Raw genomic sequence first — 50,008 nt, forward strand, 5'->3', positions numbered from 1 at the left:
CCCGCCGTCCGCAGGTCGAGGCAGACGGCGTGGCCGGGCAACGGCCGTTCGGGGAGGACGCGCGCGCTCACTCCGCCTCCCGGGACCGGTCGCGGTGGTGGGGCCCGTCGTCGAAGTCGGCACCGAAGTCGGGTTCGACGACGGGACCGAAGTCGGGCTCGGGTTCCCTCTCCCAGTCCTCCCAGTCCTCCTCGAAGGCGGAGCTGGGCCGGGGCGGCGGCGCCGCGGGGCGCGGGCCGGGGGCGTCTCCGTTCCCGTACGCGGTACGGGGATCGGGCACGGCGCCGGTCCCGTACCCGGTCCGGGGCTCGTCGTCGTAACCGGCGCGGGGCTCGTTCCGGTACCCGGTCCGGGGCTCGTTCCGGTACCCGGTCCGGGGCTCGTTGTCGTACCCGGCGCGTGGGGCGCTCTCGTACGCGGCGCGCGGGCCGCTCTCGTACGCGGGACGGGCGCCGTTCTCGTACGAACGGGGTCGTCCCGCCCCCTGCGGGCCGCCCCTCTGCCCCTGGCCTTGGCCCTGGCTCTGCCCCTGGCCCTGGCTCTGGCCCGGCACCGTTCCGGCGCGTGGCGCGTGGCGTTCGTACAGTGCCCGCAGGCTCGACCGGGTCGCCCGGGCCGACCTCGGGAAGCGCATGTCGAGGGCGCCGGGGAAGGTGACCTCCCAGAAGTGGCGCAACGGGGCGAGCCATTCGATCTCGGATTCGCCGTACTCCCCGTACTCCGCGACGAGCCGGTCGATCAGGGCGAGCTGGCGCGGCGCGACCTGCTCCACGAAGTGCGAGAAGAGCGGCGACGGCGGCGCCGGGACCTGCGCGAGCCCCTTGGGAAGCGCCTGCATGAGGCGTTCGCAGAACTGCTCGATGATCTGCCCCTCGTCGAGCAGCGCCCACCGCTCGTACGCGCGCAGCAGCCCCGCCCAGCTGGTGAGCGAGCCGTCGAAGTCCTCCAGACGCAGGGACATGGCCGCGGACTCGCCGTCCTGCAGCCGGATGCGGACGCGGTGGGGCGAGCCGGCGGGGCCCTCGGTGTCGATGTGCCCGTTCCACATGGCGCAGAGCAGCCGGTGCAGGATGCGTTGCCGGTCGTGCTCGGTGGAGACCAGCCAGTCGTCCTCGTAACCGAGCCGCTGGCGCCAGTGCAGGAAGTCGTCCTCACCGGCCGAGTCGCGGGCCTCGGACCAGAGGCTGAGGACGTTGCGGACCTCCGAGATGTCGGTGAGGTTCATGCCGCTGCGGAAGAAGACGACGGTGATGGAGTCGGTGTCGCCGGCCCGGCTCTCCGGGGTCACCCGGGAGGGCAGGTTGAGTGCCTGCTCCAGGTACTCGCGGGCGCGGCCGTCGGACTCGCTCGCCGGGTGCACGATGAGGATCTTGAGCGGTCCGCTGCCGTCCGGGACGAAGCCCACCGGGATGAGCCCGGCGAGACGGGAGCGGAACTGGTCGAGCCAGCGCGGGTCGACCTTCGCCTCGGCGGTCTCGTCGCCCGCGGCGGCCCGGAGCAGCAGTTCCATGGAGGGCAGCAGGGGGCGTGCGAAGGCGTCCTCGTTGGCCTCGCCGAAGAGCCGCTTGACCCGCCGTTCGACGACCTGCTTGATCTCCTTCACCGCCGCTCCGGACGATCGGCGGACCGCGTCGAGGGCCCTCCTCCAGTCCTCGGGGCCGACGATCCGGCCGAGCAGGTTGGCGGCGTCGGAGGACTCGGGCAGGCCTTCGCTCTGGGCGAGCCGGTCGATGACGTCGTCGTAGAAGGCGCGCAGGGTGTTCTGCGGGGGCAGCAGATAGGCGATGCCGGCGCGGTCGTCGCGGTAGAGGTCGCGTCGGCTGTCGGCGAAGGCCTTGCCCTCGTCCTGCTCGTGGTCGCGGAGCGCCTTGACGAGTTCGGCGACCTCGGAGCTCGCCTTGTTCAGGGAGGGCCGCCACTGGGCCTCGCCGTTCTGCCAGCCGTGGTGCCAGAGGGTGCGGGCCCGCCACTGGTACCAGGCCTGCTGGGCGGCGAGCGCGTCCTGGACGTCGGGGTCGCTCCACCGGGCCGGCACGACTCCGCCGACGGGGCCCTTGATCGGGGGGATGTTGGGGGCGGCGGTGTGGACGTTCGGGGGGCGTTCGGGTTCGTTCCGCCGGTTGTCGATCATTCCGGTGAAGCCTTCCCTCGCCACCCGGTCGGGGTGGCCGGGCAGGCCCGTCAGGATGACCTTGATCTGGAACGGGTCCATGGCGCCGAGGAGTTCGCGGACTCCCGCACTCGGCCGGAAGTCCTCGGTGAGGCGCGGGATCTCGCGGGCGAGACCGGTGTCGAGGCGGCGCAGGGCCTCCTCCATGTCCCCGAGCCGGTTCCGCAGTTCCTGGGTGATCCTCGTCTTCCCCCGGGGGAGCTGCTCGGGCAGGGGGACGTCCTGGGCGTCGCGGGTCCAGAGGCGGCCGATGCCGGAGCGGTTGAACAGCTCCCTGACGTGGTTCTGTCCCTCCCGGTCGGGGCGCCGGGCCCGCTCGGTCATGCCGCGTACGGCCTGGGCGAGGAGCCGGGCGGCGACGATCTCGGCGAGGTCGTCGACGGGGACGGTGAGCGCGGCGGCGAGGCTGGTCGACATGCCCCGGTAGCCGATGCCGGTACGGGCCGGGGTGGAGCGTTCCACGCTCTTGTTGATGAAGCTGGCGGCGAAGGACTGGTAGTCCTCCTCCGCGCGGGTCGCCGAACCATTGTCCTGGCCGAGGTCGGTGCCGATCAGCGACATCACCATGGCGGCGATGGAGCGCCGCAGGTCCTCGCTGTTGATGACGGAGGGCTTGGAGAAGAGGAAGGCGGTCTGCATGGTGGCGGGACGCAGCGCGACGACACCGTCGCCGGGGTACGTGACGCTGAGCCGCCCGCGGTCCTCCACGTCGCCGACCTGGTCGACGGCGTCGGGCACGTTCTGGTCGTCGACGAGCCGCGAGAGGTCCACGAGGGCGCGGGCGGAGTTGAGTTCGGCCTCGCGTCCGCCGCCTGCCTCGGGCGGGAAGGCGGAGGGCATGACGACGAGCGGGTAGATCTTCACCCCGGGCACCCGGGCGTTGCGGAACTCGTGCCCGATGAGGTGGATGAAGTCGTAGAAGATGCCGGCCCCGGTGCCGCCAGCGACGGAGAAGGCGACGAACACGTCGCAGCCCCGGATCTTGCCGCCACCGACCCGCCGCAGGTCGCCCGCGGCCTGTCCGATGGACCCGATCGCCTCGCGGAGCTGCCGCAGGACGGGTTCGAGCCCGGAGCGGAGGGTCGCGAAGAGCGCGGAGCGTCCGACGGTCGGCAGCTGCCCCGCCCCGTTGTTCAGCGGGGCGACGCGCGGCTCACGGGCCTTCGGCGGCAGCCAGAGCCGGGTCTCCTCGGGGACGGAGACGCGCAGCATGCGCGTCACCTCGGGCGAGGAGTCGAAGTCGGTGGGCAGCAGGTCGCGGACGATCCGCGAGGTGCGGGCGAAGGCGGCGCCCTCGGCGCCCTTCGCCTTGAACTGCGGGTAGTTGAGCAGCTCGGCCTCGCTGAAGTCGGCGTAGACGAACTGCAGGCAGTCGGGCAGCTGGAAGGGCATGCGGCGGCCGCCGTCGACCAGGTCGGTGCCGTCGGGGCCGCACAGCTCCCGGCGCAGACTGCGTTCGAGTTCGGTGCCGATGCGTCCGCCGGTGCCGCCGAGGCCGACGAAGAGCATGGGCTGATAGATCTTCATGTCGTTCTCCTCGATGACCCGTTCAGAAGAGGTGGTCGCTGTCGGCGCTCGCGCCGGGTGAGCCGTCCGCGTCCGTTCCGGTGAGGCGGCCGGAACCCGCGCCCGCGTCGCCCGCGCCGCCGCCGCCGGCTCCGCCGCCGGTACGGCGAGGGGGGCGGAACCGCGGTGTGCTCCGGCCGCCGGCCGGGGCCGGGCGGCCGCCCCGTACGACCAGCTCGTGGTCGCCGAGCCCGGCGGGCTCGCCGGGCCGCACGGGGACCTGCGCGCCGCCGCGGGGGCGCAGCAGCAGCTCGCCCGCGCCGGTGCGGCGCAGCACATGGGCGGAGGAGCCGCCGCCGGGGACGCGGCGCAGGGTGGCGGGCGCCCCGTACGGTTCGTCGACGGCGAAGGCGAAGGCACCGCCGGGGCTCTGCCCGCGGCGGACGGTCAGCGAGTCGAGCGACCGTCCGTCCTGGCAGAGTTCGAGCGTGACGCCGGTGAGGTCGCGACGGCGGCGCCGGAAGGAGAGCCGGATGCCGACGAAGGTGCCCACGAGGAGGACCACGACGGCCCCGCCGGTCACGGCCTTCCACCAGCGTTCCCACCAGGTCGGCGGCTCCACCACCCGGACGTTCAGGAGCGCGCCGCGCAGGGTGCGGTCGCCGTCCGCGGTGTCCACGACGGTGACCTGGCCGCCGAGCGCGCCGTAGGGCGTGTTCTTGCCGACCGTGACGGTGAAGGGGATCCGGGTGCTGCCGTTCGGCGGGGCCGTGACGGTCGCCGGGGCGACGCCGAGTTCGGCGCCCGGGGTCTGGTCCGCGAGTGCCAGCCGCAGGGTGTGCGGCGCGGAGTCGTTGTTGGTGACGTCGAGGGTGCCCCGGACGGTGGCCCCGGGGTGCACGGTGTCGCTGTCGACGGTGAGGGCGGCGGTCACCAGCGGCGCGCCCTCGGCGACGACGGCGTGCAGCGGGCGCCGGTCGGAGGTGATCCCGGGCGCCTCCATGCGGGTGACGAGCTCCAGGGCGCCGGTGGCGCCCGCGGGGACGGTGAGCGTGCCGGTGAACCGGACGTCGCCGGCCTTGGCGTCGGGGGCCTTGCCGTCGTCGGCGAGCCGGAAGGTGACGGGTTCGAAGCCCTCGCCGCTCAGGTCGGCCGCGACCGAGAGGTCGGCCAGCTGGCGCGGGTCGGTGATGACGACCCCGCGCCGGGTCTGCATCTGCACCTCGACCTTGACCTGCTCGCCGGCGCGCGGGGACGCCGGGTCGAGGACGACGGCGGAGCGCAGCCGGCCCTGCCAGATCGCCCGGACGGCGACCTCCCGGTCCCCGTGGCCGGGCGGCGCCTCGATGTGCACCCGCCAGGGGCCGGGCAGCGGGTTCTTCACCCGCAGCGCCTCGACCGGGCCGTTCTCGCCGCTGACCTCGAAGGAGGAGCCGTCGAACTCGCCCCGGACGGGGACCTTGCGGCCGGCCGGGTCGTAGTAGGTGACCCGCACCTTCGGGTCGTGCTTGGCGACCGTGAGGGAGCCGTCGGTGGCGATCGGCGGGATGGTGACGGTGAGGTCGGCGGGCGGCTTGCCCGCGGTGCCGTGGGCGATCCGGGCGCAGCGGGCGGCGGCGAAGGTCTCCTGGAGCGCCTTGTCGATCTCGGCGGAGGTGTCGACGACCCGCATGCGCGGGGCGGAGCCGGGGATCTCGGAGCAGGCGCCGCGGTAGCCGCCCTCGGCCATCGCGGTGAGGCCGGCGCGGTCGAGCTCGCTGCCGAAGCCGAGGGGCCAGATCTGGACGCCGGCCGCCCGGGCGCGGGCGAGTTCCTCGACGAGCCGCTTCGCCCCGTTGGACTGGCGGCTCTCCCGGTCGGTGCCGTACTCGGGGCTGTCGGCGACGTCGAGCTTGCCGTCGGTGAGCAGGAACACGACCTTGGGGGTGCCGGGCTTCCCGGTCCCGGTGCCGGGTCCGGCCGCGGCTCCCGTGAGGCGGGTGACGGCCTGCCGGATCGCGGCCGGGAAGTCGGTTCCGGGGCCCATCCGGGCGGTGTCGCGGCGCCCCAGTTCCTGGACGCAGTGGCTGAGTTCCTCACGGCCCGCCGCGTCGGCGACGGTGAGCTGGCACACCTCGCGTACGGGCGACTGGCCGCGCTTCTCCGAGCTGCCGAAGCCGATGACGGCGGCTCGGGAGCGCTCCGATATCTCGCCCTGGACGAGCAGCGCCGCCGCCTCGGTCTCGCGTGCCAGGTCCTTGTCGGCGAGGCTCGCCGACTGGTCGACGACGACCGCGAAGTCGATGGGATCGGGCCCTTCCGCGGGGTCGGCGGGCGCGGCGGGTGCTGCGGGAGCGGTACGGGGGACCGTCCGCGCCCCGGAGACACCGGGCGCGCCCGATGCGGTGGTCGCCGCGAGCGGGCCGGCGAGCGCGAGGAGCGCTCCGGCGAGGAGCAGGGCGCTCCCCTTGTTGGTCCACTGCATGTTCTCTCTCACCACAGTTCGCTGAAGAGGGCCAGAAGGGCGCCGAGCGCGAGCGCGGACACGCCCAGGCGCAGCCACCGGTACTTCGCCGCGAGCACGAGGCCGTGCACGCTGGCCTGTTCGAGGAGCCAGCCGGTGGCGTCCGCGCCGGGTGCGGCGAGCCGCTCGCGCAGCGCGGTCACCGACGGTCCGCCCGTGAGCTCGCGCAGGAACGTGCGGTCGGCCCCGATCCGGGTGCGGGGCAGCACCACCGAGACGAGCATCAGGACACCGGCCGTCCAGAGCGCGCCCGCGAGGAGCAGCAGGACGAGCCCGGGTCCGGAGTCGGGCAGGAGGCCGCGGTCTCCGGAGAAGACGACCGCCAGGAAGGCGAGGGCGCCGGAGAGCAGGATCGCGGCCTTGGTGTCGGCCCGGCCGATGTCCTCCCGGACGGTGGCGAGCAGCCGTTCGGCCATGAACCTGAGCTCCTCGGCGGGTACGGGTACGGGTACGGCGGCGGGCGCGGGAGCGGGAGCGGGCACCGGGGAGGGCGTGGGGGCGGGCACAGGCGTGGGGACAGGCGCGGCTGTGAGCGCGGGCACCGAGGTGGGCGCGGGCGCCGGGGCCGGCGCGGCTGTGGGCGCGGGCGCCGGCGCCGACGCGCCGGCCGGTTCCCCGTCGCGCGCCGTGGGCGCCGCCCCTGTCGGGTCCTGCCCGAGCCCCGGGGAGCTCGTCATTCGTCGTCCCAGTCGGTGAACTCGGAGCTGGGCCGGGCCGGACGGGCGGGCCTCCGGGTGCGGTCGCGCCCCTCCCTGTCGTAGGGGTCGTCGCGGTCGTACCGGTCGTTCCGCTCGTAGGCGTCGCTCCGCCGGTACGGGTCGCCGTCCTCGTACCGGTCGTGTCCGTCGTCGTGGCCGTCGTCGTGCCGGTCCCGCGAGCGGGCGCGCTCACGGTCGTCGTCGCGGCCCCGCTCCCGCGCCCTGCCGCGCTCCCGCTCGGAGCCGGACTCGACGCGGGTCGGCTCGTAGACGCGGGGCCCGCCGGGGGCCGGGGCGTCGCCGCGGTCCTGCTCCTCGTACCAGTCGGGGCGGTTCGGCTCCGGCGCCGCGTCCTCCAGGGCGAGGCGGTGCGGCGGGGGGTCGCCCGAGGGGTTGAGCACCCGGTTGGTGATGACGTCGAGGACCGTGCCGGTCTGCGTCCGCAGGTACATGAGCACCTGGTACATCTGCTCGCCGATGTCGTGCCGTTCCAGGACGCCGGTGTCGAGGAGCCGGTTGAAGACGGCCAGGTAGTCCTCCTGGCCCTCGCGCCGCTCGCGCTGGAGCTGGGTGCGGATCTCCCACTGCTTGTCGGGGTGCATCGCCATGTGGTGGGCGATCTGGGCGAGGTCGCCGCGCCGGAAGAGGGCCTCCATCTCGCGGGCGCGGTCGGCGACCAGGGCCCGCTCGGCGGCCTCCCTGCGCCGCTCGGCCTCGGCGACGCGCTCGTCGGCCTCCATGGTGACGCCGACCCGGTCCCGGCGCGAGACCTCGGCCTTGACGGAGTCGTCGAGGTCGACGAAGACATGGACGCGGGTCCGCAGCCCGATGTCCGCGCCGAACCTGAGGCGGCCGGTGCTCAGTTCCTCGCGTACGGCCTCGTCGGCGCGCTGCGCCTCGGTGATCCGGAACCGCCGGGAGATCCTGCGCAGCCCGTCGAGCAGCTCGTCGTGCAGCAACTCGGCGACGTCCTCGACCTGTTCGCGGACGACGATGTGGGGGTCGGTCACCACCCACTGGACCCTGGCGACGGCTTCGAAGAAGACGCCGTCGCCCGCGGCGGGCAACTGGAGCCTGAACTCGGTCACATTGCGCCCGAGTCGAACTTCGAAGACGGTGTACGCGGAGCCGAGCAGCGGCTTGTTGACGTCCTCCACGCGGTCCGGCCAGACCACCCGGTGGCCGCCGTTGCGGTAGAGCAGCACCGCCGCGACCTTGCCGCTCCGGCGGCGGTACGGGGGTGCGTACTCGGCGATCAGCGGCCCGCGCGGCCGCTCGCCGGAGCGGGACCCCGCACCGGACCCGCCGCCGTCCCCGCTCCGCGGCCCGCCCCGGCCCCGTACGCGCCCCCCGTCGTGCCGCTGCTGCTGCTCTCGGTCCAGCTCCTCGTCCGGGTCCATGTCCAGGTCCTCGTCCTCGTCCCGGCCGCCGGCGTGCCGGCCACCGCCGTTCTGCCCGTCGTACCGCTGCCCGTCGTACCGCTGCCCGCCGCGCCCCTGTCCGCCGCCCGGCCGCCCGTCGCCGGGCCGGCCCGCGTACCGCTGCCACTCCCGGTCGTCCCGGTCGCGGCCGTCACGTGGCCGCTCGTCACGGGCCTGCTCGGCCCGGCCCCGCTCGTCGCGCGCCCGCCCGTCCCGTCCCCCGCCGTCGCGGCCGCGGTCCTCGCGGTCCCGGTCGTCCCAGCGCATCCGCTCGTCCGGCCGGCGGTTCCTGTCCTGCTCGGGCCCGGTCATCGGTTCGCTCCTTCCGTCACGGCGTCCCACATCCGGCGCGCCGCGCCTCTGTCCAGGGGCCTGTCACGGTCCCGGACCAGTTCGTTCAGCAGGCCCCTGAGCCGGTCACGGTCGCGCCGGTCCACCGCGAGGCGCGGCAGGAAGGCGCAGACGAGCCCGAGCGACTCCGGGTCCTTCGCGGCCCGCCGGAGCATCCCGCCGAGTGCCTCGAGGGCCGACTCGCCCGAGCGTGCGGTGGTGAGCGTGGACCGCAGCAGCGCGGCCAGTTCGGCGGCGAGCTCGGGCCGGGTGGCGAGCAGCGCGATCAGCAGCGGGCGGGCCGCGTGTCCGTCCAGCTCCGGGACCTCCCGCAGCCCCCACAGATGGGTGGTCCGGGTGCTCAGGGCACGGATGACGGCGAGATGGACGAGGTTGGCGAGGTTGAGCCGGCCGTCCTCGAGCCACTGCCGGAGCCGTCGGAGCACGGGCGCGGGCTCGCCGCAGGCGAGCAGCCGCGCCACGCTGAACGCGGCGGGCACCAGGACCTCGATGTCGCCGGCCTCGCGTGCCCTGACGACCCGGGCGATCGCGTCGAGCGAACCGGAGACGCCACCGGCGGCCAGGACGTAGCCGTGGGCGAGCAGGGCGGTCCTGACGAGCAGCTCGTCGTCGGACGCGGCCCAGTTCTTGAGGACGTCGGCGACGGCGGGCCGGACGCGCGGGTCGCGCGCGGACTCGGCGAGCGCGGTGGCGGCCGCCATGCGGGCGAGCGGATCGTCGGTCACGGCGAGCGGCACCACCAGCTCGCGGAAGCCGTGGATCCAGTCCCAGGAGCAGAGGACACCGGCCGCGATGGAGGCCCGTACCCACACCTCGGGGCGCGGGTCGTCGCACAGCGAGCGGAGCCAGCGGGCCACCGGGCCGCGGACGTTGTGGTAGCCGTGCCAGATCTCGCCGAGCACGGCTCCGGCGAGCGCCTCGCCCTGGAAGCGGACGGCCCGCACGGGCACCTTGGCCGGGCCGAGGTCCAGCTCGCCGTCCTCGAGGACGGCTCGCGCCTGCACCGGCCGGTGCTCGGCGTGCGTCCCGAACAGGCGTCGGCCCGGCGGGTGTTCGGGGTCGAGGGTGACCGCGAGCTCCCAGGCGAGGAGTTCGGCGGCCTCGGCCGCGAGGCTGTACGCGGAGCCGTTGAAGACGGCGACGGCGATGCGGAACGCCCCGGCGTTCAAGGCCGGGAGGGCCTCGGGGACGGCGCCCGGACGGTCGGCGCCCGCGAACCACTCGCGTGCCTGGGAGCGTACGAAGGAGGCGCATTCGGCCAGGAGTTCCTCGTCCGTCACCTCGCCGCGCCAGTGCCGGGCCAGGTGGTCGGCGAGCCGCGCCGCCTCGCGGGGCCGCAGCTCCTCGAGGCCGAGGGCCTCGACCACGTCCCGCCGCGCGCCGCGCGCCCGGGCGGCACCGAGGGCCTCGGCGGACTCGGCGCGCAGCTGGTTCCAGAGGTGGCGGTGGAGGACCTCGTCGGCCGGCGGCGGCGCGCAGTACATGCCGTACCGGCCGCGGAGCAGCCGGTCGGCGAGCTCCCCGTTCTCGACGAGGACGATCCCGTACGCCTCGCGGCCGCGCAGCAGATCGCCGAAGCGGTCCAGGTGCAGTTCGGAGAGCCGGGTGGCGGAACGGCGCGGGACGGCGGTGTGTTCGCCGCGGCCGGAGCGCGCGGCGCGCGGCTCGCCCTCGGCCTCGCGGACGTCCTCGGTGAGCAGCTCCAGGAGGTGGCCGCCGCTCTCCTGGAGCACCTCCTCGGTGATCTCGTCGACGCCGTGGCGCGGGTCGAGCCGGAAGACCTTGCCGCCGGTCAGTTCGTCGAGGAGGGCGAGCGCGGTGGCCTTGCGGCCGCTGCCGGGCTCGCCGCACAGGACGAGGACCCGGTGGTCGCGGAGCCGGTCCCGCATCCGCCGGTAGCCGGAGGTGGCGCAGTAGACCCGGCCCAGGTGGTCGAGCGTCTCGGGCGGGACGGGCCCCTGGACGAAGTGCGCGGTGCGTTCGGAGCCGTACAGGGCGAAGATCTGGTTGCCCTCGAAGACGGTGCCGTCGCCGTGGATGGTGGTGAGGCGGTCGGCGCCGCCGCCCGCCCAGGTGCGGACGGCCCGGCGTGCCGTGTCGGCCCCGCCGGTGTCGCTCTCGCCGCCGAGGAGCCCGCGGTCGGCGGCCGCGAAGACGCTCGGCTCGCGGGGCTGCTCGGCGTCACCCCGCTCGGACCCGTCCCGGTCGCGATCCCGGTCGCGATCCCGGTCCCGGTCACCCCGGTCTCGGTCCCCCCGGTCGCCGCCGCGATCGCCGCCCCGGTCCGGCGCGTCGGCCCGGTCGCCGTGGCCGTGCCCGGCGTCCGAGGAGTCGCCCTGCGGCGCGTCGTCCTCGTCGCTCACTCCGGCTCACCCGCCCCGGAGGCCGTACCGGAACCCGCACCTGAGCCGGAGCGCGGAGCCGACCCGGAACCGGAACCGGAGCCGGAGCCCGAACCGGAACCGGACCGGGGGCCGGAGCCCTTGCCCGCGTCCCTGCCCGAGTCCCTGCCCGAGTCCTTGCCCGCGCCCCTGCCCGAGTCCTTGCGGATTCCGGTGAACCCGCCGTGGATGGTGTTGCCGTGGATGTCGAGGAGGTCACCCCCGACGTGGTACTCACGGTTCCCTCCCACGGGCCGGGGGGGGGGGGGGGGGCCCCCCCCCCCCCCCCCCCGGGGGGGGGGGGGGCCCCCCCCCCCGCCCCCCCCCCCCCCCCGCCGCCGCGCCCCCCCCCCCCGCCCCCCCCCCCCCCCGCGGGGGGGGGGGGGGGGGCCCCCCCCCCCCCCCCCCCCAACCGCCGGTCCGTGGCGCCCCCGCCGGCGGCCGCTCCCCCGCGACCGCCGGCTCCCCCTCGGGCGCCGGCTCCCCCTCCGGCGGCAGTTCCCCGTCGCGCCCGATCAGCGGCGGCGCGGGCCTGCGCGGCACGTGGAACCAGGCGGCCTCGTCGGTCTCCTTCGACCGGATGCGGGCCGACCGGTAGTGGTCCGGCTCGACGTACCGCCCGCCGTCGGCGACCACGTTCCCGTACAGCCAGTCGGAGACGACGACCACGAGATCGATCTCCGGGGTCTCGTTCATGATCCGCTTGGCCGGGGGGCTGTCGCAGAGCCGGGCGGCGAGGTCCACCGCGCGTCCGACGAGCCCGTGCCGGTCCTGGCTCACGAGCCCCGCGTTCATCCCGATCCGCAGCCGCAACGGCCTGGACCGGCCCCGGTTGTGGGCGCGCAGGCTCTCGTACAGCGTGTCGATCCACCGGCCGACCATGAGGGTCGGCGGCACGTCGGGACGCAGGGCGGCGAGGATGCCGTCCCCCCGGTCCTCCTGGTGGAAGGTCCCGGGCTCGATCCCGACGGAGCTGTACGCGTCGTCGAAGGCGGCGTACATCGCCGCCCGCTGGTGTTTCTTCTCGGCCAGGTCGAGCGTCCCGGAGCCGCAGATGTCGCCGAAGACGACGAACCGGTGAATGCCGCCCGCTTCTCCGCCCACGTCTCCGCCCACTTCCCCGTTCACTCCCGCACTGCTCACTCTCGGACTCCCTGTGTGCTGTCCCGGTGCCGTTGGTGCCGTGGTGGTGCGTGTCCAGACTGGCCGCGTTCCGCGACCGGCGATGTAGCCGTTTACACACCCGGCGGAGATTCGTCCGCCGGTTCTCCGCCGGGGCGCGCGCGCCCCTCCGCGAGCAGCACCAGGACCCGCATGTCGATCACGATGACGGTGCGGTTCGCGGTGCGGACCACGTCCTGTTCCCGCAGCAGGCGCAGCGCCTTGGCCACCGCCTCCCGGGTCGCTCCGATGGCCGCCGCCAGGTCGTGCTGCGGCAGCGGAAGTTCGAGTACGGTCCCGGCCTCGGCCTGCCGCCCGGCGCGCTCGGCCAGCTCGACGAGGCGGGCCGCGAGGCGCTGGAGGACGGTCTCGGAGGCGAGCGCGCGGCGCTCTACGTCGGCGCTCCGCAGCCGGGTCGCGAGCTGGCGCATGATGAGCGAGGTGGCGTGCGGCCGGGCGGCGAGGAAGCGCCGGAACCGGTCGCCGGAGATCGCCACCGCCTCGACCCTGCCGAGCGCGGTGACGCTGGCGCTGCGCGGGCGCCGGTCGACGGCGGCGAGGTCGCCCACCACCTCTCCGGCGCCACGCAGGGCGAGGATGAGCCGCGAGCCGCGCTCGGTGCCCACGGAGACGACGGACCAGCCGGAGAGGAGCGCGAGGACGAAGGCGGTGGTGTCGCGTTCGCGGATCATCACCTCGCCGGGTTCGTAGACGCGCCGGGCGCCCTCGGCGATCAGGGACCGCCGGTCGGCCGCCGGGAGGGCGTGGAGGAAGGAGCGGTCCTGGCCGAAGAGACTCACCGCGCTCACCCCCGTACCGTTCTCGGGCCCTCCGGGGAAGACCGACCCGCCGATGGTCGACCGGCGTATTCGCGTGCGTGTTCCCACCTCAAGTGACGTGTCGCGTCACACTATTGACGCTGTGTCACGTCATGGGGTGAAGAACGCTAGAGGGTGCGGAAGAAATGCGTCAACGGGCACGGGGGGCGCAGGGGAGCGCCGCACCCGGCCTCCCTGCGCCCCCCGTCGAGGCCGGGCGAAGACCTCGCGAAGAGCGTGCGAAGGCCCTGCGGAGGCAGGGCGAACACACGTCGAAGCCCTCGCGGACTCCCACCCCTTCCGAGGGGGTGACGATCTCCGCAAGGGCTTCCTGGAGCCGAGGCCGAGCTGCCGCAGGGCCTTGCCGGCTCACGGGCTCACGGGCTCACGGGCTCAGTGCCACAGGGCCCCACGGCCCGAATGACTCACCGGCTCACCGGCTCACCGGCTCACCGGCTCACCGCCACAAGGCCCCGCGGCCCGAATGGCTCACGGGCTCAGGGGCGCGCAGGCTCAGAGGCCCGCGACCTCAGGGCCTCACTCGCCCGCTGCCGCAAAGCCCCCGCGGCCTCATCGCCGCAGGCCCCGCGGCCTCATCGCCGCGGGGCCCCACGCCCCGTCAGTGCCTCAGAGCCTCGGGTCCACCGGCTCCGATTCCAGGGCCAGGACCGCGAACACGGCCTCGTGGACCCGCCACAGCGGCTCCCCCTCGGCGAGGCGGTCGAGGGCTTCGAGGCCGAGCGCGTACTCGCGCAGGGCCAGCGACCGCTTGTGGCCGAGGAAACGCTGCCGCAGCCGCTCCAGGTTCTCCGGCCGGGTGTACTCGGGGCCGTAGATGATCCGCAGGTACTCCCGACCGCGCACCTTGACGCCCGGCTGGCCGAGCCGGCCCTTGCCGTCGCGGACCAGTGCGGCCAGCGGCTTGACGACCATGCCCTCGCCACCGGCTCCGGTCATCTCCAGCCACCAGTCGACCCCGGCCCTGACCGAGGCCTCGTCGCCCGTGTCGACGACGAGTCGCCGGGTGACCTGGAGCAGCCCGGTCGGATCGTGCTCCACGAGCCGGTCGAGCCAGGCGAGCTGCTCGTCGTGCGGGACGGCCGCGAGCGAGCGCCCGTGCGCCCCCAGGAGCTGGAAGGGCGCGAACCGCACCCCCTCCAGGCCCTCGGTCGGCCAGCAGTACCTGCGGTACGCCTCGGTGAACGCCGCCGCGTCCACCGCCCGCTCCCGCTGCTTCGCGAGCAGCCCGTCGATCCCCTCGACCCCGCGCGCCACCGCCTGTTCGAGCGCGGAGATCGCACCGGGGAAGACCGCGCCCGAGGCCGCGCCGACCGCCGCGTACTGCGCGCGGAGCAGCCCGGCCGACTTCAGCGACCACGGCATCAGTTCACCGTCGAGCAGCAGCCAGTCCGTGTCGAGCTCGTCCCAGAGCCCGGCGGCGCCGATCGCCGTCCGCAGCCGGTCGAGCACCTGCTCGGAGACGGCCGGATCGTCGAAGAACGGCCGCCCGGTACGGGTGTGCAGCACGCCGGTGATCCCTTCGACGTCCACACCGAAGCGCTCGCGGGCCGCTCCGGCGTCCCGGCAGACCAGGGCCACGGCGCGGGAGCCCATGTGCTTCTCCTCGCACACGACCCGCTGGACGCCGTCCGCCCGGTACTGGGCGAAGGCCTCGGCCGGGTGCTCCAGGTACCCCTCCTCCTTCGACGTGGCGGTGGGCGCCATCGTCGGGGGCAGATAGGCGAGCAGCCGCGGGTCGACCGCGAACCGGCTCATCACCTCAAGGGCCGCCGCCGCGTTCTCCTCGCGCACGGCGACGTTGCCCAGGTGCCGGGTCTCCACGATCCGCCGGCCGTGCACGTCCGCCAGGTCCAGGGGGCGGCCCTGGTGCCCGCCGGGCGCCTCGGTCGCGAGCGGCTTGGCCGGCTCGTACCAGACGCGCTCGGCCGGTACGTCGACGAGTTCGCGCTCGGGCCAGCGCAGCGCGGTCATCTTCCCGCCGAAGACCGCTCCGGTGTCGAGGCAGAGGGTGTTGTTGATCCAGGAGGTGTTCGGCACGGGGGTGTGGCCGTACACGACGGTGGCCCGCCCCCGGTACTCCTCCGCCCACGGGTAGCGCACCGGCAGCCCGAACTCGTCGGTCTCGCCGGTGGTGTCCCCGTACAGCGCGTGCGAGCGCACCCGCCCCGAGGTCCGGCCGTGGTACTTCTCCGGCAGACCGGCGTGGCAGACGACGAGGTTGCCGCCGTCGAGGACGTAGTGGCTGACGAGCCCTTCGATGAACCGCCCGACCTCGGCCCGGAACTCCTCGCTCTCGTGCCCCAGCTGTTCGATGGTCTCGGCGAGTCCGTGCGTCTCCTGCACCTTCCGGCCCTTGAGCCAGCGGCCCAGCTTGTTCTCGTGGTTGCCGGGGACGCACAGGGCGTCGCCCGCGGCGACCATCGTCATCACCCGGCGCAGGACGCCCGGCGAGTCGGGGCCCCGGTCGACGAGGTCGCCGACGAAGACGGCCGTACGGCCCTCGGGGTGGTGCCCGTCGACGTAGCCGAGCTTCGTGAGCAGGGTCTCCAGCTCGGAACGGCAGCCGTGGATGTCACCGATGATGTCGAAGGGGCCGGTGAGGTGACGCAGGTCGTTGAAGCGGCGCTCAAGGACGACCTGGGCGGCGTCGACCTCCTCGACGGACTTCAGCACGTGCACCTTACGGAAGCCCTCGCGCTCCAGGCCGCGCAGCGAGCGGCGCAGCTCGCGGCGGTGGCGCTGGATGACGTGCGCCGGCATGTCCGCGCGGTCGGGACGCGCGGCGTTCCGGCCGCGGCAGACCTCCTCGGGCAGATCGAGGACAATCGCGATGGGCAGCACGTCGTACGAGCGGGCCAGCTGGACGAGCTGACGCCGCGCCTCCTGCTGCACGTTGGTCGCGTCGACGACGGCGAGCCGACCGGCCGCGAGGCGCTTGCCCACGATGTAGTGCAGGACGTCGAAGGCGTCCTTGCTCGCGGACTGGTCGTTCTCGTCGTCGGCGACGAGCCCCCGGCAGAAGTCGGAGGACACGATCTCGGTCGGCTTGAAGTGGCGCCGGGCGAACGTGGACTTGCCGGAGCCGGTGGCGCCGACGAGGACCACGAGGGACAGGTCGGTGACGGGCAGGGTGCGGGCCGGGGTGGTGTCGGCCGGGTTCAGGGTCTCGGTGGTCATGCCTGTTCCTCCTTCGCGGCGGTCGGGCCGGGGGTGCGGGTCTTCCCGGCGGTCGGGGCCGGGGGCTGCTTCTGGTCCTGGTCCTGGTTCCGGTCCTGGTCCTGGTTCCGGGTGAAGACGGCCATCTGGGTGGGCGGTCCGACCTCGGGGTCGTCCGGGCCGACGGGGGTGAACCCGACGCCGTACCCGTACCGCTCGGCGACCGAGGCCGCCCAGCCCCGGAACTCCTCCCGGGTCCATTCGAAGCGGTGGTCGCTGTGCCGGACGTGCCCGGCCGGAAGCGACTCCCAGCGCACGTTGTACTCCACGTTCGGCGTGGTCACGAGGACCGTGCGCGGCCGTGCCGAGCCGAACACCGCGTACTCGAGGGCCGGCAGTCTCGGCAGGTCCAGGTGCTCGATGACCTCGCTGAGCACCGCCGCGTCGTAGCCGGTCAGCCGCTTGTCGGTGTACGCGAGCGAGCCCTGCAGCAGCTTCACGCGGGCCGCCTGCCGCTCCCCCATCCGCTCCAGCCGCAGCCGCCGCGCGGCGATCGTCAGGGCGCGGACGGACACGTCGACACCGACGACCTCCGCGAAACGGGTGTCCTTGAGCAGTGCCTGCACCAACTGGCCCTGACCGCACCCGAGATCGAGGACCCGGCTCGCCTCGGCCCGCTCCAGGGCGGCGAGGATCGCCGCCCGGCGCTGCTCGGCGAGCGGCACGGGCCGCTCCTCGGTGTCGGTCGACTCGTCGACCGCGTTGTCGACGTCGTCCACGTCCAGGCCGTCGGCCTCGGCGAGCCGCACGAGTTCGAGCCGCTCGTCCGCCTCACGCGTCAGACCCCGGCGGCGGGACAGATAGCGTGCCGTGATCAGCGTCCGCTCGGGGTGACCGGCGAGCCAGCCGTCACCGGCGCGCAGCAGCTTGTCGACCTCGTCGGGCGCGACCCAGTAGTGCTTGGCGTCGTCGAGCACGGGCAGCAGGACGTAGAGGTGGTTGAGGGCGTCCGCGAGCCGCAGCTCGCCCTCGAGCACCAGGCGCACATAGCGGGAGGCGCCCCACTCGGGGAACCGCCCGTCCAGGGCCACCGGCTCGGCGTCCACGGTGTCCCAGCCCAGCGGCCCGAACAGCCTGCGCACCAGCTCGGCGCCGCCCCGCGCGGGCAGCGCGGGCACCTCGACGCGCAGCGGCAACGCCTCGGCGGCCCGCTCGGGCATCGCCTGGCAGACGCCGTGCAGCGCCGTCTTGAAGACCTTCGCGAGCGCGACGGCGAGCAGCGAGGACGCCGCGTAGGGCCGGTCGTTCACGTATTGGGCGAGCGCGGAGTCCGGGGCGCCGCCCCGGCCCTTGCCCTTGCCGCGGCGCACCAGCGCCACGGGGTCCACCTCCAGGAGAAGTGCCGCCGTGCACCGCTCGGCGCTCGCCTCGGGGTAGAGGACGTGCGCCGTGCCGTGCGAGGTCGAGAACGTCTGCGCCCGCTCGGGATGCTTGTGCAGCAGAAAGCCGAGATCGGTCGCGGGACGCTCCGGGTTGCCGGTCGTACTGATCGTCAGGAACACACTTCCGAGTATGGTTCGCCACTGCCCTCCCGACCAGGCATTTTCCCGCGCCCCACGGCCCCGGGTGGAGCGGCGGGCGACACCGGGGACCGAGCCGGCGGCGAAGCCCGGGGCACCCCGGCCCTCAGCCCACGCCCCCGTCGGCGAGCAGGGACGAGCCGAGGGCGGAGATCGTCGTCGGCCCGACCCGGCAGCAGCCGCCGATGAGCCGGGCGCCGGACCCGGCCCAGTCGGTGGCCCGGGCCGGGTCGAAGGCGACGCCGCCGCGCCAGCCCCGCGCTCGGGCGTCCCACTGCTCCCCGCTGTTGGGGTAGACCACGGCCGGCTTCCCGGTCACGGCGACGGCGAGCTCGACGGCGGGCCCCGCCTCCGCCGGGTCGCAGCAGTTGACCCCGACCGCGACGACCCGGTCGTTCCCCGCGGCGACCGCGAAGGCCTCCGCCAGGTCCTGCCCGGCCCGGGTCCGGCCGCCCTCGACCGTGTACGAGAGCCACACCGGCACCCCGCACCCCTCGGCCGCCCGCAGCAGCGCCTCCGCCTCGGTCACGTCCGGCACGGTCTCCAGCGCCAGCACGTCCGGCTCCGCCGCCGCCAGCGCCTCGACCCGTGGCCGGTGGAACGCCTCCAGTTCCCGCACGGACAGCCCGTACCGTCCGCGGTACTCGCTCCCGTCCGCGAGCATCGCGCCGTACGGCCCCACGGACGCGGCGACCCACACCTCGTCCCCCACCCCCGCCGCGGCGGCACGGGCGAGCCCCACGCTCCGCGCGAGCAGCCGCGCCGCCTCCTCCCGGCCCACGCCCCGCCGGGCGAAGCCCTCGAACGTGGCCTGATAGCTGGAGGTGATGAGCACCCGGGCCCCGGCCCGTACGTACGCCGCGTGGGCCGCCTCGATCTGCTCGGGCCCGTCGGCCAGGAGCCGCGCGGACCAGAGCGCGTCCGAGAGGTCGCAGCCCTGTGCCTCCAGTTGGTTGGACAGCCCGCCGTCGAGGACGAGGACCCCCGCCCCGAGGGCTTCGGCGAGCGTACGGACCGGTTTCATCGGATCGCCCCGCTCATCCCAGCTGCGACTGGACCCGTGCCGAGATCAGCTCCAGGTGGTCCAGGTCGTCGAGGTCGAGGACCTGGAGGTAGACCCGGGAGGATCCGATCGCCGCGTACCGCCCGATCTTGTCGACGACCTCGGCGGGCGAACCCGCCAGACCGTTCGCCTTCAGCTCGTCCACGTCCCGACCGATGGCGGCGGCCCGGCGGGCCACCTCCGCGTCGTCCTTGCCGACGCAGACGACCAGGGCGTTGGAGTACACCAGGTCGTCGGGTGCCCGCCCGGCCTCCTCGGCCGCGGCCCTGACCCGGCCGAACTGCCGCTCGCTGTCCCCGATCGAAGCGAACGGGATGTTGAACTCGTCCGCGTACCGCGCGGCCAGCCGCGGCGTGCGGCTCGCGCCGTGGCCGCCGATCAGGACCGGGATCCTGTCCTGCGCGGGCTTGGGTAGCGCCGGGGAGTCGCTGAGCCGGTAGAACTCCCCCTCGTAGCTGAAGGTCTTGCCGATCTCGGTCTCCCACAGACCGGTGACGATCGCCAGCTGCTCCTCGAGCCGGCCGAACTTCTCCTTCGGGAACGGAATGCCGTAGGCCTTGTGCTCCTCCTCGAACCAGCCCGCGCCGAGGCCGAGTTCGACCCGCCCGCCGGACATCCGGTCCACCTGGGCGACCTGGATGGCGAGCACGCCGGGGAGCCGGAAGGTCCCGGCCGTCATCAGGGTGCCGAGGCGGATCCGCTTGGTCTCCCGGGCGAGCCCGGCGAGGGTGATCCAGGCGTCGGTCGGTCCGGGCAGCCCGTCGGCGGAGCCCATGCTGAGATAGTGGTCAGAACGGAAGAAGGCGTCGAACCCGAGCTCCTCGGTGGCCCGTGCCACCGTGAGGAGGGTGTCGTAGTCGGCCCCCTGCTGGGGTTCGGTGAAGATGCGGAGATCCATGCCTCCATCCTGCACCGTCGGGTGCGTGTCAACCTCTCCGTCAGCTCCTTGCGCGCCCCGGCTCGGTCGGGTGAATATCCGTCCCTCCGGCGGGCCGCGTCCTCCCCGGCCAGTGACCGGGGCCCGGCACCCGTCGTTGGCTCGGGCGGAGCCGGACCGCCCGGCCCGCGTGCCGGCGGCCGCTGCCGGTGCGTCGCTCTCTCTCGTGGCCCCGTCCTCGGCGGCGGGGTCCGGGCCGAGGAGGCCCCCATGTCCCAGGAAGCCGCGCCGGAGCAGGCCGTGCCCGAACACTCGGCGCCACGGTCGGTGCCCGAGCAGAAGGGCGCCGGCGCCCCCAAGGGCCTGCTGCAGCAGATGGAGGAACTGATGGCGGCGCTCTCGGCCGACCTCAACCAGCTGGACGCCGACCTCCAGTCCACGTCCGACCGCCTCGCCCCGGACCAGTCCCCCTCCGACCGCCCCGCGCCGGACCGGGCCGCCCACGACAAGGCCGATCCCCGGCAACACCGCCCCTAGCACCGACCACCAGCCCCAGCGGCCGGGCCGAACGCCGTTCACCACCGGCCCCGGCCGGGGCCCGCGCGGCCCCGGGCGGCGTCGGGCGGGCGGGCCCGCTCCCCGTCGCGCACGGCGAGGCGCCGCAGCATCCCGCGGACCCGGTCGCTCGACTCGTCGGCGGCGTCGATGGCCTCGATGCACTGCCAGTAGAGACCCTCCTCGTCGGTGGCGCAGGCCACGCCGACCAGCGCGATGCCCACCTCGCCGAGCAGCTCCCCGAGCGCGGTCAACGCCCCGCGGGGGTCCGCCACCGCCGACAACTGGGCCGCACGCGGCCCCCCGGCACCCCACGCCGGGTACTCCCCGATCTCGCTCAGTCCCCGCGCCTCGCCGCGCAGTTCCTGCGGTCCGCAGAGCGCGAGGTGATTCCCTATCGCCTGGGCGAGCGCCTGCGCCTGCCAGGCCTCCGCCACGATGTCCTGTGCCGATCCGCTCTCCGACAGCGCGTGCCGGCCAAGCGCGACGAGTCGTTCCGCTTCCATCAACGCCGCCCCCGTTCGTACGATTTATCTGCCCATTCACTCCATTACCCAGAGTGAGGCGACCTGAGCCCCAACACCAGGGGAATTCGGAAATCTGTGGACAGGAGGCTCGACGGGGAAAAGTCGATCACTCCGAAGAGTGACGATCTTTGCTGGAATCCCCTTCCCCGCCCCCGTCTCCGCGCTCTCCGCCCCGCCTCCGGACGGGAAATCGGACCTCGTTCCGGTCGATCTTGGCCGCGAGCGCGGCCAGTGGGTCGACCCCGAGCACTTCACAGAACTGGAGGAGGTAGGCGAGCACGTCCGCCACCTCGTCGGCGACCCGGTGCGCCGACTCCGGGTCGTCCATCACCCGCTCCGCCTGCTCGGGGGTCAACCACTGGAAGATCTCCAGGAGTTCGGCCGCCTCCACGCTGAGTGCCGCCGCCAGGTTCTTGGGCGTGTGGTAGGGCTGCCAGTCGCGGGCGGCCGCGAACTCGGCCAGCCTGCGCTGCAGTCCCGCTACGTCGTTGTCCGTCACCCGCCCAGGTCTACCACCAGGCCCGTCACCCCGGCTCCACCGCCAGACCCGTCACCCGCCCAGAGCGGCCACCAGGCCCGTCACCCGCTCAGATCCACCACCCTCACCCCGGGCGTCCGGCGCGCCAGTGCCGCCGCCCGCGCCCCGACCGTGCCGGCGACCCGGATGTGTCCGTCGGCGGCGATGCCCGTGGCGAGACCGAGCAGTTCGCCGACCTGCCGCTCGTCGAGCCCGCGGTCGAGGCCGTCGGCGAGCAGCGTCAGGGACTGCATGGCCTCGGGCACCTCGGCGATCCGGTCCATCTCCAGGACGCCGGGGCCCGTGAGCAGGGTCAGCGCGAGCGCGAGATAGCGCAGTTCCCCGTCCCCGAGCCGCGCGAGCGGGGTCGCGGGCCGGCCGCCCCGTTGGAGTACGGCCCGGACCGTGCCCTCGGGGAGTTCCTGCACCCCGACCCCGGTGACGGGTCCCACGCAGCCCGCCGCCGCCACGGCCGCGAGGCGGTGGTGCCGGCGCGGGCAGTCCGTGTGGGTGCGGTGCAGGACCTCGGCGAGGTTGCCGCAGCCGCGCCGCAGCCGCCCCTCGCCCGGCGGTACGGGAGCGCGCATCCGCTCGGGCCGGGGGTCGCAGGCGAACGCGGACCGCAGCCCGACGACCACCTGCTCGGCGGCGGCCAGCACCTCCAGCTGACCAAGGGTCTTGCCCGCGACCCGCAGCGGCAGCAGGGCCGTACCGAGGAGGTCGTCGGGGAAGGGGGCCCGGGTGACGGGGGTGGTGCCGGCGGTGTGCCACTCGGCCTGGACGGTGGGGCGGCCCGGGTCGCGCAGCGCGGTGGCGAGGAGGGTGCGGCCCCGGCCGGTGAGGCGCTCGCCGACGATACGGAGCCGGGGTTCGGCCTGGACGGCGAGGTCCAGGTGGACCGGGCCCTCGGGCCCGTCGACCGTGCACCCGATGCGGAAGCCGCGCCGGCCCTGGGCGTCGGGCCGGGCCCGTTCGGGGACGCAGTCGGCGGCGTCGGGGAACACCTCGTCGAGGGTGTCACCCGCGCTGAGCCGCGCCAGGGCCTCGTACGCCCGCAGGGTGGTGGACTTCCCGCTGCCGCTGGGTCCGGTGAAGAGGGTGACCGGCCCGAGGGCGTGCACGGCGGAGCGATGGCCGGCGAACGCGGACAACCGCAGCTCGGTGACGGCGGGCCGTGCCCGGAGTCCCCTGCCGCCTCCTCCAGCGGCGGCCCCCTTCTCCGCCCGCCGCCCGGCCCCGCCCTGCGGCGGCAGCCGGGGCGCGACCCCCGCGGAGGAAGCGCCGGTGGGCGGTGCTCCGGTCGAGGGGGCGCCGGTGGACGTGGACGGTGCACTGCTGGACGGTGCGCCGGTGGAGGGGACGCCGGTGGGCGGTGCGCCGGTCGAGGGGGCGCCGGTGGACGGTGCGCCCCGGGAAGGAGCACGGCGGGAAGGGGCAGCCGTGGAGGAGGAGTGGTCGAGCGTGAAGCCACCGGTGAGGTCCATGCCCGGACCGTACGCAGTCCATTCCCTGACGAACCGTTACGGCTAGATGACCTTCCTACGATCGGGGGACGCCGGCGGTCCGGCCGCCCACGACACCCTCCTCGTCCTCGCCTTCCGCACCCTCGACCTCCGTACCGGCCGGGGCGAGGAGAAAGACGTTCCGGTCGACGCGGTGCATCCCGCTGCCGAGACCGAAGACCACACCACTGCTGAAGTCGAGGATGCGCTTGGCGACCTCGGTGTCGGCGCTCGTCAGATCGAGGAGCACCGGGATCTGGGCGATGAGGTACTCGGCGACCTCACGGGCGTCGGCGAACACCTGCACGCGGAGCACGACCATACGGCGCTGCTCGGCGGTTTCGTACTGCTCGGGGATCGTGCGGTGGTCGACCCTGGACGGCCATTCGTCACGGCCGCGCAGGGGCACGACCTGGGCGAGGCCCTCCCACTGCTCGTCGGTGACGTCGTACCTCTCGTACCTACTCATGGGCACATCCTCCCGCTCCTCACCCGTTCGGCCCAACAACGACACGAGGTGATGGCCAGGTGAGGGTGCCGGGCCCCGTCTCTCGAAGTGCCGGGTCTTCTAGGCCATGGACCGGCCTATATCGGGTCTAGCGTCGTCATCACGTCGCGTCACTCGCATCCCAGGAGGCAGTCAGATGTCCGTCAACTCCGTTCCCCAGGGGTACCACACGGTGACGCCCTGGATCATCTCGCGTGACACCGTGCGGCTCATCGCGTTCCTGCGGCGGGCCTTCGGCGCGGAGGAGCTCTCGTGTCTGACCGGCGAGGACGGGAGCGTCCAGCACGCCGAGGTCCGGATCGGCGACTCGGTGGTGATGATGTTCGACGCGCGGCCGGAGTGGCCGGCGACCCCCGGCTTCCTCCGTCTGTACGTGGACGACGCCGACGCCGTGCACCGGCAGGCCGTCGCGGCCGGCGGCACCTCGGTCACCGAGGTCACCCATCTGTTCTTCGGTGACCGGGTCGGGCGCGTGCGCGACCCGCTGGGGAACCTGTACTGGATCCAGACCCGTGTGGAGGACGTGAGCCCGGAGGAGATGGAACGCCGCCTCGGCGACCCGGAGTTCACCAAGGCCATGGAGTACGTCCAGAGCGCCGACTTCTTCCCCGGCCGGGACTGAGAGCCGCGGGCCCGGAGCACGGCTCGCGCCTGCCCCGCGGCTCAGGGCCGAGCGGCCGCCCCCTCGCGGTGGCGCGGCTTCGGGAGGGCCGCGCGCAGGCGGTCGAGGAACACCCGGGCGGCGGGGCTCGACGGGCCGGTGGCCTGCCAGGCGAGCGCGAGGCGGCCGCGCATCTCGGGCTCGACGATCCGCAGGACGCGGAGCCGCCCGTCGGAGGGTGTCCCGTCCTCCCCGGCGGGCAGTACGGCGACACCGAGGCCCCGGGCGGCGAGCCGCGCCGGCATGTCCGGTGCCGCCGCCTCGAAGGTGACCCGGGGCCGGAATCCCGCCTGCGCACAGCCGCGTTCGAGCGCGGCACGCACTCCGGTGCCGCGCGGCAGGCAGATCAGCGGCCGGTCGCGCAGTTCGGCGAGCGGGACGGTCGTGCCGTCGACGCGTGCGAGCAGCGGATCGCCGGGCGCGACGACGGCGACCAGGGGGACGTCGATCACCATCTGGAAGGCCGCTCCCGGCGGTGGCACCTCCACCGCGGTCCCGAGGAAGGCGATGTCGAGCTCGCCCGCGAGGAGCGCGGCCTGCATGCGTTCCGTGGTGTCCTCGGTGAGCGCCACCTCCACCGACGGGTGGTCCTCGTGGAAGTCCGCGAGGAAGCCGGCGATGTCGAAGGCGTGCCCGGCGGCGCCGGACACGAGGCCGAGTGTGACCCGGCCGCGCAGCAGCCCCGTGTACGCGTCCACCGTCTGCCGCACGGCGTCCGCGGCGGCCAGTGCGGCGCGGGCGTAGGGCAGGACGGCCCGGCCCACCTCGGTCGGCGTCACCGAACGGCCGGAGCGGTCGAGCAGCGGCTGCCCCAACTCCTTCTCCAGCTGCCGGATCTGGGCGCTGAGGCCGGGCTGGGCCAGATGCAGCCGGGCCGCGGCCCGGGTGAATCCGCCCTCCTCGACGACGGAGACGAAGTAGCGCAGCTGACGAAGCTCCATAAGCGTTGATTCTAGGTCGCAGCAGAACCGTCTATTGGCGTTATCGTCAGGGGGGCCGCAGGGTTGGTCCCATGGAGAAAGCCACAGCCCGCAAGAGGAACAGCTCCGGGATCAGGGCCGCGATCGCGGCCGAACGCCGGGAACTGGCGGACCTGTTCGACGGTCTGTCGACCGCGCAGTGGAACGAGCCCAGCCTGTGCGCGGGTTGGCGGGTCCGTGAGGTCGCGGCGCACATGTCGATGGGGTTCCGGCTCTCTCTCCCGGCGACGCTCGGCGCGTTGGTCAGGGCGCGCGGGAACCTCCACCGCATGACCGACCGGGTCGCGCGCGGGGACGCGGCCGCCCATTCGACCACCGCGCTCGCCGCGTTCCTGCGGGAGAACGCCGACCACCCGTGGACGCCGCCCGTCGGCGGGTTCGCGGCGGCACTCGGCCACGACGTGGTGCACGGCCTGGACGTCACCGTCGCGCTGGGCCTCGACCGGCGCGTCCCCGAGGACCGGCTGCGCATCCTGCTGGACCAGATCCGGCCCAGCGGTCTGAGGTTCTTCGGCGCCGACCTCGACGCGGTGCGGTTGTGCGCCGACGACCTCGACTGGTCGTACGGCTCCGGCACCCCCGTGTCCGGCAGCGCCCAGGACCTCCTGCTGGTGGCCTACGGCCGCCGCCTTCCGGCCGGCCGCCTCCGAGGGGAGCCGAGCGGCCGCTTCACCCGGTCCACCGAAGAGGCGTGAGCCGAAGAGGCGTGAGCCGCCGGGCATGAGCCGAAGAGGCGTGAGCGGACGAAGCCCGGACGGACGAGGCGTGGGCGGGCGAAGCGTGGGCGGACGAAGCCCGGACGGGCGAAGCCTGGGCCGGCCGAACGCTACAGCCCGAAGCTCTTGGCCAGCCTGTGCAGGCCCTCCCTGATCTCGTCGGCCGAGTGCGTCGTGAACGAGAGTCGCATCGCGCCCGGATCCGGCTCGCCGCAGAAGAACGGCGCCCCCGGCACGTACGCCACCTCGTGGCCCACCGCGGTCTTCAGAAGCGCCGTCGCGTCGTGGCCGGCGGGCAGGGTCACCCAGATGAACATGCCGCCCTCCGGCCGGTTCCACCGGCTGCCCTCGGGCAGCGCGGCCGGCAGGCCTTCGAGCATGGCGTCCCTGCGCTCCCGGTACGCGGCCCGCATCACCGCGACATGCGCGTCGAGATCGCTGTCGCGCAGATAACGCGCGGCCGCGGCCTGGTCGATGGTCGAGGTGTGCAGGTCGGCGGCCTGCTTGGCGATCACACAGGCGCGCCGGAGCCCGGCCGGGGCGCGCAGGTAGCCGAGCCGGAGGCCGGGGGCCATGACCTTGGAGAAGGAGCCGAGCAGCACGGTGCGGTCGGCGGCCGCCGGGTCGGCTGCGATCCAGGGCACGTGCTCACCCTCGTACCGCAGTTCGCCGTACGGATCGTCCTCGACGATCCAGAATCCGATCCGCGCGGCGGCCCGGGCGACGGCGGTACGGCGCTCGGCGGGGAGGGTGCGGCCCGTGGGGTTCTGGAAGGTGGGCACGAGATAGAGGAGGGTCGGCTTCTCGCGGACCGCGATCTCCTCCAGGGCCTCCGGGATGACGCCGTCGTCGTCGGTGGGCACGGGAACGACCCGCGCACCGGCGAACCCGAAGGTCTGGAGGGCGGCGAGGTAGCAGGGGTCCTCGACGAGCACGACGGCACCCGGCTCGACGAGCGCGGTGGTGAGGAGCGTGAGCGCCTGCTGCGAGCCCGTCGTGATGAGCAGGTCGTCGGGGCCGGTCGGGAGTCCGCGTGCTGCCAGTCGGGCCGCGACGGCGGTACGCAGCTCCGGGTCGCCCTCGGTCGTCGAGTACTGGAGCGCGTGCTGCGGGTTCTCCGTGAGGACGGTGTCGTACGCCGCCCGGATGCCCGCGACGTCGAACAGCTCGGGGGCGGGCAGGCCGCCGGCGAAGGAGATCACCTCGGGCCGCGCGGTCAGCGCCAGGATCTCCCGTACCGGCGAGGCGCCGACGCCGGCCAGCCGGGAGGCGGTGGCCGGCGCGGGAGCGGCGGGGACGGCGGCGGGGGCGTGCGCGGACTCGGCGGCGGCAGGGAGCATGCCGCCAGCATATAGACGCCTACGACACTGTCCAGGCTGTCCGAACTCCGGTCACCGCAAGATCAGTTGAGGTATCGCGGGGGCAGAATCGCCGCCGCTCGTCCCCGTCACCCGACCGGTTCGTCGCGGCCCTCGGCCCACAGCGACCGTACGTGCCCGAGGTGGCGCCGCATGCAGGCCTCGGCGCCGCGCGCGTCTCCGGCGATCATCAGGTCGAGGAGTTCGAGGTGCTCCTCGGCGGAGGAGACGAGCTTGCCGGCCTCGTCCAGACCGGTCAGGCCGTAGAGCCGGGAGCGCTTGCGCAGGTCCCCCACCGTCTCGACCAGCCGGTCGTTGCCGGAGAGCGCGAGCAGCGCGAGGTGGAAGCGGCGGTCCGCCTCCAGATAGCCGATGAGGTCGTGCCCGCGGGCGCACGAGACGATCTCCTCGGCGACCGGGCGCAGCGCCTCCAGCCGTTCCCGGTCGGCCTTCCTCGTGATGCGCCCGATGGTGGGCACCTCGATGAGGGTGCGCAGTTCGGTGAACTGGTCGAGGTCCCGCTCGCTGACCTCGGTGATGCGGAATCCCTTGTTGCGGACGGGTTCGACCAGGCCCTCGCGGGCGAGGTCGAGCATGGCCTCGCGGACCGGGGTGGCCGAGACGCCCAGGTCGCTCGCGAGTCCGGGGGCCGAGTAGACCTGGCCGGGGCGCAGCTCGCCGGCGATGAGGGCCGCGCGGAGGGCGTGCCCGACCTGGTCGCGGAGCCGCTCCTGGGCCCTGACGAGGCCGTACTGTTTCAGGTCACCCATCGTGCGTCCTCCGAGCTGTCACGGGGGTGCATCGTACAATGTCACGTTTCTCCGGGACCCGGGAAGTACGACGAGGGCGTACGTCGAGGAAGTACGACGAGGGCGTACGACGAGGGCGTACGGGGGCGGACGTACGGGGCGGCATCTCGGGGCGGAGCGACCCACCGAGCACCCCCCTGCGACGTCGCTCAGGCGGACCCGGATCATCGAACGCATGCTCGCTCCGTCCGTTTCCGTGCTCGCCCTGGCCGTGGTGCTGATCTGCGCCGTCGTCCGCCCGTTCCGCCTGCCCGAGGCGGTCTTCGCCGTACCCGCCGCCGGCGCCGTGCTCGCCGTGGGCGCGGTCACCCCCGAGGCCGTACGCGAGGAGGCGGAGCGCCTCGGACCGGTGATCGGATTCCTGGCGGCGGTCCTCGTCCTCGCCAAGCTCTGCGACGACGAGGGACTCTTCCACGCCTGCGGCACCTGGATGGCCCGCTGGTCCCGGCGGCGGCCGCAGCGACTGCTCGGCGCCGTCTTCGCCCTCGCCTCGCTGATCACCGCCGTCCTGAGCCTCGACGCGACGGTCGTCCTGCTCACCCCGGTGGTCTTCGCGACGGCCGGCCGGATGGGAGCCCGGCCCGGGCCCCACGCCTACGCGAGCGCCCATCTGTCCAACACGGCCTCGCTGCTCCTGCCGGTCTCGAACCTCACGAACCTGCTCGCGTTCACGGCCACCGGGCTCGGTTTCACGCGCTTCGCACTGCTGATGCTGCTCCCCTGGCTCACCGCGATCGCCGTCGAGTACGGCGTCTTCCGCCGCTTCTTCGCGCGCGACCTGGCCGCCCCCGCCACCCCCACCGACCCCCCGGCGCCCGTGGCCGTCCCCCTCTTCGCCCTGCTCACCGTGGCCGGAACCCTGGGCGGTTTCGCTCTCGCCTCGGCGACCGGCGTGGACCCGGCGTGGGCGGCCGCGGCGGGCGCCGCCGTGCTCGCCGTACGGGCGCTGGCGCGCCGCAGCACCACTCCACGCGCGCTCGTGGGCTCGGCGGCGCTGCCGTTCCTCGCGTTCGTCCTTGCGCTGGGGATCGTCGTGCGGGCCGTCGTCGAGAACGGGCTCGGCACCGCCCTCACCCACGTCCTGCCCGAGGGCACGTCCCTGCCGGCCCTGCTCGGCTTCGCCGCCGTGGCCGCGGTCCTGGCGAACCTCATCAACAACCTCCCGGCGACCCTCGCCCTGGTCCCGCTCGCGGCGGCCTCGGGCCCCGGCGCGGTGCTCGCCGTCCTGCTGGGGGTGAACATCGGCCCCAACCTCACCTACGCCGGCTCCCTCGCCACCCTTCTCTGGCGCCGCATCGCCCACGAGCACGACCACCCCGTCGGGCTCGGGGAGTTCACCCGTCTCGGTCTGCTGACGGTCCCGGCCGCCCTCACCGCCTCGACGGTGGCGCTGTGGGCCTCGCTCCAGCTCCTCGGCGTCTGACGGTCCCCGGGAACTCCACGCCCCACTGCTACGTTTCTACAAGACCGTAGAAGTAATCGACGTCGGGAGTGCTCATGGCCCTGTGGGACCGCATCAAGGAATCCGCATCGACGATGCAGACCCAGCTGGTGGCGAAGAAGAACGATCTGAAGAGCGGTGCGTTCCGGGACGCGAGCATGGCCATGTGCGCGCTGGTCGCCGCCGCCGACGGGACCATCGACCCCGCCGAGCGCCGCAGGGTCGCCCAGCTCATCTCGACCAACGAGGTGCTGCAGAACTTCGACGCGCTCGACCTTCAGCGCCGCTTCGACGACAACCTGAACAAGCTGACGGCCGACTTCGACTTCGGCAAGGTGAGCGTGCTCCAGGAGATCGCCAAGGCGAAGAAGAAGCCGGCCGAGGCACGCGCCGTCATCCAGATCGGCATCGTCATCGGCGGCGCCGACGGCGACTTCGACAAGACGGAGCAGGCCGTGGTCCGCGAGGCCTGTTTCACGCTGGATCTGCCGCCGCACGAGTTCGACCTCTAGGGGGTCCGACCGCGATCCGCCGGACGGGCGTTGGAGGCGGTCGCGCGGCTACATCGGCGAGGCGGCCCCGCGCAGCACCAGGAAGAGCGTGACCGCCGAGTTCGCCGAGGACAGCGCCGACACGGTCGCGCCGAAGGCGGCGCACCAGGCGGCGAGGCCCACGGCCGTGCCGACGGGCGGCCAGGCGCGGCCCGCCGGAGCCGGGCGCATCAGGGCCGCGACCCGTCGGGGCACCGGGCCGGCGTCCCCGCCCGTCAGGGCGGGCAGGGCGGCGGCCGGGGCCCGGGGCGCGAGGAGGGCCGCCTTGCCGATCGCGCGGGCGACGGAGCGGCGGCTGCCGACCTCGGCGGCCGCCTCCTCGTCGGCCCAGCGCTCGGCGGTGTAGGAGACGGCGGTACGCAGCGGCCGCAGGAACGGGTTGGCGCGCGCCGCGAGATGCACCGCCAGGAGGTGCCGGTGGTGACGCCCGGCCAGATGGGCGCGCTCGTGGGCGAAGAGCGCCCGTCGCTCGGCGGGGGCGAGGCCCGCGAGCATCCCGGTGCTGACCACGACCCGGCCGTGGCACCGCGTCTTGCGGCGGCCATGACCCCGCGTCCCGCCCCGGACCGGGCCGCCGGGCACCGCGTACGCGTACGGCGTGCGGTCCGGCAGCACGGCGACGGGCTTCGGCGGCAGCCCGCCGAGCGCCGCCACGGCCCGGCGCCGTACCCGCATCTGGCGCCAGGCCGCCGCACCGCACGAGACGAGGACGGCGAGCAGCGCCGGGATGGCCGCGCGGCCGGCGATCTCGTCGTACGGGAGGGCGGCGCGCACATCGGGGTCCGACCAGCTGTCGGGGAGCGGGTTGCCGGGGAGTTGCGCGGTGCCCACGATCATGAGCAGGCCGAGGCAGAGCGTGCTGCACACGGCGGAGACGCCTGCGACGGCGGCCAGCAGCCGCGTCGCGGTACGGGGGTGGAGCCGCTGCTCGGCGAGGCGGGCGACCGGCCAGGCGGTGAGCGGAAGGACCAGGGGAAGGAAGACGAAGACTCCCATGGCGGCTAGCCTTCCTCCTCCTCTGCGGCCTTGGAGAGCAGTTCACGAAGGAGTCGTTCCTCGTTCGGCGAGAGGCCGGTGACGAAGCTGGCGAGGACCGCCTGGCGGTCCGCCTCCGCGTCGAGCACCTTCCGCATCCGCAGCGCGGCGAGCCCGGCCTCGTCGGCGACCGCCGTCCACCGGAAGGAACGGCCGGCGCGCTCACGCTCGACAGCACCCTTCGCCCGGAGGCGGGTGAGGATGGTGATGACGGTGGTGTAGGCGAGGCCGCCGCCGAGGCGTTCCCGTACCCACGCCACGGGCACGGGCTCGGACGCCTCACGCAGCGCGGCGAGCACCTGGGACTCCAGTTCGCCCTGCCCGCGTCTGCGCGCGGAGGGCTCCGCTCCGCCCTCGCTCCGGTCCGTCACGACACCCTCCTCCACCGAAGAACAGCAGCCCATCGTACTGAACGGCCGGGCCGCTCCCGGGAATCAATGGGTGCTGCCACCCATGTCCTACGCGCTCCTTACATGGAACAATTCAGGAATAGCGGAGGATCGCGAGGAAACAAGGGGGATCGGCGCGTGGAATGGTTTCTGGGATTCGGTATCGCAGGGCTGATCGTTCTGGCGCTCTCCCTCCTCTTCGACGGCTTCCTGGAAGGCATCGGCGGCGGCCTCGACGGATTCCTCTCGCTCCCGGTCATCGCCGGATTCGTGTCGGCGCTCGGATTCACGGGCGCGATCGCGACGGGCGCGGCCGGTGCCGGGGCGGTCGCCGCGACCCTCACGGGCATCGCCGCGGGCGCCCTGGTGGGCTGGGCGACCTGGCGGTTCAGCCGGGCGCTGCTCCGGGACGGCGGCGCGCCCGCACCGCGGGGCGAGGACCTGACGGGCACGTCGGGGGCGGTGGTCACGGCGATTCCGGCCGGGGGCTACGGCGAGGTGCTGCTGTATCTGGCGGGCCAGCCGGTGAAGTACGCGGCGAAGGCGGCCGCGCCGGTCGAGCGGGGCGCCGAGGTGTGGGTGGAGTCGGTGCTGTCGGCGACATCGGTCACGGTCCGCCCCGTGGAGCGCTGACCTCCGCGTCCCGCACCGCCGCCCTGATTCACGGCCCCTCTCCTCGAGTTCATTCCCTCCTCCATGTCATTCACTTCACTCGTTTCACCGACTTCATTCGAAGGGAATTCTGCATGAGCCCTGTCCTGACCGCTGTCGTGGGAATAGTCGTCCTCGTCGTCCTGCTCGGCCTCGTCGTCGTCACGCGCTACAAGGTGGCCGGCCCCAGCGAGGCGTTCATCATCACCGGCCGGCGCGGCAAGAAGGCCACCGACCCGGCCACGGGGCGGGTGTTCACCGACAACAGCGGCCAGAAGGTCGTGGTCGGTGGCGGTGTGTTCGTCGTCCCGTTCGTGCAGCAGAAGTTCACGCTCGACCTGTCCAGCCGGCACATCCCGGTCGCGGTGCGCGGCGCGGTCACCCTGCGCGGCGTGAAGGCCCATCTCGAGGGCGTCGCGATCGTCAAGGTCGGCGGCACCGAGGACTCGATCCGCGCGGCCGCGCAGCGGTTCCTGATGCAGCAGGACGGCATCGTCGGCTTCACCCAGGAGGTGCTGTCGGGCGCCCTGCGGTCCATCGTGGGCCGGATGTCGGTCGAGGACATCATCCGGGACCGGGCCGCGTTCGCCGGTCAGGTCGCCGAGGAGGCGGAAGCCAGCCTCTCCGGCCAGGGCCTGGTCCTCGACGCCTTCCAGATCCAGGACATCACCACCGAGGGCTCGTACCTGGAGGACCTCGGCCGCCCCGAAGCGGCCCGTGCCAAGCAGGAGGCGGACATCGCCGAGGCCGTCGCGCGGCGCGCCGCCGAACAGGCGAGGCTGAAGGCGGAGGAGGAGATCGCCATCGCGCAGCGGACCCTCTACCTGAAGCAGGCCGAGATCAAGGCCCAGACCGACGAGGCCGCCGCCCAGGCGAACGCCGCGGGCCCGCTCGCCGAGGCCGCCCGCCGGCAGGACATCCTGACCGAGCAGGAGAAGGTCGCCGCGCGCCAGGCCGAGCTGACCGACCGCCAGCTCGACACCCAGGTCCGCAAGCCCGCCGACGCCGCCCGCTACCAGGCCGAGCAGGAGGCCGAGGCCCGCCGTATCGCCCTGGTCAAGGAGGCGGAGGCGGACGCCCAGCGCGCCAGGCTCACCGGTGAGGGCGAGAAGGCCCACCGCGCGGCCCTCGCCGACGCCGTGCGGATCGAGGGCGAGGCCCAGGCCGCGGCGATCGCCGCGAAGGGCTCCGCCGAGGCCGAGGCCATGCGGAAGAAGGCCGACGCCTACTCCCGGTACGGGGACGCGGCCGTCCTCCAGATGCTCGTCGAGGTCCTGCCCCAGGTCGTGGCCAAGGCGTCCGAGCCGCTGTCGGCCGTCGAGAAGATGACGGTCATCTCCACGGACGGGGCGGGTCAGTTGTCCCGTACGGTCGCGGACAACGTCGCCCAGGGCATGGAACTCCTGTCGTCCACGACCGGGGTGGACCTCGCGCAGCTGCTCCAGGGCATCACGCGGAAGCAGCCGGGGAGTCAGCCGGTGGAGCGGACCGCGCCGCAGGGCGAATCGATCGAGATCGCCGGCTGAGCGGTCCGGGCGGGGGAGTGGTCAGTGCAGGTTCAGCGGTCCGGGCGGGCGAGCGGTCAGGGCAGGTTCAGCGGACCGGGCGGGCTGAGCGGTCCGGGCCGACTCAGCGGCCACATCCGTCACGACGGTCACAGTCGTCACGACGCTCACCATGGTCGCACCTGCCACAGCCGGCGCAGCCGAATCGACCGGCCGAGACGGGCCTCCCGCGTTCACACGCGGTCGGAGGCGGACCCGGGCTCGGGTACGCGTACGGGCTCGGGTCCCGTCTCCGGCTCCCGCACGGCCACACCCTCCGCGGCCGACGGCCTCCGTCGTCGTCGGAGGAGGTACGCGGCGATCGGTTCCGTGTAGCGGGCGGTGAGCGGCCCGATCACCACGAGGATGAGCACGTACGCCGTGGCGAAGGGCCCGAGCTGGGGCTGCACCCCGGCGGTGACGGCGAGGCCCGCGATGACGATGGAGAACTCGCCGCGCGCCACCAGCGTGCCGCCCGCCCGCCAGCGCCCCTTGGCCCCGATGCCGGCGCGCCGCGCGGCCCAGTGACCGGTGGCGATCTTGGTCAGCGCGGTGACGACGGCCAGGGCGAACGCCGGGAGGAGCACCGGCGGGATGCTGGCGGGGTCGGTGTGCAGTCCGAAGAAGACGAAGAACACCGCGGCGAAGAGGTCGCGCAGGGGGCTCAGCAGGGCGTGGGCTCCGTCGGCGACCTCCCCGGAGAGGGCGATGCCGACGAGGAACGCGCCGACGGCCGCGGAGACCTGGAGCTGCTGGGCCACTCCGGCGACGAGCAGCGTCAGGCCGAGGACGACGAGCAGCAGCTTCTCCGGGTCGTCGCTGGACACGAACCGCGAGATCAGACGTCCGTAGCGGACGGCGACGAAGAGCACGGCACCGGCCACCCCCAGGGCGATGGCGAGCGTGGCACTCCCGGCCGCCAGGCCCACCCCGGCGAGCAGGGCCGTGATGATGGGCAGGTAGACGGCCATGGCGAGGTCTTCGAGGACCAGGATGCTGAGGATGACCGGTGTCTCGCGGTTGCCGAGGCGTCCGAGGTCCCCGAGGACCTTGGCGATGACGCCGGACGACGAGATCCAGGTGACGCCCGCCAGGACGACGGCGGCGACCGGCCCCCAGCCGAGGAGCAGCGCGGCGGCGGCACCCGGCAGGGCGTTGAGGGCGAAGTCGACGAGCCCGGCCGGGTACTGGGTCTTGAGGTTGGAGACGAGATCGCTCGCCGTGTACTCGAGGCCGAGCATCAGGAGCAGGAGTATCACCCCGATCTCGGCGCCGATGGCGACGAACTCCTCGCTGGTGCCGAGCGGCAGCAGGCCGCCCTTGCCGAAGGCGAGCCCGGCGAGGAGGTACAGGGGTATCGGGGAGAAGCTGAACCGGCCGGCCAGTCGGCCGAGCAGGCCGAGACCGAGGATGATGGCGCCGAATTCGATCAGGAAGACCGCGGAGTGCACGCCGCCCTCACTCCCGACCGAGGATCGTGGCGGCCGCGTCGACGCCCTCGCGGGTGCCGATGACGATGAGGGTGTCGCCGCCGGCGAAGCGGAAGGCGGGCGTCGGGGACGGTACGGCCCCGGAGCGGCGCAGTACGGCGACGATGGAGGCGCCGGCGTCGGTGCGCATCCGCGTCTCGCCGAGCAGTCGCCCGTTCCAGTACGAGTGCGCGGACAGCTCGATGCGTTCGGCGACGAGCCCCAGGTCGGTGGTGTGCAGGACGTTGGGGCTGTGGTGCGCGGGGAGCAGCGCGTCGATCAGCGAGGCGGTCTCGGCCTCGGTGAGGTGGAGCGACTGCGCGCAGGCGTCGGGGTCGTCGCCCCGGTAGACGTTCACGGTCCGGGTTCCGTCGCGGTGCGCGATGACCGACAGCTGGCGGTGCTCCCGGGTGGTGAGGTCGTACTGGACGCCTATGCCGGGCAGGGGTGTCGTTCTCATCCGCGGAGCAGGCAAGGGCCCGTCCCTTCCGTTGTCATGTCAGAGGGTGATCAGGTCGGTGGTCGGGGGCCATGGTGCCACCCGCCGGGAGGCCCGGAACATGGGTGTCGGCACGGATGGACAAGCCGCAGGAAACTGGTCAGGATGAGGCGGGGACATGGATCCCGCCGCAGGTCAGAGGCTCGGAGCAGGCAAAGGGAGAGAGTGGCGAACGTGTCGCTGTACTGGCGCATCTTCCTCCTCGACGCCTCGGTGCTGGTCGTGGCCGTACTGCTGTTGCTGGGCCCGGTCACCGTCTCCACACCCGTCCTCATGGGCGAGGCGATCGTGCTCGTGGCGGGCCTCGTCGCGATGCTCCTCGCGAACGCGTTCCTGCTGCGGCTCGGTCTGGCGCCGCTCCAGCGCCTGACCCGGGCGATGCGGACCGCGGACCTGCTGAGGCCGGGGCGGCGGGCGGCGGTGGCGGGGCGCGGTGAGCTCGCCGACCTGACGCGTACGTTCAACACGATGCTCGACCGGCTGGAGGCGGAGCGGGCCGTGAGCACCGCCCGGGTCCTCTCGGCGCAGGAGGAGGAGCGGCGGCGGATCGCTCAGGAGCTGCACGACGAGGTGGGGCAGACCCTCACGGCGGTACTGCTCCAGCTGAAGCACGCCGCGAACCACGCTCCGGAGGAGCTGCGCGGCGAACTCCACCAGGCGCAGGAGACGACCCGGACGAGCCTGGACGAGATCCGCCGCATCGCGCGCCGGCTGCGCCCCGGGGTGCTGGAGGAGCTGGGGCTGCACAGCGCGCTCAGATCGCTGGCCTCGGAGTTCTCGACGCCGGGCCTGACGGTACGGGCGCACATCGAGTCCGGGCTCCCGAAGCTCGACCACGCGACGGAGCTGGTGCTCTACCGCGTGGCGCAGGAGGGCCTCACCAACACGGCCCGCCACGCGGGCGCGACCCGGGTCGACCTGCGTCTGCGCCGGCTGCCCCACGGCGGGGTCGGCCTCCTGGTCGAGGACGACGGCAGGGGAATCGGCGCGGCGCCGGACGGCGCGGGCCTCAGCGGCATGCGGGAGCGGGCCCTGCTGATCGGTGCGGACCTGACGATCCGCGAGGGCGAACACGGCGGTACGGAAGTCCACTTGAGCACTCCGAGCGGTAAGGCGATGCCATGACGGACCTCCCACCCCCCGCGGCCCCGGCAGCCCCGTCCCCCACCCGGATCCTCCTCGCGGACGACCACGCGCTGGTCCGCGGCGGAGTGCGTCTGATCCTGGACGCGGAGCCGGACCTGACGGTCGTCGCGGAGGCGGCGGACGGCGCGGAGGCGGTGGCCCTGGCCCGCTCCGAGACCGTCGACCTGGCCGTCCTGGACATCTCGATGCCCCGGATGACCGGCCTCCAGGCGGCCCGCGAACTCAGCCGCCTCCAGCCGGAACTGAGGATCCTGATCCTCACGATGTACGACAACGAGCAGTACTTCTTCGAGGCCCTGAAGGCCGGTGCGAGCGGCTACGTCCTGAAGTCGGTGGCGGACCGCGACCTGGTGGAGGCCTGCCGGGCGGCGGTCCGCGACGAGCCCTTCATCTACCCCGGCGCCGAGACGGCCCTGATCCGCACCTACCTCGACCGCGCCGAGCAGGGCAGACCCCTGCCGGACAAGGCCGTCACGGAGCGCGAGGAGGAGATCCTCAAGCTGGTCGCGGAGGGCCACAGCTCCAAGGAGATCGGCGACCTCCTCGTCATCAGCCCCAAGACGGTGGAACGCCACCGCGCCAACCTCCTCCAGAAGCTCGGCATGCGGGACCGCCTGGAGCTGACCCGGTACGCGATCCGGGTGGGCCTGATCGAGCCTTAGGGCGGGGTGTCCAAGGGGCCGCGGGCTCCAGGGGCCGGGGTTCCCGGGAGCCGAGCGATTCCAGGGGCCGGGTCTCTAGGGATTGGCGGTCGGGGTGAGGGCGGTCCGGTGCTGGTAGAGGAGGACGGGTGCCGGGTCCGGGGGTTCGTCGGCGGGGAAGAAGCGGGCCAGCTCGTGCCGGCCGCTGATGCGTAACTTCCGGTACGAGTGGGTGAGATGGGACTCGACGTTCCGCAGGCTCACCTGGAGCTGCCGCGCGATGTCGCGGTTGCTCAGGCCGCGCGCGGCCAGTTCGGATACCTGCCGCTCCGTGGGGGTGAGCAGCGACTCCGTCGAGTCCTTGCGCGGGTCGGGGCGGCCGCCCGCGTCCCGCAGCTCCCGCCGCACCGCCTCCACCAGACCGTCGGCGCCGAGCGAGATGCCGACCTCGTTGGCACGGTGGAGCAGTTCGCGGGACCGGCGGGGCGTGCCGCTCTGCCGGTGGGCGCGCCCCGCCGCGTACAGGGCGTGGGCGAACAGCAGGGGCGCCGGGGTGGGTTCGAGGAGCTCCACGGCCCGGTCCGCGAGCCGCAGCGCCTCGCGGCCCGGACTCGCCGCCGCCTCGGCGACCAGGGCCCGGCCCAGCGCGAACGGGGCACCCCAGCGGTGGGCGAGCACCGTCTCCTCCTGGGCGGCACGGCGGGCCGCGGCCACGTTGCGCCGGGCCAGCTGGAGCCCGGCACGGGTGGAACGCCAGGGCAGGATCGCCGGGTTGACGATCCCGCGCCGGGCCAGCTCCTCCTCGCAGTGGGCGAGCAGCACCAGACCGCGCCGCGCCTCGCCGAGCCGGCCGAGGGCCCGCCCCGCGCTGTGCAGGAGGTGCAGCCGCCACCAGGTGACCGGCCGGTCGCCGGGCAGCGGCGGGGCGTCGTCGAGGAGGGCTCCTGCCGCGGCGATGTCGTCCCGTTCCATGGCGACGTCGATGAGCACGCTGCGGGCGAGCGGCCCCACGTGGAAGCGGCCGGCGCGGATCCGGGTGAGCAGGTCGAGCGCCTCGCGGGCGTCGTCCTCGGCCCGGACGAGCTGCCCGCGGTGCAGCTGCACCAGCCCGCGTACGGCCAGCGCCTCGGCGATCCGGGTCGTACCGCCGTCGGCGCGGGCGAGTCCGACCTCGGTGTCGATGTGCCGCCGGGCCTCCTCCGCGTCGCCCGACCACAGTTGGGCGAGCAGCGCCTGGTACCAGCGGGCGGAGCCGTAGGGGGCGCGCGGGACGGACAGCAGCCGGTCGGCGATCCGCCGCGCCGCGGCCGCCGAGTCGCCGGTGGCCGTCCGCAGGAGCAGGACCCGCAACAGCCGGTCCTCCTCACCGGGGTGACGCCCGTGGCGGGAGTGCCGGCCCTCGTCGTCAGGAGTGCCGGCGTCACCGTGTCCGCCGTCACCGTGGCCGCCCTCGCCGTGTCCGCCGGCACTGCGGCCGCCCTCGCCGGGCTCGCCGTCGCCGGGTCCGCCGGCACCGCGGACTGCACCGCCGTGGCCCCCGTCGCCACGCCCTCCGGCCCCGTCGCCACGCCCTCCAGCCCCGTGGCCGTCGCCCTCGGAGCGGCCGCCGTCGTGGAACCGTACCTGCGCCATCGCCTCGCGCAGCCGCGCCGCGGCGGTCGGGTCGAGGGTGCCCGCCGTCTCACGCCGGGCCTCCTCCAGGATCTCCAGCGCGCCCGCGGTGTCGTCCAGGCGCAGCCGGAGTTCGGAGAGCCGCAGCGCGTGCCGGAACCTTTCGGCGGGTGCGGTGACGGTGGCGGTGTGCGCGGTCAGGGCGCGTGCCGCGGCGGGCAGGTCGAGGCCGCTGAGGGCCTGGATCCGCAGGGCTTCCGCCCGGTCCTCGTGGCCCTCGGGCACCCCGTGCAGGACGGCCTTCTCGATCAGCCGGCGGGCGCCCGCCGGGTCGTGCTCGACCACGCCCTGGGCGACCTCCATGAGGAGTTGCGCCATCCAGGGTTCGTCCAGCCGGTGGGAGCGCAGCAGATGGGCGGCGACGTCCTCGCTCGGATCGCCGCGGTGCCGCATCCTGCGGGCGGCGAGGCGGTGCAGTTCGGCGCGCTCGGCGCACGGGATGTCCTGGTAGAGCAGCCCCGCGAGGAGCGGGTGGCGGAACTTCATGTCATGGGGACAGAGCAGTCCGGATTCCGTGAGTCTGCTGATACATCGACACGCGTCTTCGGTGGGGACGCCGCAGAGGTCGGCGAGGAGGGCGGCGTCCACCGGACCGCACAGGATGCTGGCGGCGCGGGCGATGTCCAGGCCGTGCGGGTCGATCCGCCTGAGCATGCACAGGATGCGCTCCTTGACGGCCTGGAGCCCCAGTCGCTCGTCGGACGGCTCGCCCGGCGCCCGGCCGGCGTGCGCGCCGGTGGAGTCCGCGGGACGGGCGAGGTGACGCGAGGACCCGGGATGCCCCGGCGACGCGGCGTACCCGGGAGACGCGGCATGCCCGGGAGACGCCGCATGACCGGACCGCCCCGGCAGCTCCGGCAGACCGGGCAGACCGGGCAGACCAGGGAGCCCCGGCGGCCCTCCGATGCGGCCCGTGCCCGCGGGGACGAGGGGGCCGGAGCGGCCCGTCGGGCCCGTCCGTATCTGCTCGGTCAGCAGGTACGGGTTCCCTCCGGTCCCGGCGACCAGCGCGTCCACGGCCTCGTGACCGTGGCCGTGGCCGCACAGCGACGTGGCCAGATCGAGCGCCGCGCTCGGGCTGAGGTCGCTCAGATGGATGTGGCGGTCGGGGCGCAGCCCCTCCATGAACTCGACCAGAAGGTGCTGGTCGCTGGCCGGTTCGCCACAGCGCTTGGTGGCCAGCAGGACGACGGGGAGGTTCTCCAGACGGCGGCTCAGGAAGCCGAGCCACAGCAGCGACGGGCAGTCGACGTGCTGGACGCTGTCGACGGTCAGCAGGATCGGGGTGCGCCGCGCGGCCCGGCCGACGCTCGCGCACAGCTCCGCCAGGAGCGGGTAGTCGGGCTCGGTCCGGCCGCCGCCGTGCGGAGCGCCGTAGGTGGCGAAGGTGCGGTCCCAGCCGTCCGCGGTCTCCGGCAGCGTCCCGAGCAACTGGTGCACGACCCCGAGGGGGAAGCGCTGCTCGGCCGGCGAGGCGGTGGCGGAGAGGACGATCATGCCCCGGTCGCGGGCCGTCTCCTCGGCCCAGCGCAGCAGCGAGGTCTTGCCGGTGCCGATGATGCCCTCCACGAGGGCGACGGCGCCCGCACCCGCTCTCGCGGCGTCCAATATCTCGGTGATGGTCTTCGATTCCTCGCTCCTGCCGAACAGCTCCTTGGGCACCGCCCCACACCTCCCTGCCGAACAGTGGAATGACTCGGACGAGGTCGCCACTTCGGCAGGGGGAGGCCATGCGGAAAAGCTGTTGGAGCCGGCGCCGTCAAGGCCCTTTTCAGGTCATGGCCCGAACCGTCGCCGTCATGCTGGAAATGCCTTCTTCAGACGACGTGGAGAGCCGGTCGAAGTCCTCCACGCCGATCCCCCGAACACCGGTGAACGGCCCACACCTCCGAGGATCCCGACGCTAACACGGGGGCCGCGATATTTGTACAGCGGAGCTCACCGCACGGATTCCGAACGTATTCCTTCGGCCATTGCTTCGGTGCCCCCGTATTGAGGTGAATGGGGACCGCACGGGTACGGTCGGCACCGATGTGCGGCGGTGACCAGTGAACGGCCCGGAAAGCGGTTGCCCCCGATCCGTGAGTTCACCACCGGCCAATTGGCGTGAATCTGATGGAGGGAGCGGTACCGCGTGTCCGCGATCAGCGAGGAGCTCCGCACCGAACAGTTCGTCATGTCCCTGCGCGGAGTCGTGCCGTACGTGTACGAGCAGGCCTGGCAGTCCGTCCTGGACGGCACCCCCCTGTCCCGCACCGCGCTCCACCGCGGGCCGGACGGCCTGCTGCGCCGCACGCTGCGGCCCGAGGCCCGCTTCCGGCTGCAGGTCGTGGACTGGCGGGCCACCCGGGCCGAGGTGCAGGACGCCCGGCTCGCCGAACGCCTGGCCGGGGAGTCCGCCGCCGGACTCCCCCTCGACCGTGCCCCGTTGATGTGCGCCACCCTCATCCGGCGCTCCGACCGCGACTGGACCTTCGCCTGGCGGTTCGCGCGGGAGCTGATGGACCGGCGGGCGGGGCTCCGGATCCTCGAGGAGGCCGCGGACGCGTACGCGGTCCTGCTGCGCGGCGGAATCCCCCGCGGCACGCCGGTCGCGGCACTGCCGGGGGCGGCTTCGCCGGGCGGCCCGCTCGCCGGCCTACGGACCCGGGGACCGGTGGCCCGATGACCGGCGACACCTCGGTGCGGCTGTTCTGCCTCCCCTTCGAGGGCGCCTCGGCGGGCGTCTACCTGCCCTGGGCCGAGGCCCTCGGGACCTCGGTGGTCGTCACCCCCGTCGAACTGCCCGGCCGCGGCCGCCATCCGCGCGGCCGCCCCTGCGGCCGGCTCGAACCGCTGCTCGCCGAGATCCTCCCGTACGTGGCCCGCATGCGCGACCGTCCGTTCGCCCTCTACGGGCACGGCTTCGGCGCCCTCCTCGCGTACGAGATCGCCGCCCGTCTGGAGTGGGAGTACGACGCGGTGGCCGAGCGGCTGTACGTCTCCGGGTCCGGCGTCCCCTACCGGCGCGCCCCGGAGCACGCCGTCTCCCAGCTGCCGGACGCCGAGCTGCTGCGGCGGCTCGGCCGGCGGGGCCGGATCCCCCCGGGCGCCCTCGACCCGTCGCGGGCGCCCCGGGTGCTGCCCGCGCTCCGTGCCGACCTCGCCGTCCTGGAGTCGTACCGGCGCGACCCCCGTCATGTCGTGCACTGCCCGGTCACCGCCATGGGCGGCAGCGAGGACCGGAGTGTCGGCGGGGCCGATCTGGCCGGGTGGCGCCGGTGCACCCGGCGGTCCCTGCGGGTGGACACGATCCCCGGCGACCACTACTTCCCGCTCACCGCCCGGTGGGAGCTGCTCGACACCTTCAGCCGGGACCTGATGCGCCCCCGGGTCCGCGCGTCGCGCGCCGCCGGCGGCGGACTTTCCGGCGTACCTGCCGGTTCCCGTCCGTACGGTCCCGCGGTCGGTCCCGGAACCGGCAACAAGAGTTGTCCGGTGTCCCCGGCGTCCCCATCCTGGCCGGCGGAGGTGACCGTATGACACCCACGCATGGCACCGGAGGCCTCGCCGGTGACGCCCTCGGCTCCGCGGACGGGGCCGGGCTCGAAGGCGAGCACGAAGGCGGACCCACAGTCGGACACGGGGGCGGACCCGCAGGCGGACACGAAAGCCGGCACGAACGCGGACCCGCAGGCGGACACCGGCGCGAGCGCGCGGGCGGAGCCGCAGGCGGACCCGCGGTCGGCACCGCGGGCGATCCCGCGGGCGGTCCGGGACTCGCGTACGACGCGGAGGAGCACGCCGGGCATCCGGCCGAGCAGGAGGCAGAACTGCACGCCGGCTTCCTCGCCGAGGCGGCCCGCTGGCTGCACGGACTGTTCGGCCCCGCGGACCGGGCCACGGCGGCCGTCCGGCGGATCCTCGACGTCGGCAGCGGCCCGGGCGTGGCCTCCCGCGCCCTCGCCGACGCCTTCCCGGAGGCCCACGTCCTGGCCGTGGACCGGTCGGCGGCCCTGCTCGACCGGGCCGAGGCACGGGCCGCCGAGCACGGGCTCGCCGACCGGATCACCACGCAGCGGGCCGAACGGCCCGAGGAGTTCGCCCGGTCGGGCCCCGTCGACCTGATCTGGACCGGGAACGTCTGCCGCCACCTCGGCGACCAGCAGGCCGCCCTGCGGAGCCTGGCCTCCGCGCTGCGGCCCGGCGGGCTGCTCGCCGTCGCCGAGCGGGGGCTGCCGCCGCGCTTCCTGCCCCGGGACATCGGCATCGGCCGGCCCGGGCTCCAGGCACGCCTGGACGCCGCCGTCGAAGAGCAGGTCACCGCCCGGCGGTCCCGGCTCCCCGGCGCCACCTCCGTGGTCGAGGACTGGCCCTGTCTGCTGGCCTCGGCCGGGCTCGTGCCCGCCGGGACCCGTACGTTCCTCATCGAGTTCCCGGCCCCGCTCGACGTGCCGGTGCGCCGGCATCTCCACACCCGGCTGCACGGGCTGCTCTCCGACGTCGGCGAGCGCCTCGACCTGGTGGACCGGCTCACCGTGGAACAGCTCCTCGACGGGGACGCCTGCACGGGCGTGCTCTGGCGCCCCGACGCCTTCTACCTGACCGCCGTCACGGTGCACACCGCGCGGTTGTGCAGCCCCCTCGTGTCCGCCTGAATCCGGCCGGTGAATTTGTCACCTTGGCGAAAAGCGGACCCGAAAAGGAAAGACGAACGAATTAACTAAGGAGATTAGCAGTCCTGCGGTTCCCGTAATGCCCCCGAAGCGCGTCCCGCTCGCCCTCGGGGGCTTCGGCATGCCCCGAATCCGTGACCCGTAACCGTAGGGACGCGTCCTCCGCAGATTCTTCGGTCAGCCCTACGGTCCCACCGTATTGAGGCCCTCGCCCCCGCACTCCTACGTTCCTCCCAGAACAGCCGCTTCGGAAAAGGACCGATCCGGACGGCACTCGGCGATGGACGGAGGACACGTGAAGATACGGATTCTTGGCCCCCTGCACGCCGAGACGGACGGAGTCCCGGTCGTCCCGAGTGCGGCGAAGACGCGACAGATCCTCGCGCTCCTCGCGCTCCACCCGGGCCGGCCCGTCCCGGTGGCCACGCTCAAGGAGGAACTCTGGGGCCCGCTGCCGCCGTGCAGCGCGCACAGCACCCTCCAGACCTACATCCTGCGGCTGCGCCGGGCGCTGGCAGCCGCCCTGGGCGGGGCGTACGGGTCGGAGGGAACGGCCGCCGCGGCCGGGCTGACCGGCGCCACCGGTCCGGCCCGGGCCCGGGATCTGCTGGCCACCGGTCACGACGGCTACCTCCTGCGGATCTCCGACGAGCACGTCGACGCCTTCGCCTTCCAGCACGCGGCGCAGGCCGGACACACCGCCTTCGCCGACGGCGACAGCGCCCTCGCCGCCCGGCTGCTCCGCGAGGCCCTCGCCCTGTGGAAGGGACCGGCCCTGGTGGACGTACGGGCCGGGGCGGCGCTGCGGATCCACGCGGCGCGCCTGGAGGAGAGCCGGCTGCTCGCCACCGAACGCCGGCTCGACGCCGAACTGCGCCTCGGTCTGCACGGCGAACTCCTCGCCGAACTCGTCGAGCTGACCCGCCTCCACCCCGCCAACGAACGGCTGCACGCCCAGGCGATGGTGGCGTTCTACCGCGCCGGCCGGCAGTCCGAGGGCCTCCAGCTCTTCCGCGGCCTCAGACGCCGGCTCGTCGAGGAGCTCGGTCTTGAGCCCGCCCCGCAACTCCAGCGGCTGCACCAGGCGATGCTCTCGGTCGATCCGCGCCTGGACACCCCCGCCCACGGCGGCCGGCCGACCCCGACCTTCGACCTCTACGCGGCCTGATCCCCGCCCCCGCCCTCCCGTACCCCATCCCCATCCCCAGCCCCATCCCCAGCCCCAACCACAGCCACAGCCACAGCCACAGCCCCACTCACAGCCCCCAGCGCACCTCGACCCCCACCGCACGAGACACCCGAGAGAGGCGACACAGTGACGGACCAGCACCAGGACCCGGCGCAGGCCCCGGCGCAGGACGAGGCCGAGCACCCGAACCAGGTACCCACCCTCTACGAATGGATCGGCGGCAGCGAGGCGCTGGAGCGTCTCACCGAGGCGTTCTACGCCCGCGTCCGCAAGGACGAGCTCCTCGCCCCGCTCTTCGCGCACATGGACGACGACCACCCCCAGCACGTCGCGACCTTCCTCGGCGAGGTGCTCGGCGGGCCCACGCACTACACCGAGCAGCACGGCGGCTACCCCCGCATGGTCTCCCGCCACCGGGGCCGGGCCATCAAGCCCGAGCAGCGGGCCCGCTGGGTGGAGCTGATGCTGACGGCGATGGACGAGGTCGGGCTGCCCGAGGACGCCGAGTTCCGCTCCGCCTTCGTCGGCTACATCGAGTTCGGCTCGCGCCGCGCGATGGCCAACTCCCAGCCGGACGTCGGCCCCTCCCGTCGTACCACCATCAAGAAGTGGGGCTGGGGCGAGGGCGTGCCCGGTGAGGAGTGATCCACCGGCCGTCGGGGCCCCTCCGCGTCCCGGTATCGGCAACAAATGTTGTCCTTCCGCGGAGCCCGGTTCCAGCATGGGCGTCACTGGTGATCACCACGATCCGGCGGACCGCCGAGGCCGGCAGACCGGCGCGCACCCGCCCTGATCCGTATGCCCGAACCGTCAGAACGAGGAGTCCGCTCATGCGTTTGGCCACCCCCGGGGCTGTGCGACGCGTCCCCCCGCACCCCGCCGCCACCCCGCGCCCCACCGCCGTCCCGCCCGTCACCCCGACCCCGTGCCTCACCGTCACGCAGCCGGGAGGTGGCCACCGATGAGCGTCCAGACCGAACCGCAGGAGGCCGCCGCCCCGAAGGCCAACGGCAGGCTGCCGCTCGCCGTCTATCTGCTCGCGTTCAGCCTGTTCGCGATGGGCAGCGCCGAGTTCCTGCTCGCCGGCGTCCTCCCGGACATCGCCGACGACCTCGACATCTCCCTGTCGTCCGCCGGTGCCCTCATCTCGGCCTTCGCCATCGGCGTGGTGATCGGCGGCCCGCCGCTCGCGGTGCTGACCCTGCGCTGGCCCCGCCGTACGACCCTGGTGATCTCGCAGGCCGTGTTCGCCGCCGGGGTGGCCGTCGGTCTGCTGACCGACGACTTCACCGTGCTGCTCGTCACCCGCTTCCTGATCGGCCTGGCGTACGCCGGGTTCTGGGCGGTCGCCGCGGTCACCGCGATCTCCCTGGTCACCCCCGACCGCACTGCCCGGGCCTCCGGCGTGGTGGTCAGCGGCCTCAGCATCGCGATGGTCGCGGGCGGTCCGGCCGGCGCCTTCCTCAGCCACTTCACCGGCTGGCAGGGCGGCTTCTGGGCGGTCGTCGCGCTCACCGTGCTGAGCGCGATCGCCACGATCGTCGCCGTGCCCGCCACCAAGGCGGCGCAGGAGCCCAGCGTGAAGCGCGAGTTGCAGACGATGCGGCAGCCGCAGCTGTGGGTGGTGTACGCCGCGACCCTGCTCAGCACCGCCGCGTACATGATCTCGTACAACTACCTCGCGGCCTTCCTCACGGACGTCACCGGTGTCGACTCCGTGTGGGTGCCCGCCATCCTCGTCCTCTTCGGCATCGGGGCCTTCATCGGCCTCTCGATCGGCGGCCGGATCGCCGACGGGCGCCCCCACCACGCCCTGCTCATCGGGGCCGGCGGGATCCTCGTCTGCTCCGTGCTGCTCGCGCTCCTCGCCGACTACGCCGTGGCCGTCGTCCCGCTGGTCCTGCTCCTGGGCATCGCCGGCTTCGTGCTCAACCCGGCCGTCTACGGGCGGGTGTTCACCGTGGCGTCGGGCGCGCCGACGCTCGCCGGCGCCACCGCCGTCTCCATGTTCCAGCTCGGCATCAGCGTGGTCCCCGTCCTCGCGGGCGTGGCGCTCGGTGCCGGTGCCGGTCTCACCTCGATCCCCTGGCTGGGCGCGGGACTCGCCGTCCTCACCATCCCGGTCGTACTGGTCGAGCGCACGATGGCCCGCAACCGGGCCGCCCGCGGCGCCGGGCCCGCGGGCGGCGCGGCGAGCGGCCACGCGAACGCGAACGTCACCACGAACGCGCAGGCGGTCACGGACAACTGATCCACCGTCATGACACACCACCACCGGTAGCCGCGGAGAGCTCCTCCCCCCGGGACTCTCCGCCGGCTCCCCCACAGGGAGGACCTCATGGACAACGAGCTGGGCTACGAACTCGGCACCTGGGTCGTGTCACAGATCCAGAGCCCCGACCGCCCGACGCAGTCGACCTTCTCGCTGCTCGGCAGGGAATGGGACCTGCTGCCCGAGGTGTTCCCGCCCTACACGGACCCCGGCCCCGGTCTGTTCGCCTCCTGGGTGCCGTACCAGCGGGGTGATCGCTTCCTGGAGCTGGGCTGCGGCGCCGGCGTCGCCGCCGTGCTCGCCGCGCAGCACGGGGCGTCGCGGGTGCTCGCCACCGACATCAACCCGGCCGCCGTGCGGAACGCCCTGCGCAACGCCGAGCGGCATGGAGTCGCGGACCGGTTCACCGCGCTGACCAGCGACCTCTTCGACGCCCTCGATCCCGAGGAGCAGCTCGACACGGTGTTCTGGAACACCCCGTTCATCGAGGCTCCCGCCGACCGCCCGTACGCCGGGCACATCGAGCGCGCGGTCTTCGACCCCGGGTACGGCCTGGTGAACCGATTCTTCCGCGATGTGGTGCGCCATCTGGCCACCGACGGTCGCGTCTACCTCGGCACCAGCGAGGCCATGGGCAACCCGTTCAAGATGCTGCGCGCCGCCGACGAGGCCGGTTTCGAGGGCAAGCGGCTCCGCACCGAGTCCGTCGAACTCCCCGCCGCCGAATTCGGCGACTCCCCCGTGGTCAAGGCGCACACCGACGAACGCGGCATCGTCCACATGGACTTCACCCTCTACGAGTTCCGGCGCCGCTGACCTTCCCGCGCACCTCTCGCATCACTCGCACCAGCAGTTCCGACGCCATCGACCCACCCACACCCATCGGGGCGACCTGACCGCGCTCCGGGAGATTGGACATTGATGAACGCCAACAGGAACGCAGACGCGGACGGTACCGGCTACGACACCGTCATCGCCGGAAACGGAGTCCTGGGACTGTCGCTCGCCTGGGTCCTGGCGCGACGCGGCCAGCGCGTCGCCGTGCTCGGCCAGCCCCACCGGCCCTGGGCGGGATCGGCCGCGGCCGGCGCCATGCTCGGCTGTTTCGGCGAGGTCACCACCTCGCTCCTCGCCACCGAGCACGGCCGTCACAAGCTCGAACTCGGCATCAAGGCGACCGAGTTGTGGGGACCGTGGCTGGAGGAGCTGGAGGAGCAGACGGAGGGCGCGCCGATCAGGACCGCCCAGGGCACCACCGTCGTCCTCAACACCATCGGCACCGCCGAGATCGACGACGCCAACTACAACGCCATCCGCGCCGAACTCACCCGCTACGAAGAGCCGTTCGAGGACGTGGAGCCCACCGACCTCGACTGGGTGGACGCCGAGCCCATCTCCCGCCCCCTGAAGGCCTTCCACATACCCGGCGAACACGCGGTCAACGCCGCCGCCCTCCTGGAGCGGCTCGAATCGGCCGCCGTCCAGGCCGGTGTCACCCTCGTTCCCGAGTTCGCCACGCGGGTCGAGTACCAGGGCGAGCGGGTCACCGGAGTCCTGCTCGCCTCCGGCCGTACGATCTCCGCCGACCACGTCACCCTGGCCGCCGGCGCCCGCACCCAGGAACTCCTCGACAGTCTGCCCGTCGGCCCCCGCATCCCCCGGCTGGTCAGCGGCTATGGAGTCTCCTCGCTCATCAAGACCCAGGACGGCACGAGCCCGGACAGCGTCATCCGTACGCCGAACCGTTCCTTCGCGTGCGGTCTGCACGTGGTGCCCCGAGGCGACGGCCATGTCTACGTCGGGGCGACCAACGTCATCGCCGTCGAGCCGCGCGACACCGCCGAGATGCGCGACCTGGTCTTCCTGCTCCAGTGCGCCCACCGCCAGGTCCGCCGCAACCTCTGGAACAGCGAGGTCACCAAGGTCCAGGTCGGCAACCGCCCCGTCTCCATGGACGGCTTCCCGCTGCTCGGCGACGGCGGCATGCAGGGCCTGACGATCATGACCGGCACCTACCGCGACGGACTGCACCTGTCGCCGCTGCTCGCCCAGGACTTCGCCGCCCGCATCCTCGGCGAGGAGCCCCAGGCCGACCTGGACCGGTTCGCGCCGCTGCGCCAGCCCCACCGGACCGGGACCCGCGAGGAGATCGTCGACCTTCTCATCGACCACCAGATGGGCATCGGCTACGAGCAGGACTGGACGATCCCCGTCGAATGGCACCAGTGGATCGAGATGGACCTGCGTCCGGCCACCCTCGCCTGGGCCGACGAGCTCGACCCCGAGTTCACCCCGCCGGCCGAGCTGCTCTTCGCCTCCCGCTTCGACCCCGAGCTGGTCAGCCTGCTGCGCAAGTACTACGCGACCTGCCGCGAATACAGCTGACCGACCGTCCCCCAGGCGCGGCACCACCGCGACCGGCCCCTCCCTCCAGAAAGGACACCCCCATGGCTGTCGAGAACATCGACCCGCCCGGACTGACCAAGCCCTACGGCTGGCGGCAGCTGGCGGTCGGCACCGGAAGCCGCGTCATCTTCCTGAGCGGGCAGACCCCGCGTACCGCCGACGGCGAACCGGTCGGCATGGGCGACCTGGCGGCCCAGACCGAGCAGGTCTACCTCAACATCGCCACCGGTCTCGCCGCGGCCGGCGCCTCCTTCGACGACGTGGTGAAGCTGACCATCTACGCGGTGGACTGGTCGCTCGACAAATGGGAGGCGGTCACGGCGGGCGCCGAGCGCGCGGCCGCCAAGCTCGGTGCCGACGTCGTCCGGCCGACCACCCTGGTCGGGGTCGCCACCCTCGCCGAGCCCGACTTCCTGATCGAGATCGAGGCCACGGCGATCGCGGAGTAGCCGCCCCCACGCCGGGCCCCGCCCCGCAGTTCGCACTTCGCACGACGCGCGCACGACGCACAACGCACGGCACACGGCACACGGCACACGGCACACGGCACACGGCACACGGCACACGAGGAACCTCGCACGACGCGCAGCAGGGCCCCGCCGGATCCGGC

At 73.8% G+C, this 50,008-nt stretch carries 43 protein-coding genes (1 of these 43 running past the window's edge); 19 read left to right on the forward strand and 24 right to left on the reverse strand.

What is annotated here, in order from left to right; genetic code table 11:
• From ACFQ79_RS09455 to ACFQ79_RS09485, 7 genes are all read right to left on the reverse strand, one after another.
• On the reverse strand, window positions 1-71 hold the 5' end (the start) of the coding sequence (locus ACFQ79_RS09455) for a hypothetical protein (RefSeq protein WP_383580691.1). The gene continues 2,614 nt to the left of window position 1, outside the view; the window shows 71 of its 2,685 coding nt (coding positions 1-71); it begins with the start codon at window positions 69-71; its stop codon lies off the left edge, out of view.
• Complete coding sequence (locus ACFQ79_RS09460; RefSeq protein WP_383580693.1) at window positions 68-3,697, reverse strand: tubulin-like doman-containing protein; 3,630 nt, start codon at window positions 3,695-3,697, stop codon at window positions 68-70. Before ACFQ79_RS09460 ends, ACFQ79_RS09455 begins: the two co-directional genes overlap by 4 nt.
• Before the next feature lie 22 nt (window positions 3,698-3,719).
• Window positions 3,720-6,140 (reverse strand): VWA domain-containing protein, encoded by a 2,421-nt coding sequence (locus tag ACFQ79_RS09465; RefSeq protein ID WP_383580695.1) that lies wholly within the window; start codon window positions 6,138-6,140, stop codon window positions 3,720-3,722.
• 8 nt (window positions 6,141-6,148) lie between these two features.
• The gene (locus ACFQ79_RS09470; RefSeq protein WP_383580698.1) at window positions 6,149-6,661 is read right to left on the reverse strand and encodes a Pycsar system effector family protein; all 513 of its coding nucleotides are present in this window, start codon (window positions 6,659-6,661) and stop codon (window positions 6,149-6,151) included.
• 191 nt (window positions 6,662-6,852) lie between these two features.
• Window positions 6,853-8,610 (reverse strand): hypothetical protein, encoded by a 1,758-nt coding sequence (locus ACFQ79_RS09475; protein ID WP_383580700.1) that lies wholly within the window; start codon window positions 8,608-8,610, stop codon window positions 6,853-6,855.
• A complete protein-coding gene (locus ACFQ79_RS09480) occupies window positions 8,607-11,012 on the reverse strand; it encodes a hypothetical protein (protein ID WP_383580702.1) in 2,406 nt (801 codons plus the stop codon). Before ACFQ79_RS09480 ends, ACFQ79_RS09475 begins: the two co-directional genes overlap by 4 nt.
• A complete protein-coding gene (locus tag ACFQ79_RS09485) occupies window positions 11,009-11,281 on the reverse strand; it encodes a hypothetical protein (protein WP_383580705.1) in 273 nt (90 codons plus the stop codon). The genes ACFQ79_RS09480 and ACFQ79_RS09485 overlap by 4 nt, the downstream gene beginning before the upstream one ends.
• 443 nt (window positions 11,282-11,724) lie before the next feature.
• Here ACFQ79_RS09485 and ACFQ79_RS09490 point away from each other — a divergent pair, with 443 nt between their 5' ends.
• Window positions 11,725-12,111 (forward strand): hypothetical protein, encoded by a 387-nt coding sequence (locus tag ACFQ79_RS09490; protein ID WP_383580707.1) that lies wholly within the window; start codon window positions 11,725-11,727, stop codon window positions 12,109-12,111.
• 154 nt (window positions 12,112-12,265) lie between these two features.
• Here the strand turns inward: ACFQ79_RS09490 and ACFQ79_RS09495 are convergent, their stop codons facing one another.
• The 5 genes from ACFQ79_RS09495 to ACFQ79_RS09515 form a co-directional block, all read right to left on the reverse strand.
• On the reverse strand, window positions 12,266-12,991 hold the full coding sequence (locus ACFQ79_RS09495) for a Crp/Fnr family transcriptional regulator (RefSeq protein ID WP_383580777.1): 726 nt from the start codon (window positions 12,989-12,991) through the stop codon (window positions 12,266-12,268).
• Window positions 12,992-13,636: 645 nt separating this feature from the next.
• Window positions 13,637-16,207, reverse strand: coding sequence for a polynucleotide kinase-phosphatase (locus ACFQ79_RS09500; RefSeq protein WP_383580709.1), 2,571 nt, complete (start codon window positions 16,205-16,207; stop codon window positions 13,637-13,639).
• Complete coding sequence (locus tag ACFQ79_RS09505) at window positions 16,204-17,748, reverse strand: 3' terminal RNA ribose 2'-O-methyltransferase Hen1 (protein WP_383580711.1); 1,545 nt, start codon at window positions 17,746-17,748, stop codon at window positions 16,204-16,206. Before ACFQ79_RS09505 ends, ACFQ79_RS09500 begins: the two co-directional genes overlap by 4 nt.
• A 124-nt stretch (window positions 17,749-17,872) precedes the next feature.
• The gene (gene mmuM / locus ACFQ79_RS09510) at window positions 17,873-18,790 is read right to left on the reverse strand and encodes a homocysteine S-methyltransferase (protein WP_383580714.1); all 918 of its coding nucleotides are present in this window, start codon (window positions 18,788-18,790) and stop codon (window positions 17,873-17,875) included.
• Between the two features lie 13 nt (window positions 18,791-18,803).
• Window positions 18,804-19,727, reverse strand: a complete 924-nt coding sequence (locus tag ACFQ79_RS09515; protein ID WP_266970139.1) for an LLM class F420-dependent oxidoreductase — start codon at window positions 19,725-19,727, stop codon at window positions 18,804-18,806.
• Between the two features lie 249 nt (window positions 19,728-19,976).
• Here ACFQ79_RS09515 and ACFQ79_RS09520 point away from each other — a divergent pair, with 249 nt between their 5' ends.
• The gene (locus ACFQ79_RS09520; protein WP_383580716.1) at window positions 19,977-20,243 is read left to right on the forward strand and encodes a hypothetical protein; all 267 of its coding nucleotides are present in this window, start codon (window positions 19,977-19,979) and stop codon (window positions 20,241-20,243) included.
• A 38-nt stretch (window positions 20,244-20,281) separates the two neighbouring features.
• Here ACFQ79_RS09520 and ACFQ79_RS09525 read toward each other — a convergent pair whose 3' ends face one another.
• The 4 genes from ACFQ79_RS09525 to ACFQ79_RS09540 form a co-directional block, all read right to left on the reverse strand.
• Window positions 20,282-20,767 (reverse strand): DUF6099 family protein, encoded by a 486-nt coding sequence (locus ACFQ79_RS09525; RefSeq protein WP_383580718.1) that lies wholly within the window; start codon window positions 20,765-20,767, stop codon window positions 20,282-20,284.
• 127 nt (window positions 20,768-20,894) lie between these two features.
• The gene (locus tag ACFQ79_RS09530) at window positions 20,895-21,287 is read right to left on the reverse strand and encodes a nucleotide pyrophosphohydrolase (RefSeq protein ID WP_383580720.1); all 393 of its coding nucleotides are present in this window, start codon (window positions 21,285-21,287) and stop codon (window positions 20,895-20,897) included.
• A gap of 80 nt (window positions 21,288-21,367) precedes the next feature.
• A complete protein-coding gene (locus ACFQ79_RS09535) occupies window positions 21,368-22,789 on the reverse strand; it encodes an ATP-binding protein (RefSeq protein ID WP_383580722.1) in 1,422 nt (473 codons plus the stop codon).
• A 55-nt stretch (window positions 22,790-22,844) separates the two neighbouring features.
• Window positions 22,845-23,276, reverse strand: coding sequence for a cell division protein SepF (locus tag ACFQ79_RS09540; protein WP_189835082.1), 432 nt, complete (start codon window positions 23,274-23,276; stop codon window positions 22,845-22,847).
• A gap of 175 nt (window positions 23,277-23,451) precedes the next feature.
• On the opposite strand from ACFQ79_RS09540, the gene ACFQ79_RS09545 reads away from it, so the two are divergent.
• A complete protein-coding gene (locus ACFQ79_RS09545; protein WP_383580725.1) occupies window positions 23,452-23,937 on the forward strand; it encodes a VOC family protein in 486 nt (161 codons plus the stop codon).
• Window positions 23,938-23,978: 41 nt separating this feature from the next.
• On the opposite strand, the gene ACFQ79_RS09550 is transcribed toward ACFQ79_RS09545, so the two are convergent.
• Entirely contained in the window at window positions 23,979-24,917 is a 939-nt protein-coding gene (locus ACFQ79_RS09550) for a LysR family transcriptional regulator (RefSeq protein ID WP_383580727.1), read from the reverse strand.
• Window positions 24,918-24,988: 71 nt separating this feature from the next.
• Here ACFQ79_RS09550 and ACFQ79_RS09555 point away from each other — a divergent pair, with 71 nt between their 5' ends.
• Window positions 24,989-25,651 (forward strand): maleylpyruvate isomerase family mycothiol-dependent enzyme, encoded by a 663-nt coding sequence (locus ACFQ79_RS09555; RefSeq protein WP_383580729.1) that lies wholly within the window; start codon window positions 24,989-24,991, stop codon window positions 25,649-25,651.
• A gap of 131 nt (window positions 25,652-25,782) precedes the next feature.
• Here the strand turns inward: ACFQ79_RS09555 and ACFQ79_RS09560 are convergent, their stop codons facing one another.
• A complete protein-coding gene (locus ACFQ79_RS09560; protein WP_383580732.1) occupies window positions 25,783-27,012 on the reverse strand; it encodes a PLP-dependent aminotransferase family protein in 1,230 nt (409 codons plus the stop codon).
• A 107-nt stretch (window positions 27,013-27,119) separates the two neighbouring features.
• Entirely contained in the window at window positions 27,120-27,800 is a 681-nt protein-coding gene (locus ACFQ79_RS09565; RefSeq protein ID WP_383580734.1) for a GntR family transcriptional regulator, read from the reverse strand.
• Window positions 27,801-28,014: 214 nt separating this feature from the next.
• Here ACFQ79_RS09565 and ACFQ79_RS09570 point away from each other — a divergent pair, with 214 nt between their 5' ends.
• A complete protein-coding gene (locus ACFQ79_RS09570; RefSeq protein ID WP_383580736.1) occupies window positions 28,015-29,262 on the forward strand; it encodes an SLC13 family permease in 1,248 nt (415 codons plus the stop codon).
• A gap of 74 nt (window positions 29,263-29,336) precedes the next feature.
• The gene (locus tag ACFQ79_RS09575) at window positions 29,337-29,792 is read left to right on the forward strand and encodes a tellurite resistance TerB family protein (protein ID WP_030322780.1); all 456 of its coding nucleotides are present in this window, start codon (window positions 29,337-29,339) and stop codon (window positions 29,790-29,792) included.
• 48 nt (window positions 29,793-29,840) lie between these two features.
• On the opposite strand, the gene ACFQ79_RS09580 is transcribed toward ACFQ79_RS09575, so the two are convergent.
• Together ACFQ79_RS09580 and ACFQ79_RS09585 are read right to left on the reverse strand one after the other, a co-directional pair.
• Window positions 29,841-30,827: a M56 family metallopeptidase gene (locus ACFQ79_RS09580; RefSeq protein ID WP_383580738.1), complete on the reverse strand. Its 987-nt coding sequence runs from the start codon at window positions 30,825-30,827 to the stop codon at window positions 29,841-29,843.
• A 5-nt stretch (window positions 30,828-30,832) separates the two neighbouring features.
• Window positions 30,833-31,237, reverse strand: a complete 405-nt coding sequence (locus tag ACFQ79_RS09585; protein WP_383580740.1) for a BlaI/MecI/CopY family transcriptional regulator — start codon at window positions 31,235-31,237, stop codon at window positions 30,833-30,835.
• A gap of 156 nt (window positions 31,238-31,393) precedes the next feature.
• On the opposite strand from ACFQ79_RS09585, the gene ACFQ79_RS09590 reads away from it, so the two are divergent.
• Window positions 31,394-31,888 (forward strand): hypothetical protein, encoded by a 495-nt coding sequence (locus ACFQ79_RS09590; protein WP_383580743.1) that lies wholly within the window; start codon window positions 31,394-31,396, stop codon window positions 31,886-31,888.
• Between the two features lie 113 nt (window positions 31,889-32,001).
• Complete coding sequence (locus ACFQ79_RS09595; protein WP_383580745.1) at window positions 32,002-33,432, forward strand: flotillin family protein; 1,431 nt, start codon at window positions 32,002-32,004, stop codon at window positions 33,430-33,432.
• A gap of 212 nt (window positions 33,433-33,644) precedes the next feature.
• On the opposite strand, the gene ACFQ79_RS09600 is transcribed toward ACFQ79_RS09595, so the two are convergent.
• Both ACFQ79_RS09600 and ACFQ79_RS09605 read right to left on the reverse strand, forming a co-directional pair.
• The gene (locus tag ACFQ79_RS09600; protein ID WP_383580747.1) at window positions 33,645-34,901 is read right to left on the reverse strand and encodes a cation:proton antiporter; all 1,257 of its coding nucleotides are present in this window, start codon (window positions 34,899-34,901) and stop codon (window positions 33,645-33,647) included.
• A 7-nt stretch (window positions 34,902-34,908) separates the two neighbouring features.
• Window positions 34,909-35,379, reverse strand: coding sequence for a cation:proton antiporter regulatory subunit (locus ACFQ79_RS09605; protein WP_383580749.1), 471 nt, complete (start codon window positions 35,377-35,379; stop codon window positions 34,909-34,911).
• Between the two features lie 213 nt (window positions 35,380-35,592).
• Here ACFQ79_RS09605 and ACFQ79_RS09610 point away from each other — a divergent pair, with 213 nt between their 5' ends.
• On the forward strand, window positions 35,593-36,543 hold the full coding sequence (locus tag ACFQ79_RS09610) for a histidine kinase (protein ID WP_383580751.1): 951 nt from the start codon (window positions 35,593-35,595) through the stop codon (window positions 36,541-36,543).
• Entirely contained in the window at window positions 36,540-37,226 is a 687-nt protein-coding gene (locus ACFQ79_RS09615) for a response regulator (RefSeq protein WP_383580753.1), read from the forward strand. Before ACFQ79_RS09610 ends, ACFQ79_RS09615 begins: the two co-directional genes overlap by 4 nt.
• A gap of 75 nt (window positions 37,227-37,301) precedes the next feature.
• Here the strand turns inward: ACFQ79_RS09615 and ACFQ79_RS09620 are convergent, their stop codons facing one another.
• The gene (locus tag ACFQ79_RS09620; protein ID WP_383580755.1) at window positions 37,302-40,538 is read right to left on the reverse strand and encodes a BREX system ATP-binding domain-containing protein; all 3,237 of its coding nucleotides are present in this window, start codon (window positions 40,536-40,538) and stop codon (window positions 37,302-37,304) included.
• A 472-nt stretch (window positions 40,539-41,010) separates the two neighbouring features.
• Between ACFQ79_RS09620 and ACFQ79_RS09625 the strand changes: the two genes are divergently transcribed.
• From ACFQ79_RS09625 to ACFQ79_RS09665, 9 genes are all read left to right on the forward strand, one after another.
• The gene (locus tag ACFQ79_RS09625; RefSeq protein WP_383580757.1) at window positions 41,011-41,544 is read left to right on the forward strand and encodes a hypothetical protein; all 534 of its coding nucleotides are present in this window, start codon (window positions 41,011-41,013) and stop codon (window positions 41,542-41,544) included.
• The gene (locus ACFQ79_RS09630; protein ID WP_383580759.1) at window positions 41,541-42,398 is read left to right on the forward strand and encodes a thioesterase II family protein; all 858 of its coding nucleotides are present in this window, start codon (window positions 41,541-41,543) and stop codon (window positions 42,396-42,398) included. Before ACFQ79_RS09625 ends, ACFQ79_RS09630 begins: the two co-directional genes overlap by 4 nt.
• The gene (locus tag ACFQ79_RS09635) at window positions 42,395-43,513 is read left to right on the forward strand and encodes a class I SAM-dependent methyltransferase (RefSeq protein WP_383580761.1); all 1,119 of its coding nucleotides are present in this window, start codon (window positions 42,395-42,397) and stop codon (window positions 43,511-43,513) included. The genes ACFQ79_RS09630 and ACFQ79_RS09635 overlap by 4 nt, the downstream gene beginning before the upstream one ends.
• A gap of 313 nt (window positions 43,514-43,826) precedes the next feature.
• Window positions 43,827-44,699, forward strand: a complete 873-nt coding sequence (locus tag ACFQ79_RS09640) for a BTAD domain-containing putative transcriptional regulator (RefSeq protein WP_383580762.1) — start codon at window positions 43,827-43,829, stop codon at window positions 44,697-44,699.
• Window positions 44,700-44,846: 147 nt separating this feature from the next.
• The gene (locus ACFQ79_RS09645; protein ID WP_383580764.1) at window positions 44,847-45,365 is read left to right on the forward strand and encodes a group II truncated hemoglobin; all 519 of its coding nucleotides are present in this window, start codon (window positions 44,847-44,849) and stop codon (window positions 45,363-45,365) included.
• A 316-nt stretch (window positions 45,366-45,681) separates the two neighbouring features.
• Complete coding sequence (locus tag ACFQ79_RS09650) at window positions 45,682-46,971, forward strand: Cmx/CmrA family chloramphenicol efflux MFS transporter (RefSeq protein WP_383580767.1); 1,290 nt, start codon at window positions 45,682-45,684, stop codon at window positions 46,969-46,971.
• An 87-nt stretch (window positions 46,972-47,058) separates the two neighbouring features.
• Entirely contained in the window at window positions 47,059-47,808 is a 750-nt protein-coding gene (locus ACFQ79_RS09655; RefSeq protein ID WP_383580769.1) for a methyltransferase, read from the forward strand.
• Between the two features lie 105 nt (window positions 47,809-47,913).
• Entirely contained in the window at window positions 47,914-49,377 is a 1,464-nt protein-coding gene (locus tag ACFQ79_RS09660) for an NAD(P)/FAD-dependent oxidoreductase (RefSeq protein ID WP_383580771.1), read from the forward strand.
• A 62-nt stretch (window positions 49,378-49,439) separates the two neighbouring features.
• Entirely contained in the window at window positions 49,440-49,847 is a 408-nt protein-coding gene (locus ACFQ79_RS09665; protein WP_383580773.1) for a RidA family protein, read from the forward strand.
• Window positions 49,848-50,008 lie beyond the last annotated feature (161 nt).

It is taken from the genome of Streptomyces sp. NPDC056480 (genome assembly GCF_042795405.1).
Taxonomy (GTDB): domain Bacteria; phylum Actinomycetota; class Actinomycetes; order Streptomycetales; family Streptomycetaceae; genus Streptomyces.

What these genes read in the sequence shown, in the direction of transcription:
- ACFQ79_RS09460 (WP_383580693.1), bottom strand. Translation starts at nt 3,697, where the DNA reads ATGAAGATCTATCAGCCCATGCTCTTCGTCGGCCTCGGCGGCACCGGC.
- ACFQ79_RS09465 (WP_383580695.1), bottom strand. Translation starts at nt 6,140, where the DNA reads ATGCAGTGGACCAACAAGGGGAGCGCCCTGCTCCTCGCCGGAGCGCTC.
- ACFQ79_RS09475 (WP_383580700.1), bottom strand. Translation starts at nt 8,610, where the DNA reads ATGACCGGGCCCGAGCAGGACAGGAACCGCCGGCCGGACGAGCGGATG.
- ACFQ79_RS09490 (WP_383580707.1), top strand. Translation starts at nt 11,725, where the DNA reads ATGATCCGCTTGGCCGGGGGGCTGTCGCAGAGCCGGGCGGCGAGGTCC.
- ACFQ79_RS09500 (WP_383580709.1), bottom strand. Translation starts at nt 16,207, where the DNA reads ATGACCACCGAGACCCTGAACCCGGCCGACACCACCCCGGCCCGCACC.
- mmuM (WP_383580714.1), bottom strand. Translation starts at nt 18,790, where the DNA reads ATGAAACCGGTCCGTACGCTCGCCGAAGCCCTCGGGGCGGGGGTCCTC.
- ACFQ79_RS09515 (WP_266970139.1), bottom strand. Translation starts at nt 19,727, where the DNA reads ATGGATCTCCGCATCTTCACCGAACCCCAGCAGGGGGCCGACTACGAC.
- ACFQ79_RS09520 (WP_383580716.1), top strand. Translation starts at nt 19,977, where the DNA reads ATGTCCCAGGAAGCCGCGCCGGAGCAGGCCGTGCCCGAACACTCGGCG.
- ACFQ79_RS09525 (WP_383580718.1), bottom strand. Translation starts at nt 20,767, where the DNA reads ATGGAAGCGGAACGACTCGTCGCGCTTGGCCGGCACGCGCTGTCGGAG.
- ACFQ79_RS09535 (WP_383580722.1), bottom strand. Translation starts at nt 22,789, where the DNA reads ATGGACCTCACCGGTGGCTTCACGCTCGACCACTCCTCCTCCACGGCT.
- ACFQ79_RS09540 (WP_189835082.1), bottom strand. Translation starts at nt 23,276, where the DNA reads ATGAGTAGGTACGAGAGGTACGACGTCACCGACGAGCAGTGGGAGGGC.
- ACFQ79_RS09545 (WP_383580725.1), top strand. Translation starts at nt 23,452, where the DNA reads ATGTCCGTCAACTCCGTTCCCCAGGGGTACCACACGGTGACGCCCTGG.
- ACFQ79_RS09550 (WP_383580727.1), bottom strand. Translation starts at nt 24,917, where the DNA reads ATGGAGCTTCGTCAGCTGCGCTACTTCGTCTCCGTCGTCGAGGAGGGC.
- ACFQ79_RS09555 (WP_383580729.1), top strand. Translation starts at nt 24,989, where the DNA reads ATGGAGAAAGCCACAGCCCGCAAGAGGAACAGCTCCGGGATCAGGGCC.
- ACFQ79_RS09560 (WP_383580732.1), bottom strand. Translation starts at nt 27,012, where the DNA reads ATGCTCCCTGCCGCCGCCGAGTCCGCGCACGCCCCCGCCGCCGTCCCC.
- ACFQ79_RS09565 (WP_383580734.1), bottom strand. Translation starts at nt 27,800, where the DNA reads ATGGGTGACCTGAAACAGTACGGCCTCGTCAGGGCCCAGGAGCGGCTC.
- ACFQ79_RS09570 (WP_383580736.1), top strand. Translation starts at nt 28,015, where the DNA reads ATGCTCGCTCCGTCCGTTTCCGTGCTCGCCCTGGCCGTGGTGCTGATC.
- ACFQ79_RS09575 (WP_030322780.1), top strand. Translation starts at nt 29,337, where the DNA reads ATGGCCCTGTGGGACCGCATCAAGGAATCCGCATCGACGATGCAGACC.
- ACFQ79_RS09580 (WP_383580738.1), bottom strand. Translation starts at nt 30,827, where the DNA reads ATGGGAGTCTTCGTCTTCCTTCCCCTGGTCCTTCCGCTCACCGCCTGG.
- ACFQ79_RS09595 (WP_383580745.1), top strand. Translation starts at nt 32,002, where the DNA reads ATGAGCCCTGTCCTGACCGCTGTCGTGGGAATAGTCGTCCTCGTCGTC.
- ACFQ79_RS09605 (WP_383580749.1), bottom strand. Translation starts at nt 35,379, where the DNA reads ATGAGAACGACACCCCTGCCCGGCATAGGCGTCCAGTACGACCTCACC.
- ACFQ79_RS09615 (WP_383580753.1), top strand. Translation starts at nt 36,540, where the DNA reads ATGACGGACCTCCCACCCCCCGCGGCCCCGGCAGCCCCGTCCCCCACC.
- ACFQ79_RS09630 (WP_383580759.1), top strand. Translation starts at nt 41,541, where the DNA reads ATGACCGGCGACACCTCGGTGCGGCTGTTCTGCCTCCCCTTCGAGGGC.
- ACFQ79_RS09635 (WP_383580761.1), top strand. Translation starts at nt 42,395, where the DNA reads ATGACACCCACGCATGGCACCGGAGGCCTCGCCGGTGACGCCCTCGGC.
- ACFQ79_RS09650 (WP_383580767.1), top strand. Translation starts at nt 45,682, where the DNA reads ATGAGCGTCCAGACCGAACCGCAGGAGGCCGCCGCCCCGAAGGCCAAC.
- ACFQ79_RS09655 (WP_383580769.1), top strand. Translation starts at nt 47,059, where the DNA reads ATGGACAACGAGCTGGGCTACGAACTCGGCACCTGGGTCGTGTCACAG.
- ACFQ79_RS09660 (WP_383580771.1), top strand. Translation starts at nt 47,914, where the DNA reads ATGAACGCCAACAGGAACGCAGACGCGGACGGTACCGGCTACGACACC.
- ACFQ79_RS09665 (WP_383580773.1), top strand. Translation starts at nt 49,440, where the DNA reads ATGGCTGTCGAGAACATCGACCCGCCCGGACTGACCAAGCCCTACGGC.